At 43.4% G+C, this 57671-nt stretch carries 53 protein-coding genes and 3 pseudogenes (2 of these 56 cut by a window edge); 47 read left to right on the forward strand and 9 right to left on the reverse strand.

The window, feature by feature from the left end; genetic code table 11:
- Positions 1–925, forward strand: the 3' portion of a protein-coding gene (locus GC102_RS17040; RefSeq protein WP_171690611.1) for a PDZ domain-containing protein. The gene continues 446 nt to the left of window position 1, outside the view; 925 of the gene's 1371 nt are visible here — the last part of the coding sequence; its start codon lies off the left edge, out of view; the stop codon is at positions 923–925.
- Positions 926–1053: 128 nt separating this feature from the next.
- Positions 1054–1212, forward strand: a complete 159-nt coding sequence (locus GC102_RS40600) for an aspartyl-phosphate phosphatase Spo0E family protein (protein WP_171690612.1) — start codon at positions 1054–1056, stop codon at positions 1210–1212.
- Here GC102_RS40600 and GC102_RS17050 read toward each other — a convergent pair.
- The 3 genes from GC102_RS17050 to GC102_RS17060 form a co-directional block, all read right to left on the reverse strand.
- Positions 1209–2099: an alpha/beta fold hydrolase gene (locus GC102_RS17050; protein WP_246320963.1), complete on the reverse strand. Its 891-nt coding sequence runs from the start codon at positions 2097–2099 to the stop codon at positions 1209–1211. The two genes, GC102_RS40600 and GC102_RS17050, sit on opposite strands and share 4 nt — an antisense overlap.
- Before the next feature lie 91 nt (positions 2100–2190).
- Positions 2191–2889, reverse strand: coding sequence for a YwrJ family protein (locus GC102_RS17055; RefSeq protein WP_216625394.1), 699 nt, complete (start codon positions 2887–2889; stop codon positions 2191–2193).
- 167 nt (positions 2890–3056) lie between these two features.
- On the reverse strand, positions 3057–3638 hold the full coding sequence (locus GC102_RS17060) for a DUF2642 domain-containing protein (protein ID WP_171690613.1): 582 nt from the start codon (positions 3636–3638) through the stop codon (positions 3057–3059).
- A 288-nt stretch (positions 3639–3926) separates the two neighbouring features.
- On the opposite strand from GC102_RS17060, the gene GC102_RS17065 reads away from it, so the two are divergent.
- From GC102_RS17065 to GC102_RS17095, 7 genes and pseudogenes are all read left to right on the forward strand, one after another.
- Positions 3927–4394, forward strand: a complete 468-nt coding sequence (locus tag GC102_RS17065) for a hypothetical protein (protein ID WP_171690614.1) — start codon at positions 3927–3929, stop codon at positions 4392–4394.
- Between the two features lie 66 nt (positions 4395–4460).
- Entirely contained in the window at positions 4461–5513 is a 1053-nt protein-coding gene (locus GC102_RS17070; RefSeq protein WP_171690615.1) for a CotH kinase family protein, read from the forward strand.
- 186 nt (positions 5514–5699) lie between these two features.
- The gene (locus GC102_RS17075) at positions 5700–5861 is read left to right on the forward strand and encodes a hypothetical protein (protein ID WP_171690616.1); all 162 of its coding nucleotides are present in this window, start codon (positions 5700–5702) and stop codon (positions 5859–5861) included.
- A 57-nt stretch (positions 5862–5918) separates the two neighbouring features.
- The gene (locus tag GC102_RS17080) at positions 5919–7265 is read left to right on the forward strand and encodes an arsenic transporter (RefSeq protein ID WP_171690617.1); all 1347 of its coding nucleotides are present in this window, start codon (positions 5919–5921) and stop codon (positions 7263–7265) included.
- 30 nt (positions 7266–7295) lie between these two features.
- Positions 7296–7967: a YwrJ family protein gene (locus GC102_RS17085; protein ID WP_171690618.1), complete on the forward strand. Its 672-nt coding sequence runs from the start codon at positions 7296–7298 to the stop codon at positions 7965–7967.
- A gap of 136 nt (positions 7968–8103) precedes the next feature.
- A complete protein-coding gene (locus GC102_RS17090) occupies positions 8104–9654 on the forward strand; it encodes an SAM-dependent methyltransferase (RefSeq protein WP_171690619.1) in 1551 nt (516 codons plus the stop codon).
- 319 nt (positions 9655–9973) lie between these two features.
- Positions 9974–10360, forward strand: a pseudogene (locus GC102_RS17095) (peptidase G2 autoproteolytic cleavage domain-containing protein); the annotation flags it as partial.
- A gap of 24 nt (positions 10361–10384) precedes the next feature.
- On the opposite strand, the gene GC102_RS17100 reads toward GC102_RS17095, so the two are convergent.
- Both GC102_RS17100 and GC102_RS17105 read right to left on the reverse strand, forming a co-directional pair.
- A complete protein-coding gene (locus tag GC102_RS17100; protein ID WP_171690621.1) occupies positions 10385–11023 on the reverse strand; it encodes a TerC family protein in 639 nt (212 codons plus the stop codon).
- Between the two features lie 151 nt (positions 11024–11174).
- On the reverse strand, positions 11175–11888 hold the full coding sequence (locus GC102_RS17105; protein ID WP_246320964.1) for a C40 family peptidase: 714 nt from the start codon (positions 11886–11888) through the stop codon (positions 11175–11177).
- Positions 11889–12255: 367 nt separating this feature from the next.
- On the opposite strand from GC102_RS17105, the gene GC102_RS17110 reads away from it, so the two are divergent.
- The 7 genes from GC102_RS17110 (at position 12256) to GC102_RS17140 (ending at position 19597) form a co-directional block, all read left to right on the forward strand.
- The gene (locus tag GC102_RS17110; protein ID WP_171690622.1) at positions 12256–12777 is read left to right on the forward strand and encodes a hypothetical protein; all 522 of its coding nucleotides are present in this window, start codon (positions 12256–12258) and stop codon (positions 12775–12777) included.
- 111 nt (positions 12778–12888) lie between these two features.
- The gene (locus tag GC102_RS17115; protein WP_171690623.1) at positions 12889–13794 is read left to right on the forward strand and encodes an S-layer homology domain-containing protein; all 906 of its coding nucleotides are present in this window, start codon (positions 12889–12891) and stop codon (positions 13792–13794) included.
- A gap of 192 nt (positions 13795–13986) precedes the next feature.
- Positions 13987–15033 (forward strand): LacI family DNA-binding transcriptional regulator, encoded by a 1047-nt coding sequence (locus GC102_RS17120; protein ID WP_171690624.1) that lies wholly within the window; start codon positions 13987–13989, stop codon positions 15031–15033.
- A 141-nt stretch (positions 15034–15174) separates the two neighbouring features.
- Positions 15175–16488: an ABC transporter substrate-binding protein gene (locus GC102_RS17125; protein ID WP_171690625.1), complete on the forward strand. Its 1314-nt coding sequence runs from the start codon at positions 15175–15177 to the stop codon at positions 16486–16488.
- Between the two features lie 81 nt (positions 16489–16569).
- Positions 16570–17454, forward strand: coding sequence for a carbohydrate ABC transporter permease (locus tag GC102_RS17130; RefSeq protein WP_171645468.1), 885 nt, complete (start codon positions 16570–16572; stop codon positions 17452–17454).
- A gap of 13 nt (positions 17455–17467) precedes the next feature.
- Entirely contained in the window at positions 17468–18307 is an 840-nt protein-coding gene (locus tag GC102_RS17135; RefSeq protein WP_171690626.1) for a carbohydrate ABC transporter permease, read from the forward strand.
- A 27-nt stretch (positions 18308–18334) separates the two neighbouring features.
- Positions 18335–19597: a Gfo/Idh/MocA family protein gene (locus tag GC102_RS17140; protein ID WP_171690627.1), complete on the forward strand. Its 1263-nt coding sequence runs from the start codon at positions 18335–18337 to the stop codon at positions 19595–19597.
- Between the two features lie 57 nt (positions 19598–19654).
- Here the strand turns inward: GC102_RS17140 and GC102_RS17145 are convergent, their stop codons facing one another.
- Complete coding sequence (locus tag GC102_RS17145; protein ID WP_171690628.1) at positions 19655–20215, reverse strand: helix-turn-helix domain-containing protein; 561 nt, start codon at positions 20213–20215, stop codon at positions 19655–19657.
- A 134-nt stretch (positions 20216–20349) separates the two neighbouring features.
- On the opposite strand from GC102_RS17145, the gene tdh reads away from it, so the two are divergent.
- The 17 genes and pseudogenes from tdh to GC102_RS17230 all read left to right on the forward strand — a co-directional run bounded on the left by tdh (position 20350) and on the right by GC102_RS17230 (position 36586).
- Positions 20350–21390, forward strand: coding sequence for an L-threonine 3-dehydrogenase (gene tdh, locus GC102_RS17150; RefSeq protein WP_171690629.1), 1041 nt, complete (start codon positions 20350–20352; stop codon positions 21388–21390).
- A gap of 65 nt (positions 21391–21455) precedes the next feature.
- Positions 21456–22631: a glycine C-acetyltransferase gene (locus GC102_RS17155; RefSeq protein ID WP_171690630.1), complete on the forward strand. Its 1176-nt coding sequence runs from the start codon at positions 21456–21458 to the stop codon at positions 22629–22631.
- Between the two features lie 140 nt (positions 22632–22771).
- A complete protein-coding gene (locus GC102_RS17160; protein ID WP_171690631.1) occupies positions 22772–22945 on the forward strand; it encodes a hypothetical protein in 174 nt (57 codons plus the stop codon).
- 280 nt (positions 22946–23225) lie between these two features.
- Complete coding sequence (locus GC102_RS17165; RefSeq protein ID WP_246320969.1) at positions 23226–24395, forward strand: CapA family protein; 1170 nt, start codon at positions 23226–23228, stop codon at positions 24393–24395.
- A gap of 126 nt (positions 24396–24521) precedes the next feature.
- Positions 24522–25539 (forward strand): annotated as a pseudogene (gene tnpB / locus GC102_RS17170) (IS200/IS605 family element RNA-guided endonuclease TnpB); the annotation flags it as partial.
- 609 nt (positions 25540–26148) lie between these two features.
- Positions 26149–26568, forward strand: coding sequence for a DoxX family protein (locus tag GC102_RS17175; protein ID WP_171690633.1), 420 nt, complete (start codon positions 26149–26151; stop codon positions 26566–26568).
- Between the two features lie 267 nt (positions 26569–26835).
- A complete protein-coding gene (locus GC102_RS17180) occupies positions 26836–27411 on the forward strand; it encodes a Crp/Fnr family transcriptional regulator (protein WP_246320965.1) in 576 nt (191 codons plus the stop codon).
- Between the two features lie 131 nt (positions 27412–27542).
- Positions 27543–27737 (forward strand): YgaP family membrane protein, encoded by a 195-nt coding sequence (locus GC102_RS17185; RefSeq protein ID WP_246320966.1) that lies wholly within the window; start codon positions 27543–27545, stop codon positions 27735–27737.
- 154 nt (positions 27738–27891) lie between these two features.
- A pseudogene (locus GC102_RS17190) lies at positions 27892–28192 on the forward strand (OsmC family protein).
- A gap of 201 nt (positions 28193–28393) precedes the next feature.
- Positions 28394–28957 carry a TetR/AcrR family transcriptional regulator gene (locus GC102_RS17195; RefSeq protein WP_171690634.1) on the forward strand — a complete coding sequence of 188 codons (564 nt, stop codon included), beginning with the start codon at positions 28394–28396 and terminating at the stop codon, positions 28955–28957.
- Positions 28958–29093: 136 nt separating this feature from the next.
- A complete protein-coding gene (locus tag GC102_RS17200; RefSeq protein ID WP_171690635.1) occupies positions 29094–29840 on the forward strand; it encodes a 3-oxoacyl-ACP reductase family protein in 747 nt (248 codons plus the stop codon).
- Between the two features lie 516 nt (positions 29841–30356).
- On the forward strand, positions 30357–31538 hold the full coding sequence (locus tag GC102_RS17205) for a hypothetical protein (protein WP_171690636.1): 1182 nt from the start codon (positions 30357–30359) through the stop codon (positions 31536–31538).
- A 382-nt stretch (positions 31539–31920) separates the two neighbouring features.
- On the forward strand, positions 31921–33351 hold the full coding sequence (locus GC102_RS17210; RefSeq protein WP_171690637.1) for a serine hydrolase domain-containing protein: 1431 nt from the start codon (positions 31921–31923) through the stop codon (positions 33349–33351).
- A 273-nt stretch (positions 33352–33624) separates the two neighbouring features.
- Positions 33625–33816: a hypothetical protein gene (locus GC102_RS17215; RefSeq protein WP_171690638.1), complete on the forward strand. Its 192-nt coding sequence runs from the start codon at positions 33625–33627 to the stop codon at positions 33814–33816.
- On the forward strand, positions 33817–35049 hold the full coding sequence (locus tag GC102_RS17220) for an aminopeptidase (protein WP_171690639.1): 1233 nt from the start codon (positions 33817–33819) through the stop codon (positions 35047–35049). It begins immediately after the preceding gene.
- A 27-nt stretch (positions 35050–35076) separates the two neighbouring features.
- Positions 35077–35685, forward strand: a complete 609-nt coding sequence (locus tag GC102_RS17225; RefSeq protein WP_171690640.1) for a TetR/AcrR family transcriptional regulator — start codon at positions 35077–35079, stop codon at positions 35683–35685.
- 22 nt (positions 35686–35707) lie between these two features.
- A complete protein-coding gene (locus GC102_RS17230; RefSeq protein WP_171690641.1) occupies positions 35708–36586 on the forward strand; it encodes a GNAT family N-acetyltransferase in 879 nt (292 codons plus the stop codon).
- Between the two features lie 27 nt (positions 36587–36613).
- On the opposite strand, the gene GC102_RS17235 is transcribed toward GC102_RS17230, so the two are convergent.
- Positions 36614–37849: an SH3 domain-containing protein gene (locus GC102_RS17235; protein ID WP_171690642.1), complete on the reverse strand. Its 1236-nt coding sequence runs from the start codon at positions 37847–37849 to the stop codon at positions 36614–36616.
- Positions 37850–38007: 158 nt separating this feature from the next.
- Positions 38008–38445: a DUF6376 family protein gene (locus GC102_RS17240; RefSeq protein WP_171690643.1), complete on the reverse strand. Its 438-nt coding sequence runs from the start codon at positions 38443–38445 to the stop codon at positions 38008–38010.
- Positions 38446–38699: 254 nt separating this feature from the next.
- On the opposite strand from GC102_RS17240, the gene GC102_RS17245 reads away from it, so the two are divergent.
- The 10 genes from GC102_RS17245 (at position 38700) to GC102_RS17290 (ending at position 54031) form a co-directional block, all read left to right on the forward strand.
- Positions 38700–39911: an ROK family transcriptional regulator gene (locus GC102_RS17245; protein ID WP_171690644.1), complete on the forward strand. Its 1212-nt coding sequence runs from the start codon at positions 38700–38702 to the stop codon at positions 39909–39911.
- The gene (locus GC102_RS17250; protein WP_171690645.1) at positions 39898–41028 is read left to right on the forward strand and encodes an extracellular solute-binding protein; all 1131 of its coding nucleotides are present in this window, start codon (positions 39898–39900) and stop codon (positions 41026–41028) included. Before GC102_RS17245 ends, GC102_RS17250 begins: the two co-directional genes overlap by 14 nt.
- Positions 41029–41093: 65 nt before the next feature.
- Positions 41094–42176, forward strand: a complete 1083-nt coding sequence (locus tag GC102_RS17255) for an ABC transporter ATP-binding protein (RefSeq protein WP_171690646.1) — start codon at positions 41094–41096, stop codon at positions 42174–42176.
- 15 nt (positions 42177–42191) lie between these two features.
- Positions 42192–43922, forward strand: a complete 1731-nt coding sequence (locus tag GC102_RS17260) for an ABC transporter permease (RefSeq protein ID WP_171690647.1) — start codon at positions 42192–42194, stop codon at positions 43920–43922.
- A 77-nt stretch (positions 43923–43999) separates the two neighbouring features.
- Positions 44000–46525 (forward strand): NEW3 domain-containing protein, encoded by a 2526-nt coding sequence (locus GC102_RS17265; RefSeq protein ID WP_312883304.1) that lies wholly within the window; start codon positions 44000–44002, stop codon positions 46523–46525.
- 59 nt (positions 46526–46584) lie between these two features.
- Entirely contained in the window at positions 46585–47364 is a 780-nt protein-coding gene (locus GC102_RS17270) for a creatininase family protein (protein ID WP_171690648.1), read from the forward strand.
- Entirely contained in the window at positions 47351–48859 is a 1509-nt protein-coding gene (gene argH / locus GC102_RS17275; RefSeq protein ID WP_171690649.1) for an argininosuccinate lyase, read from the forward strand. The genes GC102_RS17270 and argH overlap by 14 nt, the downstream gene beginning before the upstream one ends.
- Positions 48859–49845, forward strand: coding sequence for an N-acetylglucosamine kinase (locus tag GC102_RS17280; protein ID WP_171690650.1), 987 nt, complete (start codon positions 48859–48861; stop codon positions 49843–49845). The genes argH and GC102_RS17280 overlap by 1 nt, the downstream gene beginning before the upstream one ends.
- A gap of 21 nt (positions 49846–49866) precedes the next feature.
- Positions 49867–50610 (forward strand): PIG-L deacetylase family protein, encoded by a 744-nt coding sequence (locus tag GC102_RS17285; RefSeq protein ID WP_171690651.1) that lies wholly within the window; start codon positions 49867–49869, stop codon positions 50608–50610.
- 421 nt (positions 50611–51031) lie between these two features.
- Entirely contained in the window at positions 51032–54031 is a 3000-nt protein-coding gene (locus tag GC102_RS17290; RefSeq protein ID WP_171690652.1) for a carbohydrate binding domain-containing protein, read from the forward strand.
- A gap of 142 nt (positions 54032–54173) precedes the next feature.
- Here GC102_RS17290 and GC102_RS17295 read toward each other — a convergent pair whose 3' ends face one another.
- A complete protein-coding gene (locus GC102_RS17295) occupies positions 54174–55028 on the reverse strand; it encodes an NAD-dependent epimerase/dehydratase family protein (RefSeq protein ID WP_171690653.1) in 855 nt (284 codons plus the stop codon).
- Between the two features lie 116 nt (positions 55029–55144).
- Between GC102_RS17295 and GC102_RS17300 the strand changes: the two genes are divergently transcribed.
- The 4 genes from GC102_RS17300 to GC102_RS17315 all read left to right on the forward strand — a co-directional run.
- Complete coding sequence (locus tag GC102_RS17300; protein ID WP_171690654.1) at positions 55145–55984, forward strand: helix-turn-helix transcriptional regulator; 840 nt, start codon at positions 55145–55147, stop codon at positions 55982–55984.
- A gap of 8 nt (positions 55985–55992) precedes the next feature.
- Positions 55993–56802, forward strand: a complete 810-nt coding sequence (locus GC102_RS17305) for a helix-turn-helix domain-containing protein (protein ID WP_171690655.1) — start codon at positions 55993–55995, stop codon at positions 56800–56802.
- Between the two features lie 76 nt (positions 56803–56878).
- Positions 56879–57445: a dihydrofolate reductase family protein gene (locus tag GC102_RS17310; RefSeq protein WP_171690656.1), complete on the forward strand. Its 567-nt coding sequence runs from the start codon at positions 56879–56881 to the stop codon at positions 57443–57445.
- A gap of 179 nt (positions 57446–57624) precedes the next feature.
- Positions 57625–57671, forward strand: the beginning of a protein-coding gene (locus tag GC102_RS17315; protein WP_171690657.1) for a WecB/TagA/CpsF family glycosyltransferase. Its footprint extends 691 nt past the window's final position; 47 of the gene's 738 nt are visible here — the first part of the coding sequence; it begins with the start codon at positions 57625–57627; its stop codon lies off the right edge, out of view.

Consider the following 57671-nt stretch of genomic DNA (forward strand, 5'->3'; position numbering starts at 1 on the left):
TTCCATGGTCACTTACCCAGGATTGACCTTAAATATGAATCGCTACGCACAGGCAAATGAGGGAAAAGCTCATGGAGATATTTCGGGTGTGCTCGTCTTTGAGCGGCCAGCATTCCCGATCGATTGGCTATATGCGAAGCTTTTTGCTAAGTATACCTTTGAACCGAAGAACCTTGGCATGTCTTTGGGAGAGTACAATCAAGAAGTACGTACAATGAAGGCGGATGCGAACGCCGCGGGAAGTGCTATTGCTTTTCAGAAAGTAGGTAAAGGCAAGGGAATCACCTCACACGGTGTTCGTATCACGGCTATTCTGAAAGATAGTCCTGGCACTGGCATCTTGCAGCTAAGCGATGTGATCAAGGAAGTAAATGATTATAGCGTTACAACGGTTCAAGAGCTGACAGCCCGCATGAAATTGACCAAGCCCGGGGATCAGGTGAAGGTGTTGGTGCTGCGCGGCGGACAGCAAGTTAGTCTTTCGGTTAAGACTCGAGTAAATCCGGACGACCCAAGTCGTGCTGCCTTCGGCATTCAAGTGGCGAATGAGATGCAATATGATATTCCAGAGCCGGTGAAATATCATAACTATTTACTGCATGAGGGGGGACCCTCGCATGGGGCGGTATTGGCACTAACATTGATTGATCAGCTTACACCTTGTGGTGTTACTTATGGCAATCGTATTGCAGGTACGGGTACCATGGAGCCTGATGGTTCGATCGGTCCTGTTGGAGGGTTAGAGCAGAAAGCCTATAGTGTCAGCAGAACGGATGCCGATGTATTCTTTGTTCCATCTCTAAATGAGTCAGAAGCAAGACGAGGAGCACCCGAACTGCTTATTGTACCGGTGCATACGATTGACGATATGTTGAACTGGTTGCGTTCAAATCCCAAACAAAAAGGTCAGCCTACTTGTACTTAGACAAAAAAAGCGTATGTTGTCTCTTCGACAACTGCGCTTTCGTGGTCTGCTTTGTAAAACTTATATTTTCTTAACAATATTTGTATAAAATATATAAATAATAGACTATTCATTGGAGGTTATGCACAATGGACTCGTTAATTGAAATAGAAAAGAAAATAGAAGCTAAAAGAGATGAGATTAACCATGCGGGAAACATGTACGAGCTGCGCTCCGAGTTCATATTGCGATTATCTGGTGAGTTGGACGAATTATTAAATACTTATCAACTACTTATAGCTTGTTAGTCTCTAGACGCTTCATAAATCTTTCGTGCAATTAGTTTAGGCTCGAATTGAGCTGTTGACATATGGTCACCATGTGCTTGAATAAATCGATATAAACCCAATCGGCTTGACATATGCGGATGCCAGCCATAATCTGGACTGCCAAGTGGTATAGCAGTGTCTTCCATCAGATGGACATAGCTTTTGGGTACTTGCAAGCTGTAAAATTTCTTCAAGTCAAACTTTTCAAATAAGGGCCCGGCAGGTTCAGGTGTGACTTTTTTATAGAGCTGTTGAGCTTGCGCATAACTTGCTAGATTGGCAAAGGATTCTCTGAAAAGAGGAAACGGAAGCAATACTGTATTATCCTTTGAGCTTTCTACGAGCTGCTTGAACATGGCTTTCATAGAGGGAGGAAACTCATCGGCAAGCGATCCACCATCTTTAAGTACAAATGCGTTCATGAATACGAGTCTTTTCAGACGATCGGGAATATGTTCTGCTACTTTTTGAACTAAACTGCCACCAAAGCTATGTCCAACCAAAATAATATTCTTTAAATTGTGAGATGTTACGTAATCGGCGATGGATTTTGTCATCATCGCATGTGTAGCAGCCTTGTTAGGGTCAGCACCATGTCCTGGGAATTCAGGAACATAGACGGTATGGCCTTTTTTGCGTAATTCAGCAGCAATCCCCGACCAAAAGCTTGCATCTGCCCACGAGCCATGTACCAGAACAAAAGTGAGAGGCTGATCTCTTTCACGGAACTCATGTTCTAAATCCTGAGCCCAAGGAGCCTGAGCGATGTAAGGCCATACGGGATGGGGAACTGGGGGTTGGTTAGGATGTTGAAATGTCCAAGATTGGAGTGGTTGCGGCAGGTTCTCATAATTATAGGTCATCATGGTCTTCCTCTCGAAGTTTATGTCTTAGTGTATGCCCAGAAGGCCCATTTGCCACAACAAAGCAAAATGACGTCCAAACTGGACGTCAACGTTAGAAAATGCGTCCTCCCCAATTGTCGCCTTTGCGAACAGAAGGTAAATGAATCGTTTTCACATGCTCACTATGCAATATCGATTTCCCGGTAGCTGTATGAAGCTCGAGAAATGGATGGTCCGCTGTATGAAGAACCCCAATTTTGCTGGGATTTTCTCCAAGATCCAGGACTACAAACTGGCTTTCCAGCTTTTTCAACTGTTGATCAAACGTCCGTGAAAACGTAACTTGAGAAGGTTGGACGAGAAAATGCTCCATTTTCATCGAGTAAGGTGTCGTATTAGGATGGTAAGGGATCACATATTTAACGTGCTTCATCGAAATGAAAATCGTATGAAACACAGGGGAGTGGAAGGCAAAATAATCATTCATGATATGGGTCAAGTAACCATGTATGCTTTGATTGCCTGTGATATATATTTCAACGAACATTCCTTTAGCGCTCATCAACATCTTTCGATAAGAGATTGAGGCAGACTGAAGATCAAAAGGATATTCCGTAGGTGGGTCAATGGATGATGAGCTTGCATAGGTATCGAGCTTTAAATATTGTAAATGGATAATTGGAATATAGTAAAAGTGAAATTCATTGAAGATCACGATAAGATCACTGCCAACTTCAAGCAGAACTCCCTTTAAGGGTTGTTGGATCCCCGATAACGATAGCTCTACTTGCTTATCAATTAGATTAGTCATAGTTTCCACAGTTTGCACCTCCTTTCAATCTAGTAGAATTGCTTTATCCTTAATGAAATAGTACATAAATAACCCCAAATGGCGCGCTGAATGCCGTAGCAATCAGCGCGCCTGCGACGAGATTGGGGTTATAGGATATGGGTATCATGTTGCAAGTTCTACTAAATTTAACGAGAGCGGTATTTTTGTAACATAAGTTTAATCGCAACGATTTGTGCAGCGGTTGCTTTGTTGCTTTTGTTGCTTTTATTGTTTTTATTGGAGCTATTGGATTTGTTGCCATTGCTTTTATTTTTGTTAAGGGCATTAATACTTTTAACATGGAAGATTGGAATACGGACGATTTCATTATTTACCACAATCAGTATGATGTTATCCCCGGAATGTACGAGAAGACCTTCAACTTTCTCAGGGCCACCACGGTTGATTTGAACATTCGTGTATCTCAATTGACCCAAGAGACCTTCAAAGGTATACGCATGTTCAAAACGTTGATGAGTTCTGTTACTTCTGTTACTTCTGTTGCTTTTGTTGCTTTTGTTGCTTTTGTTACCCCTGCTAGCATTGCTGTTCGTACTACTAATGCTTTTGATATGCTGTAATTGAATGTATACAATTGTTCCATCATTCATACGGATTACTAAGTAATCATGATGGACAGAAAGTAATCTACCAACGATAGAGTCAGGACCTCCACGATTGATTTTAACTTCAGTACCGATTAATGAACCTAAATAGTTTAAACTCATTTTGTCATTTCCCCTCTCAGGAATGTGGTTTAGTTTGGATATAAGCAGCGGATACTAGTTTGTGTTCACCTCCTGTACCAATGTCATTGCTGCTCATTTGTAATATAAGTATATGTATCCGTTATAGATGAGGTACTAGATTAGAATCTATTTTTGCAATAATTCCACCAAGAGAACGAACCTACTATTAATTAATTTTTCTATATCAACCAATATCACTATCCAATTCGAATCTCCTATCATAGACTGCACTATAAACTATAAGGAGGTTTTAAAAGATGGAGGTTATTGTATCTAACAAATGTAATTGCGACAAATCAAGAGGCAACAAAAGCGATAAAACAAGAGGCAACAAAAGTGACAAAACAAGAGGCAACAAAAGTGACAAAACAAGAGGCAACAAAAGTGACAAAACAAGAGGCAATAAAAGCGACAAAACAAGAGGCAACAAAAGCGACAAAACAAGAGGCACCAATACTGAACAAACAAATGCCCAAAAGAATGGAAAAACAAGAGGCACCAAAACTGAACAAACAAATGCACGAAAGAATGAAAAAACAAGAGGCACCAAAACTGAACAAACAAATGCCCAAAAAAATGATAAAACAAGAGGCAACAAATCTGGTGGAAACAAAACAAGAGGCAATAAAACAGGTGGAAACAAATCTGGTGGAAACAAAACAAGAGGCAACAAGTCTCGTGGAAACAAAACAAGAGGTAACAAGAGCCGTGGCAATCGTTCATAATCACGAATAAATTAATCTAGAATGAAAGTCTATCTACTATAGATAGGCTTTTTATTATGTAAAAAGGCGGTGTGCCATGATACCGACTCGACATATCGTAATCCAGGATCAGCAGCTTAGAAAATTGAACGAAGATGTTTGGAGTAAGCAATTCGTAAACGGTGTACTTATTAGTAATGGGAAAAGTGTTCCTCTTAAGGTCCGTTATCGGGGGGGCCACACGCGAGAGTATATGAAGAAATCGTATGAAATTGTGTACGGAGGTAAGACTTACCATCTGAATGCGGAGTATGACGATCCTTCAATGATACGAAATGCGCTCTCATTTCGATTTTTTCAACGAATTGGTGTACCTAGTCCACAAACGAAGCATTTTGAATTGAAGCTAAATGGAGAGAGTCTGGGAGTTTATTTAGAATTAGAAGCCGTTGATAAAAACTTCTTCAGGAAAAGGAAGATTAGTGCGCAATCCCTATTCTATGCTGTGGATGATGATGCCAATTTTGAACTGTTTCACCCTGAAACAAAAAGGAATAAGAAGTCGTTGTTTGAAGGGTACGAGCAAATCATGGGCTTAAGCACCGAAAGAAAAGAACTGAGCGCATTCATTTCTAAGATTAATAAACTGTCTGGGAAGCCATTAGCTCAATACTTGCAAACCCATTTGGATATTGATAATTATTTGCGATGGTTAGCAGGAGCTGTTTTCACCGGAAACTTTGATGGATTTGATCAAAATTATGCGATCTATCGTCATAAGCCTACCAAATTATACCGTATCATACCCTGGGATTACGAAGGCACTTGGGGGAGAAATTGCTATGGGAAAGCATGCGGCAGTGATTTGGTACGAATTAAGGGCTACAATGCTTTAACCGAAAAACTGATGAGTTTCAAGAGTGTTAGGCGGCGTTATAAACAAATTCTTGCCTCCATTCTTCGTACATCGTTTACAAGGAAACAGATATCCCCGATGATAGCACATTTACATGGTACGATAGCCCCTTATATGCTGAATGATTATAATCGTAAGTGGCCTTATACGGAATTTAGAGGTGAGCCTGAATTTATTATGAACTACATTAAGGAAAGGCGGGAAATTATTAAGCAAGAAATGGAAAAGCTTTAGCTAACCAAATGCTCCATAGCATTTGGTTTTTTTGTTATTCCATTTCCTCTTTTACTAGACAAGAGTGGAATATTTGAAAGATGGGGGTAACCGTTTATAGCAAGATGAGCGCAGGTCCCGTATACATACAGTATCAGTATCTACTAATGATAGATGGTGGTAGATGGTAGAAGGGAGGGAATGACAATGGTCGTCATGTTTATCATTATCTTTGCAGGGATTCTACTTTTCTTTCTACTTAAACCGCCTTTACAGCCCGAGACCGATATAGAAGTCGTTTATGAAAATGTATCTTCCGTAGATTTGAGTATTACTGAAATTGCCTACATCAAGAGAATAGACGCATGACACATAAGATTCAGAATGACAGTAAGATGACTTTTTCTAAAAGCGGGGTGAAAATTAATGATTGGTTCAGCAACGGTAACCCTTACGATAGCTGCATTTGTGATGACTGTTATCCTAATTCTTTGGCGTCCTAAAGATATGAACGAAGCGATCCCTGCAACGGGAGGTGCTATCCTTGTCCTTCTAAGCGGAAGTGTTTCTTTCGCTGATTTGCTTCAAATTACAAATACCATCAGTGACGCCGCTATCACGATTATGGCTACTATCGTCATGGCGATTGTATTAGAAAGCTTTGGTTTCTTCCAATGGGCGGCAGAAGGATTAATGGCAAGAGCCAAAGGATCGGGGATCCGTCTATTCTGGTATGTTAATCTACTTTGTTTTTTAATGACGCTATTTTTCAACAATGATGGCAGTATTATGATAACAACGCCCATATTACTCATTGTTCTAGAGAAACTAGGGTTAAAAAATCACCAGAAAATACCTTACTTACTTTCCGGTGCGCTAATCGCTACGGCTTCTAGCGCTCCTATAGGAGTTAGTAATATTGTTAATCTTATTGCGCTCAAAATTGTCGGAATGGACTTATATATGCACACATTAATGATGTTTATACCCTCTACGTTGGGGTTAATTGTATTCTTGTTACTATTATTCCTCTGTTTCTATCGCATTCTTCCAAAGAAATTACCAATAAACGCGATAGGACCAAGAAAACATCCCTTAAACAACGTTAAACTTCCAAATACGCTGCCTGCCATTAAAGATCGAACAAAATTCATGAGAAATATATTACTGTTCGTATTCATGGTTCGGGTAAGTCTATTTATTGCCTCCTATTACGGTATACCTGTTAGTATCGTAGCCGTGCTAGGTTCAACTGTTCTACTTGCATGGCGCTGGTTTTATCTCAAAATATCGCCAGTCGATATGATAAAGAAGACACCATGGCATATCCTCGTGTTTGCTTTTGGGATGTACGTTATCATATTTGGATTAAATAATATTGGCCTAACTCATATGCTTGTTAGTACCTTTAAACCATTAGTTTCAGGCGACTTATTAAATGGGAGCTTGCTAATGGGAGCATTAGTCACAATTTTATCTACGTTAGTAAACAATCACCCTGCATTAATGATTGGAACATTAACGTTAACCGGTATGGAGTTAGACCCACTAACTTTAAAAGTAACCTACTTAGCCAGTGTAGTTGGTAGTGATCTAGGGGCTTTACTGCTGCCTATCGGAACGCTAGCTTCGCTAATTTGGCTTCATATCCTTAAACAGCATAAAGTGAAAATAAGTTGGAAGGATTACTGTAAAGTCACGTTTATAACAATACCCCCTGCATTAATATTCACATTGATATGTCTCGCCTTTTGGGTTTACTGGATTTTTTAAAATAAAAAATAGATAAGGAGGTTATCAACCATGATGTTTTTCAATTCGTATATTGGTAAGATGGTACAGATTGAGTTGATTGGGGATGGGGATAAAATTGGCTACCTAATCGATGTAGGACCAGATATCATCGTCATTTACATGGAAAAGAAGTATTTATATCTTCCTATTGCTCATATTAGGAATATCACACTAAACTTAGACAAATCGATCACGGACTCTCCACCTGACCTCACTTTGCAAACTGGACAAATCACCTACCACCAAATCTTAAGCAGTGCGGTCGATCGATTCGTAGAAATTTATATCTCCAATAATCAGACAATACACGGTTATGTGAGACATATTTCTCAAGACTACTTGGTGTTTCATTCGCCCCTTTATCAGATTATGTACATTCCTTTGTTTCATCTAAAATGGATTAGTCCATATCAAAACAATCAGACTCCCTATTCACAAGTACAAAGTCAATTAACACCTAGTTCACCTGATCCATCTTTTGCTCTGCTCCCGAATACTTTTGAACAATTGCTTAAAGAATTGGAAGGACAAATCGTCTGTTTAGACTCAGGTTTACACGCGAACAAAATTGGCTTGCTGCAGAAGCTGGACCTTCCATTTGCGGAACTAATCACGGCCGATGAGAAAAAGCTTCATTACAACATTCAACATATCAAGAATTGCATTCTCTTTAATAAATGAAAACAATTTTCTTAACAAGGTAGAAAGGTAGTTAACCTGAAATAGGGAACTGTCTTTCTATTTTTGATTAGGAGGCACTTTGTGGTAAGATGGGAGTTGTTTTTTCATAAAAATGGAGTAAAGTAGGTTCAAGCCGATGACACATAGGGATCAGAAGATTTATCGTTTCAGTGAAGCACCCATATGGGAGCTTCAGCGAACTTATTATGAAGAACAGGGAATTGGTGCATGGCAAAGTGAGGATGTTCCACAATACATAACTAGTAACCCAAGTATTGCGGTTGCCTATGCCGAGATCGTATTTGGGTTTCTTCAAGATAGAGCGAGGCTTGGATACACGTTAGAGCCGGTCACGATACTGGAGCTTGGAGCGGGTTCGGGCAGGTTAGCCTATCATATCGTAAAGGAACTATGTGAGCTGAGGGATTATTCAGGGATAGTACTCCCTCCATTTCGATATGTGATGAGTGATCTGGCGTTCAAAAATATCGCCTTTTGGCAGCAGCACCGCAGCTTACTTCCCTTTGTGGAACAAGGGGTTCTGGACTTTGCACAATTTGATGCTGTGCAGGGTACCGAACTTCATTTGACGCAATCTGGTGATCGAATTAGAATGGGTGACTTGCAGCAGCCTCTGCTGGTCATTGCGAATTACTTTTTTGATAGTATTCCGCAAGAGCTTATCTATGTAGACGAAAACAAAATTTATGAATGCATGGTTTCTTTGCACTTCCCAGAAGGTGATGCCGAAAGCAGTGCTGCAGATATGCTTAAGAACGTCACTCCCGAGTATCATTATCGAAGAGCGGATGAATATGAACAGGAATCGTACCCTTATCGAGAGGTTGTAGGGTTGTATTCGCAGAAGCTGGAGGATTCCCATATCCTCTTTCCGGCCGTTGGTCTGCAATGTTTGGAACGACTTGGTCTGCTCTCGCAAGAGGGATTTCTCCTGCTCACTGCGGATAAAGGTGACCATCGAATTGAGAACTGGGAATATAACGAACCTCCCAAGTTGATTCATCATGGAAGTTTTTCCCTGACAGCCAATTATCATGCCATTGGGTATGTCTTTGAGCAAAAGGGTGCCATGAGCTTATTCACGTCACATCCCTATAACCATTTGAACATAGGGTGTATGCTTATGGTGTCAAATCCGCACAGTTATGGTCTTACACGCTTAGCTTATAGACGGTTTGTTGAGCGTTTTGGTCCAGATGATTTTTTCAGTATCAAAGAATGGTTTGATTCGCATTTGGATCTCATGGAAATTAACCAGCTCTTAGCTTTTTGGCGTTTGGGTGGGTATGATGCGCAATTGTTCCTCCAAAGCGCGAAGCGCCTCTCGAATCTGATTCCCACGTGTGATGAAGAAGAGTTATCGGACATTCGACAAGGGATACTTCTGATGTGGGATGGGTATTATCCGATGGAGTTAAACCGTGACTTAGCTCTGGACTGTGCTATGTTATTGTATCAAATGGATATGTTTAAGGATGCTTTGCTATTCTTCGAACGGACCAACAATGAGTACAGGAATGACGCCTCGGTGCTTTATGAGATGGCTATTTGCTATTACGAGGTCGGTGAAGATGCTGCAGCTAGGGATTTTGCTCGTAATACCTTAGAATTAGCACCAGAACACGAAGGTGCTTTAGCGCTTATGACGCTGTTTCCATCATTGTGATTTTGTAAAGAATATATAATAAAAGTGGTGAGTTTCTTGGAGGAGCAGCGGCTGAGAGCCAAAGAATTATTCGATAGCCAAATATTATCAGGACTCTCGAATTCTTGACAATGTGACTGCCTTTGCTTCGCGTCATATTATGGGAGCCGATAGATTCTAGAAGATGTTATTTCAAAACCATTAATCATTGACCCAAGACATGAGCTGAATCAATATAACTTAAAAGACAAGGAATCTCTTAACAGCAGGGCTAAAAAAAGCTTGGACGAGATTAGAAATGTTCGGGATTGACCTATAATTTAATACAAGTGCGAAGCCAGCTTTTCTCTCGAATAGCGGGGAAATGCGCTGGAATCAGAAGTATCTGACGGATGAGTGGGGAAGAACACTATACCAAGAAGTGACAGTTCCGGCATTGATAGATGCTCAAGGGGAAATCGTCATACCCGAACGAAATGAGCGACAACCTATGTTGAATCCGGAATGGAACTCTACACAAGTCTATATTCCTAGGGCAGAGAGAAAAGAATGGGTAGCCGTAGGGATGCTCGGTAAACTTCTAGTACGAGATGATGGTACCTGCCAAGCAGGGTGGCTTTGCGGACCAAACGATAGTGGCATGGCTACCGCCTCTGGAACAGGATTTTATGTGCTAAAAAGAACAAGTCTAAATCAGATTTTGGTACTGATGGGGAAATCCTTTTAAGACACTTGTAAGATGAAAGGGATGTCAATACGTCTTCCTCCAAAGATTGAACCAACCCACACTGCAGATCACGCACATGGCGGTGATAGCCATTAAATCGAACCATTCCTCTTGCAGCAAGTGCAGGATGTCTGGTTCTTTTTTTAGCTGAAGGACAGCTAACTGGGCTAATAAGCCGGCGATGGCAACTTCAATCCAGGGCATTTTTGTAATAAATTCTTCCATTTTTGAGGAAAATAAAAAGATGAGACATAAAGCCGGCAATACGCCCATTGCGATGAATAATAAGTTATCTGATAGCCTAGCTGTCAGCAAAATACTATCAATGCTCATAATTAAATCTAAGGTTGCAATACTGCTGAAGATGAATAGATAGGTTAAATGACTTCTCATCATTTTCTTAGGCATGACCATCCGAATGGCGAAGAAGAACATAATGAGGGCCGTTGCAACATTGATGTAGGGCACATCTGACATCGATTGTACACATGCAATATATAGAATACGAAACAAGCAGAGGAGCATAAACAGATAAAATTTGATCTTACCGCTGAGATTATATTTATGAAGAGACAGCTGGATCATAATCGCGTTATCGATATTCGTGAATAAATTGTACATGAAAATAATGAACCAATCCTGCATATATGGTTGTCCTCTCATGTAAAACTCTTGCCTGTCCGTCGGAAGCTAAGATCATTATATGTGTCTACTACCCAAATAAACCAAATACTTCAAAAGGAGATGAAACGATGAAGAACCCTCCTTTTAGAAAAAGGAAGGGTTCTTATTTAAGTTATAGAGCTCTAATGGATTAGATTCTGCGGCCTGTGATGTAATGGCTTGTCCAATATGAGCTATTGAGGTCGCCGACGACTACACCTTTGTTCGGTAAATTGTTAATGAATTGTCCATTCCCTATGTAGATGCCCACATGGTTAATTTGGCCTGGTGTACTTACACTGAAAAATACCAAATCACCCGGTTGGAGCTGATTGCGTGGAATGTATGATCCCAACTTGGCTTGAGCCTTAGATCCCCAAGGAATTTGAACGCCATTTAGTTGAAATACATATTGCGTGAAGGAAGAACAATCTAAACGCAAACGCTGTTGATCTCTCGAACCAAATACATATTTGACCCTGCCTTTAAATGAGTTAGCTGTGTTGATAATTTTATTCGCTAAACTGCCGCCAGTAGCGGGATTAGAGGGCGCAGGGGCAGGAGCAGGCTTATTTTCATGTACGGTTACATAAGCGCGTGAAACATAGCCCTGTTTTCCATTGTAATCGACTAAAACCCAGTAGTCATTGGCAGCTTCAACAGGCAATACAGTGCCTTGTTTAATAAATCCCCAAACGGGAGCGTTCGTACTCTGATCGGCACGGAAGTTAACACCCTTATTCACGGTTGCAGTTGCTACAGGGGCAGCGAGAGCATTTGTGGAAAAGCCACTAAACATGGAGAGCGCTAAGCCTAAAGATAATATTGTCTTTTTTCCAAGGTAGTTCTTATTCTTTTTTTGCATGAATTAACTTCCTCCTTTTGGTATAAAAGCTGAGGTGAATCTCGCATCTACACTCACTTTATCATAGTTGAAAACCCCTAAAATTTACCGAATAGAGCCGAAAGCCATAACGCTCCTAGCCTAATTCGCCATTATTAGAATTTCGTTAGAATTTGATGAGTAATAATTCCTTGACAGGTAAATTTATCACTTCTTAACATTGAAAGCACTTTCGGCCCAATTAGTCATTGTAGGAGACAGCAAGACGTAGAGGTTTGACGCGGCAGTTTGGTGTAGGACCTGAGGATTTCATGTGATGATGGATAAAAGGAAACCAATTAGTTTTCACGAATTTATTTAAAACTACATTAGAAATGAGAAATCACAAATGAATATTAAAGACCTACATGGAATAGCCGAAAAGCTCAATCAAAGTCAAATTCAATATTCCCTTGGCGGGAGCGGTTTACTGTTTTATTTGGGGCTCATCGATAAAGTTAACGATTGGGATATTGTTGTGGAATGCCCAAAGGAAAAACTGATTGAGGTTTTAGACGATTTACCATGGACGGAACTTAAAAGTGGGGACTACCCATATGCAAGTGAGTTTCGCATCCATGTTCCCTCTTTACATATTGATTTTATTGGCTCCTTCGCATTGCAAAACACCAAAGGAACAGTGGATTTTCCCATTAAAAACGCTGCAATATGGCATGGTGTCCATGTCAGTCACCCTGAAATATGGTGTGTTGCCTATCTAATGATGGGTAGGAAGTATAAAGCAGATCTCTTATTAAACTATCTTAAAGGCAATCGTATAAATAAACAGCTGATGTTGAATTTTATTGGTAATGATCGTTTAGATGACCGATTTAAACAAGAATTAATTTCGGTCGTGGAGCGGAAATAACGTCATTTTATATATATTAAAATCATCTGCAACATAATTTGTCTGCTCTACGTTAAGTAAGTAACTCAGAAAAGGGTTATATAAAAACATGCCCAAAGGAGAACAGAGCTGATGAAAAAAATAGCTGCGTTAACGTTAACAACTTTATTGTGCAGTAGTTTGACATTTGGTTCAGCGTTTGCTTTTTCTGATTTAGATGAAGGACAAGCAGATTCCATTCTAGCCTTAAAAGACCGCGGTGTCGTAAGTGGGATCGATCAGGAGCACTTTGTTCCTAAAGGGAAAATTAGCTATGCACAGAGCGTGCAAATGATTGTAAAAGGCTTGGACCTGAACTTAGACTTAATGCGTTTCAAAAAACAGCCGGAAGCAACGGACATGTATTCGAACATTTCCAATGACGCCTGGTATGCGGACGCTTTTATCATTGCTCATTATCACGGATTGCAGATTCCTAAGGATGTGAACCCGAATGCGACGATTACTCGCGAACAATTTGGGGATTTATTAGTTCGTGCTTTAGAAAAGAAAGGCAATTTCCCGCTCGTCAAAATGTTCATCATGATCAAGGATGAGGATCAAATTACGATTGATTATCAAGGCACTTTGCAGAGACTTCTGCTTTATAAAATTACTACCCTTGATAAGGACGGTAAGTTTAATCCTAAAAGTGAGCTCACGCGCGGAGAAGCAGCAAGTTGGCTCTATAACGCTATTCGCGTGATGGAAGCTAACACTCAAAAACCGGCTCCTGCTGAAGAAGTGGCGGTAAAGGTTGAGAAAGTTAATGATGATATTAACAAGGTAACGCTGTCCAGAGGTGATAAACCTAACTCAGGCTACGGTATTGAAGTTAATGCGATTCAGTTTAACGAAGATGGTCAGGCTGTCATTACGTATACTTTGCTCGACCCGAAACCTGACATGATGTATGCACAAGTGATTACCGAAGCGAAAACTGTCACGTATATTTCATCCAAGTTTAAGGTTACAGCTGAACCTGCTCTTTCGAAATAAAACGCTAGCTTGTAAAAAAGTGCTGCAAACCTTTTAAAAAAGGTGTCAGCACTTTTTTGTGATTTAAGGTGTCAAACGTATTGACAACTTATAAAGAGATGAATTATTCTGTAAGTAAGCGCTTGCCCCAAACATCAGGATAACGTTTGGGCAACCATTGGATTAAGGTTTGGATAGAAGGAGCTGTATGAATTGCCTACTCTCAAAGATATTGCAGATTTAGTCGGAGTCTCCATTTCAACAGCCTCACGTGTGGTGAGAAATGATACTAGCAGGCACATCAACCCGGAGACGAAGGCCAAGGTTTGGGAGGCTGTGCGTCAATTGAATTACACACCTAATGAATCGGCGCGTCACCTTGTAAACAAACAAAAGGTAGAGAAAAAGCAGACGAAGCAAATTGGCTGCATCATTCAAACGGCTCGTCTGAACGACGATCACCCTTATTACTCTCCGATCATTACTGCGTTTACCAAGAAAATATTAGAATCCGGTTATTCTTTGGGTTTCATGCATACCTCTGATGAGCTTAAAGACGAAGCGCTTCTGCATCGTTGCTTACATGATATACAAGTTGATGGCATTATTATAGTTGGCGAAGTAGGCCCCGAGATCGTTGACTATTTGCTAAAAGTGGATGAACTAGCACTGATAGGTATTTGTACGAACGGTACGGAAATTACCATGGTTGATTACGATCGTATTCACGCCGCGAAGTCAGCTGTCGATCACCTTATTTCGCAAGGGCATCAATCGATTGGTTTTGTCGGCGGGCCAGGTCATACAAGTGAATTAAACAGCGAAGAGAGATTTCAGGGCTTTAAATTTGCCATGTACGATGCGGGTATTCCATTAAACAAAGAATGGGTGATAGACACCCGGTGGGAAATCGACCGCAGTTACGAGAGTATCATGGAGCGCTTGAAGCGAGCAGATCTGGAACGACCTACGGCGATATTTTCGGCGAGTGACCAATTAGCGATTCCTGCTATGCGAGCTGTCATTGAGAATCAATTGCGCATTCCAGAGGATATTGCTTTCATCTCGATGGATAATATTGATTTTGCCCAATATACAACACCGCCATTATCGTCGGTTCATGTACCAAAAGTCGAAATAGGCACAACAGCAGCTTCAACCTTGTTGGATATGCTGAATGGCGAGCAACCACAGCTTTCCAAAGTGCTTCTTCCACATCGACTTATTGTGAGACAATCTTCTGTATTTACAAGGAACTAATTTTTTTTATTATCTTGGATAACGTTATCCAAAATTTGGTGCCAATTATATTGGACGAATTGAAGGGGGGTGAAATAGGTTTTCGGCGTATGTACGATTGGCATGTTCGATTATAAAAAAATGAAAAAGGGTGATAGCGAAATGGTCAACAATACAAAAAAGGTTGTTCTCGTCACAACGCTCATGTCGGCAATGGTTGTTGTAAGCGCTTGCGGTAATTCTGGTTCATCTAACTCTACATCCACAGCAGCTCCCAAAACCGATAGTAAGGCGACGGCTGCAGCATCTGCTGAAAAAGTAACAATTACTTATGGCGGCTGGAGCATGGACACGATGACTGATGTCATCAAAGCGTTCCAAGCAAGTCACCCGAATATTGAAGTAAAAGCAGAGAATACGCCGTACAAACAATATTTCACCAAATTAGAAACAGCCGCTCAAGGCGGGACAATGCCTGACGTACTGTGGATGAATGGTCCTAATTTCGTCAAGTATGCAGGGAACGGCATGTTAAAGGATTTGACAGAGACGATCAAGACTGATCAATTAGACCTCTCTAAATATCCAACTTCGCTGGTTTCGCTCTATAGTCTGGGCGGCAAAAATTATGGGATTCCTAAAGACTTTGACACGATTGGCTTATGGTACAACAAGAAGCTTTTCGATGATAAAGGAATTCCATATCCGGACGGCACGTGGGATTGGAGCAAGTTAACGGAAGCAGCTAAGAAATTAACGGACCCTGCCAAAGGTATCTATGGCTTCGCGGCTCCAATGATGAATCAGGAGGATTTCTACAACACGATTCTTCAGGCTGGCGGCTATGTCATTTCAGAAGATCATAAGAAATCAGGCTTTGATCAACCGGAAGCGATTGAAGGTTTGAAATTTCTAACGGATCTGATTCAAGTTCATAAAGTATCTCCGACACTAGCTCAAATGACGGAAACGGCTCCTGCCGATATGTTCACATCAGGCAAACTCGCTATGTATTTTGACGGCTCTTGGGCAGCGTTTACTATCAATCAAAATGCCGAGATGAAAAACAATGCTGACGTAGCCGTACTGCCAAAAGGGAAAAAGCAAGGCGTTGTCATTCACGGTCTGGGTAATGTCATATCCGCGAACACCAAACATCCGAAAGAAGCATGGGAATTCGTTAAATTCCTTGGCTCTAAGGAAGCGGCTGAAATTGCTGCGAAGCAAGGCGGAGCGATTCCGGCTTACAAGGGCAGTGAGACTTCTTGGTTAGCAACATTCCCGCAATACAAAGCAAAAGCTTTCATTGACATGGCAGAGTATGCAACGCCATACCCTGTGTCCAAAAATACTTCGGTTTGGAATACTTACGAAACAGAAATTTTGAAAAATGCATGGACGGGAGATAAACCGGTAGCTGATGCGGCCAAAGAGCTCGGAGCTAAGATGAACCAAGCATTAGCAGCAGAAAAATAAGGCTCAGGGGATCCGTTTCGAAAAGCAACGTTCGACAGCGGGTCTCCTTCCCCAATTCCACTCATAGGAGAGTGAGTAAACATGCGATTCAGCTCGAAGCGACTATCCGATTGGAAGTGGGCATATATCATGATTATGCCACTAATGCTTGGCTTGCTGGTGTTTTATATTTGGCCTGTGTTCCAAACCTTTTATTTCTCCTTTACGGAATGGGGGGCTTTTGGCAAATATACCTGGACTGGCTTGGCGAATTACAAGGTACTGTTTACGGATAAAGAGCTGCTTCACGCTATCCGAAATACTAGCATTTATATCGTCCTAGCTGTGCCGATCGGGATCATCCTGGCTATTTTGTTGGCTGTTCTGCTGAACCAGAAGGTCAAAGGGTTGTCCATATACCGCACATTGTATTTTCTTCCGGTCATCACTATGCCGGCCGCGATCGCAATGGTCTGGAAATGGCTGTACAATTCTGATTTCGGTTTGATCAATTACTTACTTGGTTTATTGTCAATTCCTGGTCCTCACTGGTTGACGGATAATCGTACAGCATTATTATCGATTATTATTGTTGCTATATGGTGTTCCATTGGCAGCCACATGATTATATTTCTGTCTGGACTCCAAGGTATCTCAGCTTCCTACTATGAAGCCGCATCCATTGACGGTGCGGGGCCTGTAACCAAATTTATGCGTATTACGATACCTCTCTTGACGCCAACCATATTTTTCGTGCTGGTTACTTCACTGATTGGCGCTTTTCAGGTATTCGACTTCATATATATGATGGTAGGCGATATCGTCATGGAATCAACGCAGTCGATTGTGTTCTTATACTACAAATACGGCTTCTTGAAAAATAACAAGGGCTATGCGTCTTCCATCGCTGTCCTGCTGTTTACCATTATTATGATCATTACGTATATTCAAATGAAAATTCAGAAGAAATGGGTTCACTACGAATGAGGAGGGCGGCTGCATGAACACCAGAATCCATCAACGAAAATCGGTTCAGACCGGGCTAATTCATCTTATTCTTATCCTAGGTGCTATCATCATGGTAACTCCCTTCATCTGGATGTTTCTTACATCGGTGAAAACGTTAGGAGAGTCAACGGCGATACCTCCAGTTCTACTTCCTAAAACGTTTCAATGGAGCAATTACTCAAAGGTATTTGTGAACTTGCCATTTTTCACTTTTTATTGGAATACCTTTATTACAACGGTGGTAAAAGTAATCGGCCAATTAATCATTTGTTCGCTAGCTGCTTATGCTTTTGCCCGAATTAACTTTCCGGGGCGTCATTTCTTTTTCATTCTGATGCTGTCCGTACTTATGGTGCCGGGTCAAGTATTCCTCATTCCGCAGTATATGATTATGAAAGACCTAGGATGGCTCAACTCGCTTACCGCACTCATTGTTCCAGGCTTATTCAGTGCTTTCGGCACATTTCTGCTGCGCCAATTTTTCATGACGCTGCCGCACGAGCTGGAAGAAGCCGCTAAGCTTGATGGCTGTAATCAATTTCGCATTTATTGGCAGATCATGCTGCCTTTAGCCAAATCGGGGATGATCGCTCTCGCCATTTTCACCATGTTGTGGTCGTGGAACGATCTGATGTGGCCGCTTATCGTTAACAGTTCACCGGACAAAATGGTGCTGTCAGCGGGCATTGCGTTCCTCCAAGGAGAGCATAAAACGAATTATACGATTATTATGGCAGGCTCTATGATGGCTATTTTGCCTATGATTATTATCTTCTTTATTTTCCAACGTTCATTTATTCAAGGGATTGCTTTTACAGGCAGCAAGTCCTAACAGACAACATAAGGAGAGAGACCAACTATGCAAAAAGTTACAGCCATTCTGCTGGGAGCCGGCAATCGCGGGGCCCAAGCTTATGCGCCTTACGCGCTTAATTATCCTCACGAACTTGATATTATCGCGGTAGCAGAGCCGGATGAAGCTAGAAGGGCAGCTTTTGCTGCTGCTCATCGAATTTCGCAGGAGCATGCCCATTCGGATTGGGAAGAGCTCTTGGCGCAGCCGAAGCTGGCGGATATCGCCATCATTTGTACGCAGGATCAGATGCATTACGAGCCGACGCTCAAGGCGCTTGAGCTTGGTTATCACGTTCTTCTTGAGAAACCGATGTCGCCAAGTCCTGAGGAATGCGTTGAAATGGAGCGTATGGCTAAAAAGCATAATCGCTTGCTGACGATATGCCATGTACTGCGTTATACCGCGTTCTGGACGGCAATGAAACGTGTCATCGATGAGGGGAAAATCGGACAAATCGTCTCCATTCAACTCAATGAGAATGTCGGCAATATGCATATGGCGCACAGCTTTGTGCGCGGCAATTGGAATAACTCGAACACTTCGAGTCCGATGATCTTGGCCAAATCGTGCCACGATATGGATATTTTATCGTATATCATGGGCGAGCCTTGCGAGCGTGTGAGTTCTTTCGGATCACTTATGCATTTTAATGCGGAGAACGCGCCCGAAGGCGCGCCTGCACGTTGTCTCGACGGCTGTCCGGCGGAAGCCAGCTGCCAATACTATGCGCCCAAATATTATTTGGGCTCCGGAAAGAACTGGGCAGCGAAGTTCACAACAGATACTAGCTTAGAGGGCATACTTGAGGCGCTGCGCACAACGCCATACGGCAAATGCGTGTACCGCAGCGATAACAACGTCGTTGACCATCAGGTAGTGAATATGGAATTTGCCAGCGGAGCTACTGCGATGTTCAGCATGTGCGGGTTTACGCGAGATAATACGCGCATTGTGCAAGTCATGGGAACAAAGGGTGAAATCAGAGGAAACATGGAAGAGCATTCATTCACTGTAACTGATTTTGTGACGAATGAGCAGAATGCGATTCATGTCCATGCATCCGAAGAAGGGCATAGCGGCGGCGATGTGGGCATCGTGCGCAGTTTTCTTCGCGAGGTTCGTGGATATACAGGGGGAGAAAGTGAATCATCCGCGGCTGCTTCTGTGCGTAGCCATCTGATGGCGTTTGCTGCCGAGGAATCGCGTGTGAATGGCGGAAAGCCGATTGAAATCGAGCAATTCTATAAGACATTAGTCAAGGTATAATGAGAAAAAAACGCAAGCGGCCTTGGTATTCGGCAGCTTGCGTTCTTTAATAGAAAGTTAAGAAGGCGGATAGTAAATTAAAGTTTTATAGACGGCTTTAGCGTCAGATGTATTCGTATACGTATGTGGCCGATCTGCTGTGAAGTGAATGGCATCGCCAGCTTTGAGCGTATAGCTTTCCTGGGAGATCGTTAGATCCAGACTTCCTTCTACCATGAGAATGTATTCTTCAACGCCCTCATTATGAGGCTCGGAGGCATGGCTGCAGTCGCGATCCATTTCGACCGTATAAATTTCAAAGCTCTTTTGAGGGTGAAAAGGGAAGAGCGGGAACGCACGATACTGTCCATCTTCCTCTTCAAATGGCGAAAGCCCGGTTGCGCGGACAACCGTAATCTTCGGTTCGGTATCTTCGATTAGACTCGTAAACGAAATTTGTAAGCCGCTCACAATTTTCCAAAGTACAGAAATCGTCGGATTCGAATCTCCTCGTTCAATTTGCCCTAGCATTGCTTTGCTAACCCCTGTCAGATCAGCGACTTGATCTAAGCTTAGTCCTCTTGTTTTGCGAATGTTTAACAGTTTTCGACCCACCATTTTATGTATCGGTTCGTTCATATCAGGTCCCCCAATATTTATTTTCCGTTTTGTCAAATTGCCTATTTACAATATAACATACATTTGTATAATATGGTATATAGATGATAAAGCGCACGTTTGTGCATTATATTAAACTAAATGGGGGAACGATGATGGGCGCTACCATGATTGGATTGGTTAAAGAGCACAGGGGACCTGGTGCCATATTGAAAGAAGTTCCTATTCCGACTTGCGGAGCCGATGAGGTTCTTGTCCGCATTAAAGCAACATCGATATGTGGAACAGATTTACATATTTACAATTGGGATGCCTGGGCAGACAAAACTGTTGTAACACCGAACGTCTTTGGTCATGAATTCGCAGGCATTGTTGTGGAAGTCGGAGAACGGGTCACGGGTGTTGCAATCGGTGATTATGTTTCTGCGGAGGGTCACATGGTATGCGGTTCCTGTAAAGCATGCCGAACAGGGAATGCGCATGTGTGCCCGAATACTAGAAGCTTCGGGATTACGGCACCTGGCTGTTTTGCCGAATATGCCGTAGTGAAGGCAACCAACATTATTCATAATGCTCCTGACCTGCCTTTTGAAATCGCTTGCTTGCAGGACCCGCTTGGTAACGCAGTGCAAACGGTTCTGTCCGGCGACATTGTAGGAAAATCAGTTGCCATCATAGGTGTGGGTCCGATTGGCTTATTGGCCATTCAAGTAGCAAAGGCTTGCGGAGCAGGAACAATTTATGCCGCGGATATTAACCCAAACCGCTTGGAGCTCGCTCGACAAATGGGTGCGGATGTTACGATTAACGCTATGGAAACGCGTATATCCAAGGCTGTCCGAGAAATGACGGATGGAGAAGGCGTTGATGTTGTTCTTGAAATGTCTGGCAATCCTCAGGCCATCGTAGACGGCTTTGAAGCTGCCGCCAACGCGGGCAGAGTGTCCTTACTCGGCATTCCAACCAAAGAGGTGAGCCTGGACCTTACGAATCAAATTATTTTTAAAGGGCTGCGCGTTGAAGGGATTACTGGGCGAAAGATGTACGAAACTTGGTATCAAATGAAGGGACTGCTGAACCAGAAGCGAATTGATCTAGCACCGGTTATCACACATAGATTTACATTAGATCAGTATGAGGAAGCGTTCCAGTTAATGAATCAAGGTCAATGCGGCAAAATAGTATTTACACACTAAAGCAAAACTCCAAAGCGGATGCTTACGATGCAAGTCTTGCTCCGCAAAACTCTGAGGAGGTTCACATGAACTATTTGAATGATTTGGCAGCGGATATCGAAGGGTGGAAACGAGAAGGAAGATACCGCTCCATTAAAGTATGGGAAAGCGGTTCTGACTCCTGGATGTACCTAAATGGTAAGAAAGTTCTTCAGATGTCTTCCAATAATTATTTGGGTTTGACCCATCATCCGAAGCTTAAGGAAGCTGCGATCGCAGCTATTGAGAAGTATGGGGTTGGCAGCGGTTCGGTACGCACGATTACGGGAACTCTCGATATTCACGATGAACTGGAGATCGAGCTGGCCAAGTTTAAAGGCACTGAGGCAGCCCTTGTGTTTCAGTCCGGTTTTACAACGAACCAAGGCGCATTGTCAGCTGTTCTTGGACCCGATGATGTGGTGATTAGCGATGAGCTGAATCACGCGAGTATTATTGATGGCATTCGCTTAACGAAGGCAAGCCGCAAAATTTTCGCCCACAAGGACATGAATCAACTTGAAGCCATTTTGAAAGAAACCCAAAAGCATCGTAAACGTGTCGTTGTAACAGATGGTGTATTCAGTATGGATGGCGATATCGCGCCGCTGCCCGACATTGTTCAACTAGCAGAAGCCTACGACGCTATTGTGTATGTGGATGATGCCCACGCGAGCGGAGTCCTTGGCACCAACGGTAAAGGCTCGACAGACCATTTCGGTCTTCATGGAAGAGTGCATATCCAAATAGGCACCTTATCCAAAGCAATCGGAGCTGTTGGTGGCTATGTTGCCGGTGCGCAGCTCTTGAAAGAGCATTTGATTCATACGGCAAGGCCGTTTCTGTTCAGTACCTCGCAACCGCCTGCGGTTGCAGCAACGTGCTTAGCCGCTATTCAAGTGCTTAAGGAAAGTTCGGACTTAGTAACAAAGCTTTGGGATAACGCTAATGGTTTCCGGGCTGCTTTACAGCAGTTAGGTTTTGATACTGGCGCAAGTGAGACACCTATCATACCGATTATCATAGGCGATCCCGCACAAACCATGCGCTTCTCGGATCGTTTGCTGGAAGAAGGTGTGTTCGCCCAAGGTATCATTTATCCGACGGTCGCTATGGATAAAGGCCGAGTGCGGCTTATTGTAACGGCTCAGCATACAAAGGAAGACTTATCTTTTGCCTTAGATAGACTGCAGAAGGTCGGTCAGGAGTTTGGATTGATTTAGACAAAGTAAAAAGTGCTGCCACCTCTGAACAAGGGTGGCAGCACTTTTTTTGTGCTTTTGGAACCATACCATTTGGATATGTCCGACTCATAATCTCTCACATAGGATATATCATCCTATTTTTATAGGAGGTGAGAGAAATGAAAGTGAACTATTATACGTTAACTTTGGGTTTATTAGGAGCAGTCAAACTGATTTTGAACGCTTACGGATTAGATATTATTCAAGACGATGAGATGAATGCAATTGCTAATGGCGTAGCAGCTGTCTTATCTATAATCGGGGTTTACACCAACCATCAAAAACCTGTCTAAATACCGAGGTTCAGGGCGATAACAGGGATGGAAAATTAAGGCTTATTCCAAATGGGATAAGCTTTTTTCCACATAAGAATTTATAAGTTTCCGACTTAGTCGGAGAATGAAATTCTTATTGGCGAATAAACCTTCCCATAAGCGCGGTCGCTCATCTTCGAAAGACCTCGATAGAGGTTTATCTCATTTTACCAAACAATGTTTAATCATGGACTACGCCGCGGTAGGGGAATACTAACGGAGCAATCACCATTCGACTCAACAGGAGAGGTTCATCGTGATGCTACGTATTGCTGTGATTGTTACAATCCTGTTTTTGACTTCCGGTTGCTTGAACAGATTCACAAGACCCAACGAAATTAAACCAAAAGCAGATCAGACCTTGCCACCTATCAAGCCATCCCTACCCATCACTTCTATAGAAGAAAAGCCGGTAGTAACCAAAGTTACTTTGGGAGCAATCGGTGATATTTTGATTCACGATCGCGTCTATTTCGACGCAGAACAAAGAGATGGGACCTACAATTTTAAAAAAATGTTTACAGAGGTTCAGAGGATGTTACAAGTTCCCGATATTCTTGTAGCTAATCAAGAAACGATGATTGGAGGCAAGGAACTGAGACTCTCCGCCTATCCTTCGTTTAACAGCCCTCATGAAGTTGGAGATGCACTGAAAGATGCAGGAGTGGATCTTGTAACTGTTGCTAATAATCATTCCCTTGATAGAGGAGAGATGGTTATTCAAAGTGCTCTTACTTACTGGGACACGCTCGGAATCCCTTACACAGGAGCTTTCAAATCACAAGCAGATCATGACAGGATTAGGACGATAACCAAGAATGGTATTACATTTTCGTTTTTGAGTTACACCTATGGGACCAACGGAATTCCACTTCCTAAAGGAAAATCTTATTTGGTAAATATGATTAATGAGACTCAAATTCATAGTGATGTGGAACAGGCCAAACCAATATCCGATGTCATTGTGGTTGCTGTGCATTGGGGTAAGGAATATGAACGGTTCCCGAATAAAACTCAAATGGGACTCGCCCAAAAGCTAGCGGATCTTGGTGTTCATATTGTGATAGGTAACCACCCGCATGTTCTACAACCTCCGGCTTGGGTAATAGGGAAAAAAGGAAATGAAACTTTAGTTCTTTATTCACTCGGAAATTTTCTATCCGCTCAGAGTGAGTTACATACAAGAATTGGAGGGTTGGCATCCATTGATGTTGTCAAAACCAAAATGTTAGATAAATCCACGATTAAATTGAGCAAGCCGAGTTTTCATCCAACTTACAACTATGATCTTTATTGGCGGCAATTCAAGATTATTTCAATGGACCGCTTAACCAATGAACAACTAGATAATGCTAGTTCTCACTATGAAAAGATGAAAAGACATATGAGCACATTTATTCGAGATTTGCACATCGTTACATCCAATTAAGCAATTTATGAACAGCCGAGAACACTCGTTACTTTAGTGATGAGATGAATCGGCGGTTTTGTCACTTAATCACGAACGTATGTGCTATAATGGTTATACTGCTACTATTGAAAGGAGGTTGCTGTTTTGCTACACCATAAAGCGTTTAGCTATCGCATCTACCCAACAAAGGAGCAGGAGAACCTCCTTCGCAAAACGTTTGGCTCCTGCCGTTTTGTTTTTAATCGCTTTCTTGCGGAGTGGAATCAAGCCTTTACGGAAACAAATAAGGGATTGTCTTACAACACGTGTGCAACACAACTCCCTGCTTTGAAACAAGAATTCGAATGGCTCAAAGAAGTGGACAGCATTGCTTTGCAGTCTGCTATCCGTAACCTGGCAGACAGCTTTGACCGATTCTTTAAAAGGCAAAACGCGGATCCGCGTTTTAAGAGTCGTAAAAATCCTGTTCAAAGTTATACAACTAAGTATACCAACGGAAACATCGCTATTGAGGGTCACTTTCTCAAGCTTCCGAAGCTTGGACGTATTCGTTTTGCAAATTCAAGACCACTGGATGGACGCATCCTCTCTCGCAAGGGTTCGCCAAAATGCGGCTGGCAAATATTTTGTTTCGATCCTTTGTGAAGCAGAGATAAAATCGTTACCGGAGATCGCTAAAGTAGTTGGCATTGATTTGGGCATCAAGACGTTTGCGGTTTGTTCCGATGGTCAGGCGTTCGCCAACCCAAAGCATCTTAGCAAATACGAAAAGCAGTTGGCTTTATGGCAACGACGATTGTCTCGCCGCACCAAAGGCGGCTCCAATTGGAAGAAAGTTAAAGTCAAGATTGCCCGCATCCACGAGAAGATCGCCAACTGCCGCAAAGACTTTTTACACAAACTGTCAACGAAGCTGATTCGTGAAAACCAAACTATTTGCCTCGAAGACTTGCAAGTGTCGAACTTAAAAAAAAATAACAAATTGGCAAAATCCATTGCGGAAGTCTCCTGGTCGATGTTTCGCACCTTTCTCATGTACAAAGCTGACTGGTATCATCGCACGATCAGCGTCGTTGCGAAAAACTTTCCGTCCAGCCAGCTTTGTCATGTGTGTGGAACCCGTAATTCGGATGTGAAGCATCTTGCCTTACGCGTATGGACATGCACGGGATGTGGCACCATCCATGATCGGGATCACAATGCTAGTCAAAATATTAAGCAGGAAGGCATTCGTCTGCTTGTCGGTTAAGAACCATCCCGCAGGAAATGCAGATTACGCCTGGTTTACTTCTCTATAGTAGTGGAGATGATCCAGGAATCATGCGAATTCATTCGTGTGAGCATTCAAGAGATGTAGTGTTTGATAGTTTAGTTACGGCATAATTCGTTACCTCTTGGCAAATAATGAAACAAGATCCTAAGGAAAGGAGCAATGAACATGGGTGATAACGGTCCAATCAAACCAAACGGGTCTCAACATGCTGAGAAATCAAATGATCCAGAAAAACAAGGAAGATCCGCAGCAAAGAAAAAATCAAAGTAATTGATAATACATTGATGAAAAAAGCTTGATTGGCAAGGTTTTATAAATATGATCGTTGTTAATTTCAATCACGGCTGCCGAGAGCAGGCGTGATTATTTGCGTTAATCCCTAATAAGTACAATAATAAGTTATTTATAGTTGCTTGACATTAGTAAGTATATTACTGTATTATACGAACATAAAGTTTATTACTTTAAAAAAGTTAGTGAGGAAAAGGGGACATAAAAGTGAAAAATAATTATCATATTGGCGCTTTAATTATAAGAGTACTGTTAGGAATTACCTTCTTTGCTCATGGAGTTGCTAAGTATCAAGGAGGTATTGGCAATATAGCAGACTGGTTTGACAGTATCGGTATTCCAGGCTTTATGGCCTATGTCGTGGCAACGATCGAACTGATAGGGGGACTTGCACTCATTCTGGGATTCGGTACACGTGTTGTATCCGCACTAATGGTTATCATACTTCTAGTCGCTACTTTTAAAGTGAAATTAGCCGTAGGATTCTTCGGAAACGGTCAAATGGCCGGATACGAGCTGGATCTTTCGATGATTGGGGCAGCTATTTATCTTCTCTTAAATGGCAGCTATGTAATCTCCATTGATTCTTTGTTCAAAAAGGGTCAAAAACCAACACAGCTTGTGTAATGTTTCTTTAGTCTGAGAGGTTACATTCCTGTATTTAAGAAGTGACAGCTAGTCAGATATTGACTGCTGTCACTTTTTTATTTGCACTAAGTTAGATCGAACAATGGACTAGTTAATGGTATACTGTGCTTGTTAAAACCTACCATTTCACAAGGAAGGATACTACCAATGTCTTCTGCCATGCTTGATAAAGTCCCGCATATTGTATCATGCTTCCCTAGTTTGTCCGATATTTCCATAGAGGACTGGAGCGATGAGGGAATTATAATGTTAGATTTACAGCCTAGCTTTGTATTTGAAGAGGGCCAGTTCTTGGATCATGCCGTTTTAATTCTGGAAGGAACAGTAAGAATGTATAAGATCAGCGGCAGCGGAAGAGAAATAACCCTGTATCGAGTCAATGGCGGGGAATGCTGTCCCCTCATGATGTCCAGTATTCTCGGTGAGACCGAATATGAAGCTTCTGCCTGCATCGAAAAGCGTTGCGCTGTAGTTGCTATTCCAGTTGACGTGTTTAAAGACTGGATGGACCGTTACAAAAGCTTTCGACAGTTTATTTTTAAAATGTTCGCCAAAAGAATTATCATTATGTCCAACTTACTGGATAGCATCAACTTCAAATCAATCCGCGGCCGAATAGCAGAATATCTGGTTGAGATGACTGATGATGGACGAGATAACCTTACCATTACGCATGATACCCTATCCATAGAGCTGGGAACGGCCCGCGAAGTCATCAGTCGAACGCTGAAATCGCTCGAGAAAGAAGGGGTGCTGCAATTATCTAGAGGCCAGATTTCTCATATACTGCGTGAGGATTTGAAAAAATATATAGAACAATAATTGCAGCTATTATTACCTCCAAACGTTCATTTTATTGCTATGTGACAAAGTTACGGTTCTATCAAAACGCTTCTGTTATGATCGTAATCAGAAACACAATAAAACAAACCAATACAATATGGAGGTAATAGATGATGAAAAATGTTGGCGGTACAGATCGTGTAGTTCGTGTTATTTTGGGTGTAGCGCTATTGTCGTTGTTTTACTTCTTACCTGGTTACTGGAAATTAGCAGGATTGATCTCACTTCCGTTCCTTATTACAGGCATAGCGCAAAAATGTGCGATTAATCAAATGCTTGGCCGTAATACTTGTAAAATTCGTTAAGTGTGGAAAAAAGGAATGAGGCTATTCCAAAGTAGAGTTACTCTACTAGTGGGATAGCCTTTATTTTTTTACCTTCAGAAGTTCGTATAAGAAGATGGGTTGTAGGAGATAAATATGTTTCGTGATATTTCCAAATACAAAGGGGAGAATTGATATGGAAAAATTGTATACAGCAACGGCAACGGCTGATGCTGGAAGAGAGGGGAAAGTCACTTCGAGCGATGAAGCTAATCATCAGGACGAAGAAAGTTCAAGTGGAGAGCACGAAAGTAACCGCGAGTATTACCATTGGCAAAAATGGGAGTGGCGGCTATGAATTGGCAGCCAAAATGGATGTTTCCGTCAATGGCGTCGAGGCCGATGTTGCCAAGGAATTGGTTGAAGCCGCTCATCAATTTTGCCCGTATTCCAAAGCAATCAAGGGGAATATCGAAGTTGAGGTTAATGTCGTATAGTACATGAATTGAATGAGCAGATCGATTAAAAATAAGCAGGATTCGCTATTAGCGGTCCTGCTTATTTTTTGTATCAGATAATGTACGTTCTCTTTAGAACAGATAGGTTGTATTTTGGGAAAAATTCGGAATGATCGTTCCTTAAAGTGTTGAAAAGATGTTAAAGATGTTGTAGAATAAGTAACAGGGGATGATTAAAAAATGTCCAGAAACAAAACTTTTGACATCGACAAAGCTATTGAGAACGCAATGGAAGTATTTTGGGAAAAAGGATACGAAGGAACCTCAATGCAAGATCTTGTCGACGCGTTAGGACTAAGTCGCAGTAGTATTTATGAGACTTTTGGCAGCAAAAAGGACTTGTATCTCGTAGCTTTAGATAGATATGAAGATCAATCCAATGATTGCTTAGGTTCAATTCTTTATGAAAAAGGACCAGCTAAAGAGTTGTTGATCCGCTTTTTTAATAAAGTAATTGAACATAATATGCCGAAGAGTTGTTTTATGGTGAATGCCACATTGGAAATGACAGCTCATCCCGATGTATCAGGACGCGCACAGTCTACCACAGCCAAAAACGAAAGAGCGTTCTATCAGTTATTAACACGCGCTTTAACTAATGGTGAAATCAAAGGAAATCCTAATTTAAGAGCCTTATCTCAGTATCTTGTAAATGTTAAGTATGGTATTTCTGTTTCGGCTGTGACTTCTGATCGTCAAACACTAGACAATATCGTTAGTATGTCATTAAACTTTCTGCGATAATTTTTTTTATTCCTTTTCGGAACGATCATTCCCTAATGATAAACTCAAGCGAGAGAAGTAGCTCGATGAATCTAATGACTCGGCTTGGAAGATTATGCTACAAATACAATCATCATTTTAAGGAGATGTTAATTATATGCAAACTGCAACATTATCAGGAAAAGTAGCATTGGTTACTGGGGGGTCCCGCGGTATTGGAGCGGCAATCGTGAAACGTCTCGCCAGTGTAGGCGCAGCCGTTGCCTTCACCTATGCGAGTGCTGTGCAAAAAGCTGAGGAATTAGTTAAGGAAGTTGAAGCAGCAGGGGGCAAGGCGTTAGCCCTTCGCGCTGACAGCAGCGACCCAGATTCAGTAAAAGGCGCAGTTTCTGATACGGTAAAAGCTTTCGGTGGAATAAATATCCTGGTTAATAATGCCGGTCTACTTGAAGTGAAGCCGTATGACCAATTTACGATAGAAGAATTTGATCATTTAATGGCCGTAAATGTTCGTGCCATATTTGCAGCTGTGCAAGCTGCAGCTCCACAAATGGGAGAAGGGGACCGTATCCTCACAATCGGCAGCATTAACGGCGATATTAGTGCTTTCCCAGGTATGAGCCTTTATAGCATGGCGAAGGCAGCCGTAGCTGGACTTACTCGTGGGCTTGCTCGCGATTTGGCACCGCTTGGTATAACCGTCAACAACCTTCAACCGGGCCCGATTGATACGGATATGAACCCAGCTGATGGTTCGATGGCTCCTATGCTTAAAGGCTTAATTTCTCTGGGCCGTTATGGAAAAGCAACAGAAGTGGCTGGTCTGGTTTCTTATCTGGCATCCCCAGAGGCTGCTTACATTACAGGAGCATCTATAAACATAGATGGTGGATTCATGATTTAAGCGTGGGGGATAGAACCGGTGCAACCGTTGATCTAGATATGGCGTTAGTGGAGAAAAGCTTGAGCAATCAGGCTTTTCTTTTTGTCTAGTTTTAACATGACGATATCGAAATAAAGATTGTCTTCCGCTATCGTTTTTGACATCGCCAACCATGGTAATGACTTCCCACATTCGGAATCACCATTTATGATCCTTATTGCAAGCAAAACATTGGAACCGTTTTATTTTACGTTCAAAATAAAGATTTTCAGAAGAAGATTGAGCTGAAAATTGTTATATATCTAAAGATTTCGTTAGATCCTTTATATTTGGTGATCCAAAGAAGCTTTATAATGATGACATTATGCCGAGAAATGGTTGAAGGAGGAAATTCTTTTGTTTTCTGATAAAAGCATCTATGTGAAAGATTATACGCGCCCATCTGAATAGGATAGCGCAGCAGGTATCCGCGAAGCAATTAACAGAGCTATAGAGGTGAGTGCGGAAAGAGTCATATTTGAACCAGGGAGATATAGGTTGGTTTCCGTTAAGCTGCTAGAGACCGAGGGAATGGTACACGATGAAGGAAGCGGCAATCAACAATCGAAAGAATGTCATCTGCCAATTAACGCTTCTAGCGGATTAACGCTTCAAGGAGCAGTCGGAGAAGACGGTGAACCGGCAACTGTGCTGGTCGGTTACAATGACGAGGCTATTCATAGTTATTTGCCATCGATCTTATGGTGTGAGGACAATGAGAACCTGTCGCTGCTGAATCTCGCGTTTACGAGAGAGCCTGAATTCGCATCTGCTGGAGTGGTCATAGCACGTACAGATACGTCCATTACAGTGAAGGTCTTCGATGGCAATCCATGCTATGAGAGAATGGGAACTTACTGCATGAACCGATTGGACTCCATTACAGGGGCATTGATTGGGGAAAGTGTCACCTATGGTGGCGGCGCGGACGCTACTTGGAAAATGGTAGGTGAACGGACGCTTGTCTTAAACAGCGTGAGCGTGGCTTCCAAAGTTCTGCTAGGCGAACATCTTTCGTGGCATCAAGGAGCACAAACGGATTTCCAAACCTACTTTGCAAGATGTAATGATCTCGAACTGAACAATATACGTGTACTGAATGCCAACGGTTTTGCAATGTTAACAGAGAGCTGCCGCCATATAACAGCTGATCGGGTCGTTTTCAAGCCTGATGGGAACAGATTATTTACGGCACCGAGAGATGCATGGAAGCTGTTTAAGTGCGGCGGGAGAATTGAAATCAGCAGGATGTATGTGGAAGGCGTCAGAATGGATGGGCAAAATATTCAAAGCAACTGGCTATTCTTTGGCAGCAGGCTTTCACCGCGCGAAGCGCTGTTCTTCGGGAAGTATACGTTTGCCGCATTGCAGGCAGGCAGCCATATAGAATTTTACAATGGTGAGCATATGGAGAAAAGGGTGATTGCTGATTGGTCCCATGAAGGGGAGCAGGAGGGCGGACATCTCTATCGCGTTCAATTCACACAAGATATTCCTGAATTTGCGGCCGAGGGAAGCCTATGTGCGGCCGATTATTGGGAGGCTGAAAGCTATAGGTGTACTCACTCCGAGTTTGTAAACATTGCTGGAGCCGGGCATCTTATCAGGAATGATCATGTTACGATTGCGAGTTCGATCATTGCGGATTTCATCCGCGATATGGCGCTGAGGGCTGCATAGGCATCAAATCCGCAGGCTTCGATGGGAAGCATAATCGAAATATTACGATTACGGGAAATCTCTTTAAAAATTCGGCGATCGGCGTTCATGCCATTGATGCTGATGAAGTCGTGGTAAAGAATAACCGATTCGTAAATGTGGATCAACCCTTGGTTGTTAGACCAGGTATTACGGGTAGGATTGATTTTGAATAATATGAAAAAAGGAGGACCTTCGAAGCTAGCTCGTAATTCCTGTATTACCCGGTATGCAGGTAATATGCTCCTATCGATTTGCATGTTGTTGATAGTCTTGTAATCTAATATTTGTAAAAGTAGACAATACAAGTGATATAATAGACTTGTTGGTTTACATATTCTGGTGTGTAGAAGGAGAGACAAGAATGAGTGCTATTCGATCCCTACCAAGAAGTCAGCCTGAGCGTCAAGGTATCGCGTCTTCCTCGATTACAAGATTGCTACAAGAGCTTCAAGACCGCAGTCTAGAGCTTCACAGCTTCATGCTCGTCCGACACGGGCACGTTGTTTCGGAAGGATGGTGGACACCTTATTTGCCTGAACGTCCTCATATGCTGTTTTCTTTAACTAAAAGCTTTACTTCAACAGCCATCGGATTGTTAGTGGGAGAAGGGCGAGTCTCGCTCGATGACCAGGTTATCTCCTTTTTCCCTGAGGATACGCCGCCAGAAGTTACACCGAATTTAGCTGCGATGACCATCCGACACTTACTCATGATGGGTACAGGGCATGCAGAAGATACGTCCGGAAAGATGCAGTCAACCGATAACTGGGTTAACAATTTCTTACAACTTCCCGTGGAACATGAGCCAGGTACGCATTTCGTGTATAACAGCGGGGCTACTTATATGCTTTCGGCCATCTTACAAAAGGTAACCAATCAATCACTACTGGAATATCTGCAGCCGCGACTGTTGGAACCGCTGGACATCCAAGGAGCCACTTCGGAAAGCTGCCCCCGCGGCATCCACATTGGCGGCTGGGGAATGAAGATCAAAACCGAGGATATTGCCAAGTTTGGACAGCTATATCTACAAAAAGGTCAATGGGATGGGGACCAGCTCATACCTGAGTCGTGGGTAGAAGAAGCGACAACGAAGCAAATTTCCAATGACTCCAGCACCAATAATGATTGGTCTCAAGGGTATGGGTATCAATTCTGGAGATGCCGTCACGGCGCTTATCGAGGCGACGGAGCTTTCGGGCAGTTCTGCGTTGTCCTCCCGGAGCAGGATGTCGTCATCGCGATAACGTCCGGAGTGAATAACATGCAGAACGTTCTTGATACGATTTGGGAGCATCTGCTGCCTGCCTTGAAATCAGAAGAACTGCCTGAGGATAAGGAATCTTCTGAGTTGTTAACCCAAGTGTTACATGGACTGCGCTTAGAACCGCCACGAGTTCTTTTAAGCTCAACGCTGGAGACCAGCATATCGGGAATCGAGTTCGAGTTAGAAGAAAATGAGGAACAAATTAAAACATTATCTATTGATTTTACAGAGGATTCCGCCAACGTATCAATTGAGAATAACACCGGAAAACATACGGTTTACTTTGGTAGAAACGAATGGTATGAGGGAACGTATACGCTGCATATGAGACAGAAAAATGTAGCAGTAGGCTCAGCAACATGGCAGGATACAAATACGCTCTTGTTAACGTTAAGATACGTGGAAGCGCCATTTTGCGTGACTTTAAAATGCTCGTTCTATGAAGGTAGCATACAACTACAGTTTCTACAGAACGTTTCGTTCGGCAATGAGGAACCTAAGTTGATTCTAGGAAAAGTTAGATGAACGATGGTTGAATAAGAAAAAGGTCGGTCTGCCGCAGCAGACTGACCTTTTTCTATATGCTTAAGGCGCCAGATGATACCGATTACGGTAGTCTCGGGGAGAGCAGCCGGCATGGGTTTGCTTATTAAAAGAGCTCAATGACTGAAAACCGCTTTTTTCAACGGTCTCGATGATTGAAGAAACTATAGGGACTTTGTCTGTAGGTTATGTGCGGTGGACGGAAGGTCGTAATACAAGGGAATACATCCGGCTGCTGGCTGAGAAGATGAAAATATGGCAGTTGTTAAAGCCAGAGAACAGGATGTTGAACTTTTGGCAAGGCTGCTTCCCAAATGTAAACCTATCGGAGCCGAAAGGCTCCTTTTTTATTTCTTGACAGTTGGCACGATATGGAATAATAATGAAAATAATAAAACGACTGGTCAGTCTTTATTATTTCAATTTGTAGAACGAAGGAGGATTTAAATGAATTCATTCCAAGGCAATTTAGATAAATATGCATCTCTAGCCATACAATTAGGGGTCAACGTACAACCGGGACAAACATTAGTCATCTTCGCTCCTCTAATCTCGGTGGATTTCGTACGAAGATTGGTAAAACAAGCCTATGGGGTCGGCGCAAAACACGTTTATGTTGAGTGGTTCGACGATGAAATTACTCGGTTAAAGTATGAGCTAGCTCCCCATGAAGCATTGCTTGAGTACCCGATGTGGCGGGCAAAAGGGTATGAGGAATTAGCAGAAAATGATGCTGCCTTTCTATATGTCGTGGCCAATAACCCCGATCTTATGAACGGTATCGACCCCAAACGCATTCAAACAGCGAGTAAAACATCCAACACTGCTTTGCGGGAACTGTCTGCCGCTAGGTTAACCAACAAAGTCAGTTGGTCGATTATCGCCGTTCCTTCACCTGCATGGGCGGATAAGGTGTTCCCATCACTCCCCGAAGAAGAGCGGGTTGACGCCCTATGGAATGCTATCTTCCAAGCTACAAGAGTAGACCGGGATGATCCTGTGCAGGATTGGAAAGAACATTCAAGCTCTTTAGACACTAAAGCAAAAAGGCTTAATGAACGTCAATATAAGGCGCTTCATTACCGCGCTGACGGAACAGACATTACAGTAAGTCTACCTCATGAGCATATTTGGGTTTCGGCCGGTAATACCAACAGTAATGGCATCTCCTTTATAGCAAACTTGCCTACTGAAGAAGTATTTACATCTCCATTAAAAAAAGGCGTAAACGGAACCGTGAAAAGTACCAAGCCGCTTAGTTACAATGGCAATCTCATTGAAAACTTTTCAATAACATTCAAAGAAGGGCGAATTATTGGTTTTAACGCCGAAAAGGGAGAAGAAAATTTGAGTAGTCTCATTGAGTTTGATGAGGGTTCGCACTATTTGGGTGAAGTTGCTTTGGTTCCGCATCGCTCGCCTATTTCTAATACAAATCTTATTTTCTACAACACACTTTACGACGAGAATGCTTCATGCCATTTTGCCATCGGCAGAGCTTTTCCATTTTGCCTGAATGGTGGAAAAGAGATGAGCCAACAAGATCTTCAGCATCATGGGCTAAACGACAGCTTGACGCATGTTGATTTTATGATGGGCTCAGCAGACATGGATATTGATGGGATCTTGGAGAATGGGGAAGTGGAACCATTGTTTCGTAACGGAGATTGGGCGTTTTGATTTACTAATAGAAAATGGAGGTGCTGAATGTCACCTAAAGTTACGCAAGCTTATAAAGAAGAAAAAAGGGCGATTATCCTTGAGGGAGCGCTGCATTGTTTTATAGAAAAAGGATTTCAAGCTACGACTATTGATGATATCGTACGTCATTTGGGGATGAGCAAAGGCGCTATATACAGTTACTTTTCCAGCAAAGAAGAGATGTATATCCAAATGGCCGACGATAAAATGAATGCGATGGTGGAGAACTCCAGTGAAGATTTCAAAAATATGCCAAGTGCTGCCGATCAAATACGTTATATGTTTGATCGATTCCGTCGACAATCACTTGACGAAATGCGCAAATGGCTGGCCTTTCATTTGGAGTTTATGCTGTATGTAGCACGCCAACCGGAATTAACGGAACGATGGAACCAGTATGCGAATAAAGCTTTATTGTTCATGCAGGAAATTATGGAGGGTGGCAGAAAGACTGGCGAGTTCCGTTCCGATCTTGATATCGCGGCAGCTTCCCGTTTGTTCTGGTCAGTTAGAGATGGCCTTGCTCTACAATTTATGCTTAGTGGAAAGGAAACCGACTATAAGTCCATGATTAATGAGATGGAAAAGAAGGTATTTCGCTATATCATCGGATAATTCACTATGGAGGTAGAGGCTTATGATTTTCAAAAAAATGAGCGAATTGTCGGCTGGAGACATGGTGTCGTTGTGGAATAAGGGGTTCGAAGGATATTTCTTAAATAGTACATTGAGCTTGGACAAATTTCTTGCAAGAACAGTTAGTGAAGGCCTCTCACTAGAGCATTCCTTAGTCGTATATGAAAATAGTGACCCTTTTGGTTTCGTGATGAATGGGTTCCGTGTCATAGAAGGAAGGAAAGTGGCATGGAACGGGGGGACTGGCATTTCGCCTGATCATAGGGGAAAAGGGATCGGGAAAATATTGATGGAAAGAAACCTCCAGTTGTATCGTGAACAAGGTGTGGATATCGCCTTCCTGGAGGCACTCATTCAAAACAAAGCTGCGATAAAGCTCTATCAAAGTGTAGGCTATGGTATTACCGAGCAGCTAATCTGCTTACAACATACAGAAGATCTGGACGCAAGTCTCCTGCAGCCAAACACTTCTAGCGGGTATGTTACCAGACGAGGACTGCCTGTGGAAGTCAAAGGACTGTCTTTCTACAGACAGTTGTCAGCGTGGCAAACACAATGGGCCAGTATGAAAGATGGGGAATCTATCATTATCTCAGATGATGGAGATGAGGTGATTGGCTATGCACTTTTTAAGCGCGTTTTCGGAGAAGACGGTAACCTGGTTACCATCGCTCTTTACCAATGTGAATCGATTCCGGGCCGAGCAGACGCAGAAGATATCCTCAAGGCAATATTAAGTGAAGTATATGCACCTTTGTCTTCCTCTTGTAAGCGTATAACCATGAACATAAGAGATTCCAACAAGGTGCTCGTAGGGTTATTAGATCGTTTAGGATTTACTACATTTGTGGAACAAGTGCACATGATTCGTCAATTATAAGATCTTTTAAAAGAGCAAAAAAAGCGCTTAATAAGCGCTTTTGAATTGTACGTTGACAAGCCGAAACGTATAGTTATGAAAGCTTGGTTCCATACGATCCAAGAAGCCATTGAACGGAATGTCATCATTTTGTTGGACACCCGAGACACTCGTTGATGCGCTGGCTAGGAGGTTTCCTTTATCGTCAACCATTTGCAAGGTGAAGCTAAAACCACCGTAGCCTTCGTATTTTGGCATGTTCACCACATATAATCGGCCCGAAACGGCTTTGTTGCCTGACACAGTTTGAGGGAACACGTGAATGTATCCATTATTGTCAGAGATTTTATTGGGATTGAGATCCTCGTTGTCATTATGGAGCAGCCATGCATCGCCCATCCAAGTGGGAATTTGAAACCAAGTGTTCCCCCACACATCTTGCACTTTTCCTTTCGCGTGCACCGTTTGCGGCGCTAACGGGTCCAAAAAACTCTGAAGATTGGGATATTCATAAAGCGATGTTTTTTCCGTTAACGGGATGTCAATGCTGATTTCCTCCACCACTGGTGGCTGAGAATAACGTGTGGAAACCCAACCTAGTTTCCCATCGCTGGTTTTCACTTTGTAAAAATCCCCATGGAGGGCAATTGCCCGTAACGTTTGAGGCTCGATCGTTGGCGTGTTTGAACTGTAGGGCTGGTTGGAAGGTGCTCTAAAAAGTGATGCTCTACCTTGCAAGTTCACAGTCTCATATGTTGTTTTTGTCACATCTTCAATCACGTCAGCTTGATAAGGTGTGAACCATTTATCGCCAAGCCAGGTGTCAATGAGCCAAGAAGGATTTTGCAGGGGGCGATAAAACACTCCCTTGGTATGAACAATTTGACTGGAAAGCGTCGCTCCCGTGCTACCATACTCAGGTCCATTGTACAATGCCATTTCTCCCGACACGTCTAGAAACTCATCTTTTGGCGTCATCCACCCAATTTCATGATAGTCAATATGGATCCACTGCTCCCCTAGCCAGTTCGTTTGAATTTTCACCCATTTCTTGTCGCTGGGCAGAGGTCTATACCAATCGGTCTCTGCACTCACAGTTTGAACGTTTTGCGGGGTTAATGAAGCCCAAGAGGGAGTGGATCCGTTCGGGTTCGAGTACAATTTCGTTTCATGCAACAGCGTGATCGTGTTTGGTAAGGTTGGCGACCATTCATCCGCAAAAATCAATTGAGAAAAAGATAAGACTCCAAACAACCCGCAAATCAATACGACCGATTTTTTCATCGCTTTTATCGCCTCCATTTTCACGTTTTGAACAATCCACGGCTCTATTTTCCATATAATGGATATAATCAATTTGACGTATTTATCATGAAAAAGTTGCGATAATACAATTTCTTCGAAAGCCACACAAAAAAGAACTTCACCTATCGGTGAAGTTCTTACGAGCCTAAATTTGTAATTCGATTGATTAAACCTGTTATATCATTAATTGTAGTTAAGATTTGTGAGTTTTGAAGTTTATCAAGTGCCAAATGACCATTCTCTACCACATTATTTATCTCTTTTAACAATACTTCATTTTTTTCTACCAATTGTTGATGAATATCCTTTGCAAATGAAGGAACACTTTTCAGATTAAATTGTTCTATTTCCTTTTTTAATCCGTTTAATTGATTTTCAAGTTCCTGTTTTGTTTCGGGATTCAACGCGGCATCTTTCATCATTTGCGGTGCTTGTTCAGCAAAATCACTTAATTTATTGATGTGCTGCGTAGCTTGATTTACATAGTCTATTGAGTTATTTGCTCCTTCTAATAGTGAACACGCGCTCAACATCATTGTTGAAAGAATTACTAATAGGAACATCCATTTTTTCATGTTAGTATCTCTCCTTTACCTGTTATTTTGCTAGCAGAAAATAATTTTTGTTATTGGTTTATTACGCTTTTCTATAATTAGGGTTTCAAATTCAGAAGGGCTGTCATATGGCAGTCTTTTTTTCCATTCATGCGCGAATAGATGATTACAATCTCACTTTTTTATTGAAGTTGTACTTAATTCGATAAATCCATAATAAGTATCGTATTAGAAAACTTTGTTAGTCATTCTAACTATCAAAGGGGGTGAACAAGGTGCTTGGTCGCAATCAAACTGGTAATAGCAAGCTCGTTAAACAATTGAACAGACAAGAGATTCTGCGTAAGCTTCGGGAAAATAAGCGAGTTTCTAGAGCAGATTTGGCGAAGCTAACAGAGCTAAGCCGTCCATGCGTATCTGCGTTGGTCGATGAAATGATGAAGGAAGGGTTAATCCATGAAGTTGGTGTAGGTGAGTCCAAAGGCGGAAGGAAGCCGATCCTGCTTGAATATAATTTTCAAGCTTATGGCGTAGTTGGGGCGATTTTTGAGGGTAGTACGCTGTATATGTCTATCGCTGATCTAAGTGGAGATTTGTTAGTTGATTACCACTTTCGCTTGCAACAACCAACTAACGGAGATATGGCCATTCGTTGTCTGGAATTGGGTCTGCAGACTTTGCTTAGCAAGAGTGGGTTCGAGAAATCTCGCTTACTAGGTGTTGGCTTAGGCTTACCCGGAATTACACAGCGTCGCGATGGAACCGTGAGTTATGCGCCAAGCACAGGATGGATGGGATTACCGGTGAAACAGGAGATCGAGGAGCGATTAGGTCTACCTGTTGTGATTGATAATGACGTTAACTTGATGACATTAGGGGAGTTTCATAAAGGTGTCGGCAACGGAGTTAAGAATCAGATTTATATGTATGTAGGGACGGGAATCGGCGCGGGAATCATCCTAGATGGACAATTTTATAGAGGCTCGCGTGAAGCATCAGGAGAGATCGGATATATGATGGTGGGTCAGGTAAAGAAGCTTAATCGGGGTGAATATGGCGTTTTTGAAGGGAATTACTCGGTCCCAGTCATCCAAGAAAAGGCCAGAAAAGTACTGCCTTCCTTTGCGGAAGAGCCGGGTGTGATTAAACAACTAATTCGCCATACGGAAGATGGCCATATAGAGGCAGGCCGATTATTAAATGACATCTACAGACATTGGGCCTACGGAATCGCGAATATGGTCAGTATACTAGATCCAGATTTGTTGATTTTAAGCGGGGAGATGATTGACATCGATGAAAGCGGTGTTGAGAAAATCCAAGGTATGCTGACGGAATGGGTTCCGTACGTACCCCAAATCAAGCTGGCAGCTCTAGGCTACAAAGCGGGCATCATCGGGGCGATTCACAGTGTCCTAGAAGCTTTCCCCGTAGTAAATTCCAACAAAATATACCTTTCGGGAGGTTATGTAAATGAAAGCAAGTAAGGGGAATGTGTCCAGAATGCTCGTAGGCACTCTAGTGAGCATCATGATGGTTGTAATTACAGCTTGCGGAGGCTCCGCGCCGAGCTCTGGAAATGCTAGTCCAGCACCCACGGTGAAGCCATCTGACAAACCGGTTGCTACGGAGGCACCTAAGCCCGCAGAGAAGCAAAAGCTTGTTATTTATACAGCTAGAGATAAAAGTGTTGTCGATGAAATTATTCCAAAATTCAATGCGAAGCATCCAGAAGTTGAGGTCGAGGTATTAACGATGGGTGCGCAGCAGATTCTGGAGCGTGTGCGGGGAGAAAAGGCTAACCCTCAAGCTGATTTCTGGTGGGGCGGCACCCAATCCGGTCTGATGACTGCGGCGAACGAAGATCTCTTGGAAAGCTTCAAGCCAAGTTTCGCAGACAGCATACCAGCTTTGTACAAAGATGCTAAGGATCGTTGGTACGGTGAAATGCTGCTGCCCGAAGTGATCATGTACAACTCCAAAGCACTTAAACAGGAGGATGCTCCTAAAGATTGGGACGCACTTCTTGATCCGAAATACAAAGACAAAATCATTATTCGGGGAGTGCTTGCATCAGGAACGATGAGAACGATTTATTCCGCTATGATTTTCAAAGAAGGTGCCGCTGATCCTAAAAAAGGGTACGACTGGCTGAAAAAGCTGGATGCCAATACGAAGGAATATGCGCAGGATCCTACTAACCTTTACTTAAAATTAGCCCGTGAAGAAGGAACACTTTCGCTCTGGAACTTACAGGACATTATGATTCAGAAGCATTTGAAAAATCAGCCGTTTGATTTTATTTACCCAACGAGCGGGGCACCTATCCTTGTAGACGGCGTAGGTATGGTGAAAAATGCTAAGAACAAAGAGGCGGCGAAGAAATTTTATGAATTTCTTTTCGACTCGAAGCTTCGTATAGAGCTTGCCGATAAATTGTTCCAGATTCCTACACGTACGGATATTAGCAAAGACTCGCTTCCAGCTTGGTTGAAAGGCATTGAATTGAAACCAATGAACCTCGATTGGACGGTCATGGCTGAAAAAGAAAAAGATTGGATGCAGTATTGGGATGAGAGCATTAAAGGGAAAGGCGCGAAATAAGCGCAACATCCGTTCGGGTAGAGATAGCTCCTCTACCCGAGCTCAAAGTAAGGGAGGTACTGTACGTGATCGAAGTCGCTCTAGAACATGTAACCAAGCAATTTGGGAAAGTATCGGGCGTTCAGGATGTGCATATTCGGATTAAGCCCGGTGAATTCTTTACTTTCCTTGGCCCCAGCGGATGCGGAAAAACAACAACTTTGAGAATGATTGCCGGCTTTTACTATCCTACCTCTGGGCGTATCGTATTTGGCAATCAAGACGTAACGACAGTGCCGCCTCACAAACGCAATACGGGAATGGTGTTTCAGAACTATGCCTTATTTCCTCATCTGACGGTATTTGAGAATGTGGCCTTTGGTCTCCAAGTTAGAAAACGGCCGAAAGACGAGAGGCTCCAAAGGGTAGAGCGTGCGTTACAGCAAGTACACTTACAGGGATACGGAAATCGGCGAATTGACCAATTATCAGGTGGTCAGCAGCAGCGTGTTGCGCTAGCCAGAGCACTTGTGATTGAGCCGAATATTTTACTTCTAGATGAGCCTTTATCCAACTTAGATGCCAAACTGAGAGAAGAAACACGCTTGGAGATTAAAAGGCTGCAGCTTGAATCTGGCATTACAACCATTTACGTGACGCATGATCAAGCTGAGGCTATGGCGATGTCTGATCGGATTATGGTCATGCAAGGCGGCGTTGTACAGCAGGTTGGAAAGCCGGAGGAAATCTACAACCGACCTATTAACCGTTTTGTCGCTTCCTTTATAGGCGAGTCTAATTTGTGGAATGGAACCGTGGAGCGAATAGAAGGAGATCAGGTCTACGTCAGAGTTTCACCCGATCTAGTTCTAAGTGGGTTACTGAATCATACGGCACCTAATTGTCATCTGGCAGTGGGCGCACAAACCACTCTGTCTATTCGTCCTGAGGCGGTGCGCGAGGCACAATCAGAATCTCCACAATCGGAGAACACTTTCCTAGCTAAAGTTGTCATCGCAGAATTCACCGGGGTGAATGTCAATTATTTGACGGACGTATCCAATAAGCCACTGAAAGCGATGTTCGTCAATCAGGGTCATCAAGTACGACAGCGTGACGATACACTTGCGATGCATATACCAAAGGAAAGCATTTACTTTTTAGAATAGGCGGAGGATGAGAATATGACCTTCAAGAAACCAGTATCTCATCAACCAGTGATCAAACGGCCATCCATCACTTCTTCGCCTCATTTCGTATACGTATTAATTGCTCCCTTGTTCCTGATACTGCTGGGCTATGTACTCTTTCCGCTGTATCAAACCTTTATTCAGAGCATTCAAATGGAAGGTAATTTTACTTTTAAAAACTATGCACGGTTCTTCAGCTTGGAGCATACCGCCAATTTGGAAGCCCTCTGGACCAGTGTATATATATCCGTTCTTAGTGTCGTGACATGCGCAATAGTCGGAGTTACCATGGCTTTTCTATTGGAACGCTATGAGTTTCCAGGCCGCAAGGCTCTGACAGTTCTTGCCATGGTGCCGATGGCGCTTCCACCGCTGGTTGGCGTACTTTCATTCACTTTTCTATATGGAGAAAGCGGTATTATTCCGCGGACGCTCAAGCTTTGGTTTGAGATGGACCACGTGCCGTTCTCGCTAAAAGGAGTATGGGGCGTTCTCATGGTTCACACCTTTACGATGTACACCTATTTCTATATGACCGCTTCTGCTGCGATCAAGGGTCTCGACCCCTCACTGGAGGAAGCAGCTGCAAGTCTTGGAGCCGGACGTCTTTATATCTGGCGGAGAATCATATTACCCATGCTCACTCCAGCTATCGTGGCTTCGTCCTTGCTTGTCTTCATGATTGCCATGGCTTCTTATACGGCTCCTCTCATTTTCGGAATCGACAGAACGATGACGATGCAAATCTATTTATCCCGAACAAATGGAAATTTGGATATGGCGGCCACACAGTCTACCTTATTATCCATTGTTTCCATCCTGTTTCTCATCATTATGCGCTGGTATCAAGGCTTGCGAAATTACCAGAATTTGAGCAAAGGAGTTAGTGTACATCGGACCGAGGTCAAGAGTGCATGGGGAAAATATACAGCTATGATCCTCTCCACGATAGGCGTCGTCATTCTGCTATTGCCTATTCTGGTATTGATTCTCATATCCTTTTCCACTGATGGTACATGGACGACACAAATACTACCGCCTCAATATACTTTTAGCCATTATGTGGAATTGTTTACGGACAGCAAAACGTGGCGACCTATTGCGAATAGCTTCAAAATGAGCTTTGTTGCAACGGTAGGCAATGTGATATTCGGTGTTGCTGCTGCCTATGCGATCGTACGCCTCAAATTTAAAGGGAAAACATTGCTTGATGTGTTTATTATGCTCCCTTGGGCATTACCAGGAACAGTTGTAGGGATTAATTTAATTACAGCTTTCAGTACACCGTCTGCCTACAGTTTTGGGCAAGTTCTTGTGGGGACGTTCTGGATTTTGCCATTAGCTTACTTTGTGCGTCATTTACCGCTTGTATTCCGTTCAACGTCGGCTACGCTTATGCAGATGGATCCTTCGATCGAAGAGGCAGCCCGGAATCTGGGAGCTTCCTGGTGGTATAGCTTTCGTCGCATCGTATTTCCCTTGTCGCTTAGTGGGATCTTAGCGGGAACTTTATTGGCCTTCGTAACAGGTATTGGTGAATTCGTATCATCGATTCTGTTGTTTACATCTAGAACAGCCCCGATTTCGGTGGAAATTTTCCAAAGAATGTATGCGTTTGAATTCGGAACCGCTTGCGCCTATGGCGTCCTTCAGATCATCCTTATAATCATTGTTCTCTTTATCTCTAAAAAATTAACCGGTGACAAAGCGGGTACAGCTGTGTAAAGGTTGATCATTCTGCGGGAACTTCTAGAGTTCAAGACCGCTGCTTGATGATAAAAGGTGAATAAGGAGGAGTTAAAGTGAAGAAAGGTACATGGAGGAAAGTGTTTACGAGTATTACTAGCGTTGCCGTAGTAGGTTCCTTGCTGCTTCCTAGCATGGCGCAGCCGGTCAGCGCTGATAGAGGTGTAGTTGATCTCTGGAAATCGATTAAACCACTCACAACCATCGCGAGTGCTATGAATACAGGAGCTCACCCGGACGACGAGCATAGCGCTATGCTTGCCTATCTTTCATTAGGAAGAGGGGTCAATACGTTAAGTGTCATTGCAAACCGTGGGGAAGGGGGCCAAAATGAGATCGGCAGTGAACTAGGTAATGCGCTAGGTATTATTCGTTCACGCGAACTACAGGAAGCTTCCAAAATCACGAATGTCACGTTGGGTATGTTAAGCGAGCAAATCAATGATCCTATCTTTGACTTCGGTTTTTCTAAAAGCCCCGATGAAACACTGAAAAAGTGGGGAGATTCGGTGGTCTATGAAAGACTTATTCGAAAAATCCGGGAGTTGCGGCCTGACGTAGTCATTCCTTCTTTCCTCAACGAAGAATCGACACATGGTCATCATAGGGCCATTAACGTCATAACCGTTCGTGCGTTCAAGGATGCAGCTAACCCAGAGGTGTTTCCAGAACATTTGAAAAAGGGGCTGCAGCCTTGGCAAGTAAAGAAGCTGTATCTTCCTGCCAATGATAAGGATTACAACGTGGCTGTACCTGTAGGAGATTACGATGAAATTTACGGCGCTTCTTATGTCCAATTGGGAGAAGAATCCCGTTTTATGCATAAGAGCCAAGGGATGGGAAGACACGTTGATGAAGGTCCGAGCTTCAACTATTACAAATTAAATTCTTCGGTTAAATCCGAAAAGGAGAATGATTTCTTCGATGGCATTGCTTTCTCCTTCGACGATTTGGCTAAAGAGATAGAAGCGAAGGGCAAAGATAACAAAGTAATCAAAGATTTACGAGCCCTCCATAAGGATGCGGATGAAGTCGTTAAAGCATACCCCGTGTTCTCTGACGTGGCGCGAGAGGTTCAAGAAATGAAGGCGGATGTTGAAACAGCCGTGAGCGATGTGAAGGCATCGACACTAGATGCAAGCGTCAAGACCGATTTGCTGTATCGCCTTCAAGTGAAGGATGCTCAACTGAATAAAGCAGGTATGGAAGCATCGTCGTTGGTTGTGAAGGTAAAACCAGAAACTGGCGAAATCGTTGCTGGTCAAACGGTCAAAATGGTAGTATCCGCTTACAGTGGCGGTAAGAACAACCTGAAGAACGTTGAGCTCGGGCTGAATGTACCTGAGGGCTGGACAACGAAAGCAGTCGGAAACACAAAGTTTGACCAGCTTAGCTACAATAAGACGGTTTCTGCCACTTTTGAGGTTCAAGTCCCTAAGGATGCAGTTGAGTTCCAGGTATATCAACCTTCTGTAGTAAGTGCGGATGTCTTGTATCAGTTAAATAATGTTTCAGGAAAAATACGTGTTACCCCATCGAATCAAGTGGCTGTGCTCCCGGCTTTTGCTATGTCGTTGAGCCCTGAGGCTACGGTACTTAACACATTGAAAACCGAAGAGCCTCTTCCGGTCAAGGTTACAGTGCGCAACTACTCGCCAGGCGCTACCAAAACGTCCATTTCCTTGAACGTCCCTAAGGATTGGAATGTAACACCTGCATCTCAAGAAGTTAATTTCGCTGCAAAAGGTGAAACGAAGCCGCTTACGTTCCAAGTCAAAGCTCCTGCTGGAACAGCAGTTGGCAAATATACAGTAACAGCGGTAGCAACTAGCGGTGATGTTACCAGCAAAGAAAACGTACAAATTATCGATTATCCACATATCGGTAAAACCTATTTGATTCAGCCAGCAGAATTAAAGATTCAAGCATTTGATTTGAAGGTGCCTACAGGTCTCAAAGTGGGATATGTATCTAGTGGTTTCGATAATATTGATCAGTACTTAACCCAATTTGGCGTGAACGTAACGAAACTAGACGATAAAGCGATCCAGTCAGCTGACTTATCTCAATATGATACGATTGTATTGGGCATTCGGGCATATGGTTTCCGTCCAGAGCTGTTATCGAGCAATCAAAGACTTCTCTCTTATGTGGAAAATGGCGGAAATCTCGTCGTTCAATATCATAAGCCGGAAGATAAATGGAAACCTGAACTTGCCCCTTATCCGATAAAAATTGGAGAACCGTTAATTCAATGGCGTGTCACAGATGAGAATTCCAAAGTAACAATGCTAGCGCCTGATCATCCGATCTTTACGACGCCTAATAAGATTACAGATGCAGATTGGAACAATTGGATTCAAGATCGTTCGGCTTACAACCCTGCTGAGTGGGGCAAAGAGTACACGCAGCTGATATCTAACGGCGATGCAGGGGAGAAGGAATTTACCGGAACGTTCTTAAGCGCTAAATACGGTAAGGGAACCTACACCTATAGTTCGCTTGTATGGTACCGTGAAATTCCGAACCTTGTCCCTGGTTCTATTCGTCTCTTCGTGAACATGATCAGCTTAAAGCAATAATAACAACAGAGGGAGACCTGTACGGGCCTCCCGATTTACCAAACGGGGGAATCAAGCCCATGGATATTAAGGAAGTACACGGTCGTGATCTACAGACTGTCTTAGAAGAAGTCCGTTTTGCAGTGGTGCCGCTCGGATCCATCGAATATCACGGGCCGCATTCACCGCTCGGAACTGATGTCATACTAGCGAATGGTTTCGCTGAGCGTCTACATCCTGCCTTGAAGCCGCTCATTTATCCCGTCATCCCTTATACGGCTTGTCCTGGAAAGACCCGTCAGTATCCAGGAACAATCTCAGTGAGTCCGTCTGTCATCACGGATTATTTATATGAAATTGTTGACGGGATCTGTCAGATGGGTATCCGAAATGTGCTTTTGTTAAACGCACATGATGGGAATATGGGTGTTTCCAGAACAGTAGCTGAAGCCATTACAGCAACCTATAAGGACGCTAGTGTTCTATTAGTGAACTGGTGGCAAATGGTAACAACGCAAAGTGCCGAAGAAGTTGGAATCTTTAAAGGAACAACTGGCAGAGGTCATGGTGGCCCGTATGAAATGTCGGTTGTCAAAGCATTTCGACCTGATTTGGTTCACGTAAGTGACAGTGACGTAGACCTAACTGCAAATCATTCACTTTCGAATCTGCCATATGTATTAGTGGAAGGCAGTCCAGCAGGTTGGGATGGCTACACAGGGCATGTCGGGCAGACATCGTTAGAAGCAGGGGAATGGATTATAGCGGAAGCAATCACCAACTTACATCAATTACTTGAAAACTGGTTACAGAAACCAGTAATGAAAGACGGGGGTGAACAACTGGATGGGAAATCGTGAGTCTATTATGGAAAGTGAAGGTAAGGTTTTTCCTGGTAAAACCTATATAGAAGCTGTTCTAGAACCTGCTTATAATGAAGCCAAACAGCATCTATTGGATGCCATGATGGCCATTAACAAAGCTCACTTGATTATGTTGAAGGAGCAGCAATTGATTTCACAAGATGAGGCAAGCCAGATTGCGACAGCCATTGTACATCTTGACATGGATCATCTCCGCCGCTCTAGTTATACGGGTGAGTTTGAGGATTTATTCTTCCAGGTGGAAAGCCAGCTTCAGCAGTACGCAGGCGATGTTGCTGGTAATTTGCATCTAGCGAAGAGCCGTAACGATATGGGTGTCACTATTTACCGGATGGTACTTAGGGAGAAACTTCTGGTTACGATGCAATCCGGTTTACAGTTACGTAAGCAGCTTCTACAATTCGCAGAAGAGCATATCCATACGTTGATGATTGGCTACACACATACCCAGCAGGCGCAGCCAACCACCATGGCTCACTACATCATGGCTGTTGTTGACTCGCTTACGAGAGACATCCGCCGGATGACGGCCGCATACCATAATTGCAACCGAAGTAGTATGGGAGCTGCTGCGCTTACAACGTCGGGCTTTCCTATTGATCGGAAACGAGTGAAAGAGCTTCTAGCCTTCGACGAGCTCGTAGAGAATTCCTATGATGCGATTGGCGGGGCGGATTATTTGGGAGAGGTTGCTACTTCCATTAAACTTGCAGCTATCAACTTGGGTCGAGTCGTGCAGGATTTATTGCTCTGGTGTACACAGGAGTTCGCCGCTATCAAGGTAGCCAGTCCTTATGTACAGATCAGTTCCATCATGCCGCAAAAGCGTAATCCTGTTTCTCTAGAACACATGCGCGCGCTTCTATCTAGCTGCGTAGGTAATGCAGATTCCGTGCTTGCGATGATGCATAATACGCCTTTCGGCGATATTGTTGATACCGAAGACGATATGCAGCCTTATGCATGGAAATCTCTTGAACTCATGGACAAGATCTATCGACTTCTAACAGTCGTAGTGGGGACTATGGATGTAAATAAAGAGGTACTTCGTAAACGGACTGAAGGCAGCTTCGCTACCGTTACCGAACTGGCGGATACCTTGGTTAGAACGGACAAACTCTCCTTCCGAACTTCCCACCATATCGTAAGTTCAGTCGTAAAGAGAGCGATGTCGGAAGGGTTAGCAGCGAACGAAGTTACATGGGAACTCGTCAATGAAGCAGCTAAGGAGATCATCGGTCGTAATTTGATGATGGATAGAGATACATTGGCACTAGCCTTAGACCCTGAGAACTTTATTCAAATACGCTCCTTACCAGGAGGACCAAGCCCCCAAGAGATGATTAGAATGATTCAGATACGGTGTAAGGATCAACTAGCTCTGGATCAATGGTTGACGGAGTCGGATCATAAAAGCCGAACCGCACTGCTGATTTTGGATGAAGTCATGAGGGAGTGGGGGAACCCATAATGTCAGCAAAAAAGATTCCATTTCTTGCTGTGGACGGAGGAGGAACAAAAAGCCTGTGCTACTTCTTCGATATGCATGGTCAGATTCGAGGACAGGGTAGATCAGGGTCTTGTAATTATCAGGGGGTCGGTAAAGAAGCAGCCGTGAGGGAGCTTATCCATGCGATTCGAAATGCTTTGGAGGACGGTAAATTAGTAGGGAATGGGGAGGTTGGCGAAACCGAATTAGAAACGGATTGTGCCGCATTGGGGATCGCTGGTTTGGATACCGAATATGACCGCAGGATCATCCTAGCGTTGGTCGAAGAGGCGCTGCAGTATTTACGTATACGTGCCAAACGTTTAATTATTGAAAATGACGGCTTCGCAGCATTACTTGGGGCAACCAATGGTCAGCCAGGTATTCTTATGATTGCTGGAACGGGATCCATCGTTTATGGCGTTAATGACCAAGGCGTGGTTGCCAGAGCAGGAGGGTGGGGGCACCGAGTTGGGGATGAGGGAAGCGGGTATTGGATCGGTAAACAAGCGATCATTCACATTTTGAAAACCATGGATGGGCGGGTGGCCCCTAACAAATTGGCTGAGCATATTCTTCCTTATTTGGATCTGAAAGATCCTGAGGATTTGTTTAATTGGACATACAATTCGAGCTATTCTGTGGAGAAAGTAGCTGAATTGTCCAGTCTCGTCTCACAAGCTCATACGCAGGGCGATCAAGTGGCTAAGTCCATTATGATTCAGGCAGCCGAACAGTTATTTACATGTGCTAAGGCCGTCATTGAGCGAATAAATTTATATAGACAACCTTTTCAAATCATTTTGCAAGGCGGCGTTCTACAAAACAATGCGTTTGTGAGGGAATATGTAACGAACCAATTCAACACCTTTGCGCCATCCGGACAAATCGAAAACAAGAATAAGGAGCCTATATACGGAATGATGGCTCTGGCTCTAGATCACTATCAGAAATTTCATGATGGATGATTAGTCCAATGGAGGGATCCAATGAAAAAAAGGCTGTTGTTCGTTTTTGCCCATCCTGATGATGAGTCATTCGCTTGTGCCGGCACCATGGCCAAATATAGGGAAGCCGGTCACGACGTCAATTTGATTTGCGCAACCTCTGGTTGTGGGGGAAAGTCTGGTGAGTATTTTGTAACCTGCAAGCAGGAACTCGCCACACTCCGGGAGCAGGAATTGTCACAGGCTTGCGACGTCATAGGAGTAACTAATTTGTACTTGCTTCATTACGCGGATGGTAGTTTGATTAACCAGGATATTAACGAAATAGCCGCAAAAATTGAATCCCATATTGTGCAGCTGCAGCCACACGTCATCGTTACGTTTCCCCCAAACGGAGTGACTGGACATCGAGATCATATAGCCATATCCCGGGCTACAGAACAAGCGATTCTTCAATCCGAGGAGAAATTGATGTCCAGTCAGTATTGCACCTTGTTTTTCGCATCGATTCCTCACTACTATGATTATTGCGCAGATTCAGCACCAACTGGTGCAGTTCCCATAACTGGAAAAGTGAACATAGTGAATCAGCGTGAAACAAAAGGGCGTGCGCTTCATGCACATCGAAGTCAAATCTATTCGGTAAACCGAGCCTATCCAGGTGTCATGCAAGGAGACTATGGGGTTATCGGACAATATGAGTACTACACAAAGGTGCGGGCAGACGGACTGTTTGAAGACATTCAGGAAAGCACGGAAGGAATTCCAGAGATAGAGCTTTGTTAATTAGTGAGCAGATGATACTAAAAGTGGAGCGAGGTTGGCTTATTCAAAAATTTGAGGAATTTATCGCTTGGATCAACCCCCTCTATGAAAATGAAGAGGGTTTTTTTTGTGTAATTTTTGACCCGTCGGTAAAGTATATCTTGAAATTTTATACACTTCTTCTTGAAATTGTCCACACTTTCTAGAAATGATGACATATTTTAAACGCACGTGTGGGCTTAAAATGAGAGTAGATAATCCAGTATACAAGGTATTAACATTCGCTGATCCATCACAGTAACCAGTTGAATGTTAAAGACGGAAGGGAGGTGAACTTGACGAATATAGGCCCCATTGGGTAGGAAAGGAGTTTGTAAACGCAATTCGGTATAGACAGCTTCACGATTGACCGCAGCCAAACTTTGTGTGAGGAGTGGTAATTATGAAAGCAATTACGTTTCGCCCCATGTGGATTCGCCTCGTTTGTATGGTGTTTAGTTGTATGCTTATCATCAGCTGTTTCCAGAGCCTCGATGCTCGCGCATCTGGCATCACGATATCTATCCCCAACTCTTCTTTCGAAGATGCCGGAACCGGCATACCGCATTGGACCACACACCCCACGTACGGCCAAAATACAGCAACCGTCTCGAGTGAGCGAGCTTACACTGGCTTGAACAGTATGAAAATGGTGGATACCAGTTCTACGGCTTCACTAGCTCGAGTCAGCGAAAAGGTTAGCGTTACAGAAGATGAAGAGTACACCGCTTCAGTCTTTGCTTATATTGAGCAAGGATCGGTTGATGTTTGGCTGATCTTCTATAATGGCACTACTGAAACGATTGTTCCGCACACTGGCGTTACGCCAACACTCAATCAATGGACGAAGAGATCTATTACAGCAAAAGCTCCAACTGGTACGACACAAGTAGCGGTCATGGTTTACAGCTCATTAACGACTGTTACAACAGCCTATATCGACGATGTTTCGATCGGTCAAACCGTTAAAAATGCAGGCTTCGAAGACTCGTTAAGCAATACTTGGACAGTGTCCTCTGGTGCAGCCGTTTCGACGGTGCAGAAGGCGGGGGGAACCTACAGTCTTAAACTGGACGATTCCAGCCCAACCACTGCTAGCACTGCGGAAAGCTCGAAGGTAACGGTTTTTACTGGCACAAGAGTCGGAGCTACAGCCAAAATCTACCCGTCCAGCGGCTCCGGACTGAGCATCCACCTTCTTTTCAAGAATTCCGCTGGAACGGTGATTAAAGATTCTGCAAACGATTTCACCGGCACTGCGTCACAATGGACTCCGGTTTCTGTATCCGCTACCGCCCCTACAGGCACAGCATCCGTCTCCATATATCTAACGACCGGGACTACAACTTCGATGGTCGCTTACGTTGATGATGTGACGCTGGATCGCCCGATTGAATACAATCTCGGCACTCAAATTATGAACAATCCTCTTGACGTCGCTGTATTCGGCAAAGATGCAAGCGGTAACACGGATCTAATGTATGTCGGTTCCAGCGGGTTTCCGTCCAAGTTGGTGGTTTACGATGCCCGAACGGGTGAGCTGTTGGATGATCGAGATCTCATGGTTGATCCCAATAACACTAAGATAGAAGCAGTTTGGGGAATGACGGTGGCAACTGATAAGTCCCTCTATTTGGGAACGGCTAACAAGAAAACGATGTTTCGGTATCTCCCCGGCACAGTTGGCACGGTTAATGGGCAAAAAGTAATTACTGGCAGCTCGTTGGTGCCAATCACCCTACAAACCGGAATGGACGTTATCTGGGACGTAACGGCGGGAAGCAACGGAAAAGTCTACGGCGGAACTTCCACCGACGGCAAAGCGTTCCAGTACGATCCGACCGGAGGGACTGTCGTCTTAAACAGTGGCCTACCCATCGTCAGTGGCCTTGATTTCGTGAGGTCGATCGCTTATGCGAGCGATTCTGAGGTCTATATGGGCATGGGACCGACCTCGAATGCGACAATCATTCGCTTTAATCCAACGAATGGAACTCAAACCACCATTTCCCCGCCAAATTATGGCAGCAAGTTTGTGAATAGACTCGATTATATTTCGAACGGATCGGCGTCGAGGGTGTTCGCCCAGCTATCGGCGGGTCCAACGCTGGTATTGGATAGCACAACGGGTGCGATTGCCTCTTCCTTAAGCGATATCGACTCACGTGGCGTATCGATGAAACACCCTTCGGATGACAAAGTGTTCTACACGAAAGGGAATAGTCTTTATAGCTACGATATTTCATCAGCAGCAGAATTAAATCTGGGCGATGTAGGAGGAAGCGCAGCTGGTTATACTTATTTGACCGATGCAGGCAACACTTATCTGTATGCTGCGCTTAAATCAGGAAAAATTTTGAAATATAAGCTCGCAGCAACGCCTACAATTGATACGACGACATCGTTTGTAATTCCAGAATCTGTGACCAAAATCCGGTCACTGGTCAAGGGGCCAGCCGACAATATTTACACAAGCGGCTATTTGCTTGGAGGGATGGGCGTCTATAATCCGGACACATCCGAAGAAAAGCGCTATAAAGGCGCAGGCCAAGCGGAAAATATGACGACATTGGGCAACAATCTGTATCTAGGCATATATCCCGGCGCGTGGATCAAAAAATACGATACAACGTCGACATGGAATGATACTACGAATCCTTCGCTCCTGTTCCAGGATATCGACGACGCCCCTTACAAACAGGATCGTCCGTTTGGCATGTTGGCAGAACCCTCAATGAATCGGCTTTATGTCGGTTCAGTAGCGAGTTCCGGGAATAATAAAGGCTCCTTCACCGTCTATGACTTGTCTACTTCCCAACAAGTCACGACCATTAACGATATTGTCTACCATCAAAGTGTTATTTCACTTGCATACAAGAACAATAAAGTTTTTGGCGGCACATCCGTTTACGGGGGAATCAGCAGCACGGTTGATGCGACGGAAGGAAAAGTGTTCGTTTGGAATACAACGGGCGCCAACTCGACACCTGTTCCTCAATTCGTCCCAGCCCCCGGAAGAAAAGTCATCTCCGATCTCATCGTTGGTCCGGATGGGAAAATATGGGGACTTGCGGAAGGGAACTCGTCAGGCAATTCGTCCCACGATACGACCGCAGATTTGTTTATTATCGATCCGAATAATCCAGATGCTGCTCATACGACAGTATATCCCGACAAATTCAGCTCAATACCCGTGTCTTGGCAAGGCGGCAAGATGGTTGTCGGCAACGACGGTAACGTCTATGTGAGCGTCGGTGCGAAATTGTACGCTGTTGACGCCAATTCTGCCAACAAAGACGCAGTTTCTTTAATCGGGGCAGGTGTGACGCTGCTGACAACGGATAAGTACGGAGATCTTTATTACGTGAAGCACGAAATTAATCTTTACAAGTACGATAAATAAAGGACTCTTCCGTTCTGGATCATTCGACCATGTCTTCGACATGGTCTTTTTTTCATGAATGAGGCTAGCCGTATCATCTGGATGATCTTGACATTACCGATATCAGGATGCTGAGAGTAAATGGTTGGACATGATGCTAAGATTACAAAGCTCCTGCATCTCTAGCTGAATAAAACGAAGGGAAGATTGGTCGATAGTTTAATTCTTCCCTGATGCGTGTTGTATCTACGATCATATCCCATGGGTTGAACTCTTGCTGCATAGCTTCTGTTAAGTGGTGGTCAGTAAGACCATGAAGTCGAAACAGTTCTTCAACAGTTATAGGGGAATCATCAGCAACATTATAAATGTGGCCATTTATTCCATGCATGCAGGAAGCAAGCAGCAAAGCTTGACTTACATCCGCATGGTGTACCATATGAAGCCGTTTGGCGAGGTTCCATTTGCTCATTATTGGAAGAAATTCTGTGACATGGGGATCATGTTCACCATAGACAAAACCAAACCGTAGAATGTGAAGCCCCAATCCCTTCTCACGATGCAGACGGAGCAAGGCTTCTTCTGCTGCCACTTTGGTTTGAGGATAAGGGAATCCAGGTCGTAATTCGTCCTCTTCGCGGCTCGGTCTGTTAGGAGCTCCAGCTCCAGAACCATACACTAAATTGGTGCTCGCAAACACAAATCTTGGAACTTCTGCATCTAAGGCAGCACTTGCTAAAGCAATGCTGGCATCGATGTTTGACAGTTTCGCCACAGCTTCATCTACTCCGCGAAACTGAGCGGCCAAGTGCACCACGACGTCAGTGCCTTGTAAAGCAGTTGCGAGACTTTCCTTCTGCAACAGATCACCTTCGATAACCTCAATACCTAGCTGTTGAAATGTACTCGACTTTGAAACATCTCGGATCATTGCTTTAACGTTATGCCCGTGCTGCAGCAAACGTGGTACAAAGCGGCTCCCTATTTTTCCTGTTGCTCCAGTCAAAAAAACATTCATTTTGATTACCTCCTCGGGTTTGTCAATGCTATACTAACAGTATTACAGAAACTGGAATCTGCTGCCTTCCTGTGTTTAACATAGGATTGGCAGTGTCAGGATAAGGGGAACAGCCTATGAAAGAATTTTCTTCCAGCTTATCTCTGGGTGAATTTTTGCGGGCACGTAGAGAGCGCCTTACTCCAGAGGAAGTTGGGTTGCCGTCTTATGGGCGGCGTCGAACGCCCGGACTTCGACGAGAAGAGGTGGCCCAACTTGCTCATATTGGTGTTTCATGGTATACCTCATTGGAACAGGGTAGAGATGTAAATCCATCAGAGGAAGTATTAAATAGTTTGGCGGAAGCGTTACGATTATCCGTTGATGAATGCCGCCATCTCCATATGCTTGCAATGCCAGCAAAACTGGAGGTAGAAGAGGAACAAGAAGTGAGTAGCGGGTTGGAGCAAACGGTGAGGGCTCTTGAACCTAATCCTGCTTTCATTTTGGGAAGAGGTTGGGATTTATTGATGTGGAATCGAGCGGCAGAGCTTGTATTTCGACTACCAACATTCTCAAAGGAATTACAACAGCGCCCTAATTGGTTGAGACGTTTTCTGACGGATTCATCTCTAAAAACGAATAATGTGGATTGGGAAGCTAAAGCAAAGGTCATGATTGCGCGGTTTCGTGCGGATTACCCACTTTTCTCGAACGACGAAAGGCTTAAGGGATTAATAGAGGAGTTTATGGAGGTAAGTGGATTATTTCGTTCTTTTTGGCCAAAACATGATGTTCAGACCGTCGCTGACTGCCACAAACGATGGAACGATCCATTTATTGGAGAGATGGAATTTGAACATGTGACCTTACAGCCACCGACCAATTCGGAACTTAAGATTATGATCTATACCGCATCACCGTCTACGGCTGAGCAATTGAAAACGTTACTGGGTCAGAACATTCCAAAAGAATGAGGGTTCTAATGAACAATTTCCGACCTGGAAGCCAAATAATAACAAGTGCAGGAGCGCATATTCGCAAAGCACTCACTGAAACTACTGAGGCTTTGTCAGAAATTACATGTAGAAGCAAGAGTTATCGTTTTGAAGAGAGACACTCCGACTCGCCTTTTGTAGAAACAATTTGGCGAACTCCTATTGAGACGATTACTCCTACTTATATAAACTCAGGTCCGTATATCTTTCCTGCAGTTCGTCATTGGGGTTTGGTCGTCGCCAAACTTGATGGTAAGATAACCCTTACTTTGTGGGGGCCAGGAACGAAAGCAGCCCCAGCGCCTTGTCCCAGGGAAACAGAGATATTTGGTATCATGTTCAAACCAGGCGCCTTTATGCCGCATTTACCGTTAAGCTTGGTCCGGGACAGAAGAGATATCGTCCTGCCTGATGCAACGAGCAAATCCTTTTGGATGAATGGGTCTGCATTGCAGTTTCCTGATTATGAGAATGCGGACACGTTTGTCGACCAGCTTGTACGATGCGGTCATCTGGTGCGCGATGACCTGGTTGACGCCGTTCTACAAGGTCAGCTTAAAGATGTGTCCTTGCGGTCCGTCCAACGACGGTTCTTGCAAGCCACTGGCTTGACACACAACACCGTTCGCCAAATGGAACGTGCGAAGTTTGCGAAGGAACTCCTGCTGTACGGCACTTCTATATTCGATACCATTGATCAAGCTGGCTACTACGACCAGGCGCATTTAACCCGATCACTAAAGCATTTTATTGGATTGACGCCTGTACAAATCGTTCGATTGAGTTATTCTCAATAGCTGTCGTTTCTATACAAGACTTTGCTTTACGATCGGGCTACTATTGGATTAAGCCAATATAGAAAGGGTGTTTTTTATGAGAAAAGTTGTCATGTTTAACAGTGTTTCAATTGATGGTTATTATGCTGGACCGAACGGAGAAATTGACTGGTTTATACATGATCCCGAAGTCAATAAAGCCGCCCATGAGATGATGAATCCTGACACGGTACTATTTGGCAGGGTGACCTATCAGATGTTTGAAAGTTATTGGCCACTTGTTGCGAAGAATCCAAATGCTCCCGAAGGTGCTCGGAGAATGGCCAACGAATTAAATCAGATGACAAAAGTGGTGTTTTCAAAAACCCAAAAAGAAGTAACCTGGGAGAATTCCAAGTTGTTTAATGGTAATCTTGCAGATGAAGTAAGAAAATTGAAAGGGGACCAAGGTTCTGATATTACTATTTTCGGGAGCGGTACGATTGTACAGCAGCTTGTCAATGAAGGATTGATTGACGAGTATTTGCTCGTGGTAACTCCGGTTATTGTTGGAGCTGGAAAATCGCTTTTTAAAGATGTCAAAAAAAATAAACTTGAACTGTTAGAAACAAGGAATTTTAGGTCTGGAATCGTTCTGCTTCACTATAAAATTGACAAAAAATGAATCCTAATATGGAGAAAATAATCCAATACTTTCATCCGCCTTTATGGCGGTTTTTTTTGTTATAAGCCACTGTTGAAGCAGAAAGTAAGCTACTAAAATTGCGGCTTATATTTATTTTATGGACTAAGGCCTTTATGTTAAAATGTGGATATATGAATCAAAGGTGGATGCGCACTCAAATGGAGAAATGTTCGAAAATCATGGGAATTCCGGTTCCTAAAATAAC

Origin of the sequence: Paenibacillus germinis (genome assembly GCF_013141785.1) — a bacterium.
GTDB classification, from domain to species: domain Bacteria; phylum Bacillota; class Bacilli; order Paenibacillales; family NBRC-103111; genus Paenibacillus_E; species Paenibacillus_E phytorum.

Bases quoted from the DNA above. Each gene is read 5' to 3' on its own strand.
- GC102_RS17210 (WP_171690637.1), top strand. From the start codon at position 31,921: ATGAGTGCTATTCGATCCCTACCAAGAAGTCAGCCTGAGCGTCAAGGT.
- GC102_RS17230 (WP_171690641.1), top strand. From the start codon at position 35,708: ATGATTTTCAAAAAAATGAGCGAATTGTCGGCTGGAGACATGGTGTCG.
- GC102_RS17135 (WP_171690626.1), top strand. From the start codon at position 17,468: ATGAACACCAGAATCCATCAACGAAAATCGGTTCAGACCGGGCTAATT.
- GC102_RS17285 (WP_171690651.1), top strand. From the start codon at position 49,867: ATGAAAAAAAGGCTGTTGTTCGTTTTTGCCCATCCTGATGATGAGTCA.
- GC102_RS17290 (WP_171690652.1), top strand. From the start codon at position 51,032: ATGAAAGCAATTACGTTTCGCCCCATGTGGATTCGCCTCGTTTGTATG.
- GC102_RS17160 (WP_171690631.1), top strand. From the start codon at position 22,772: ATGAAAGTGAACTATTATACGTTAACTTTGGGTTTATTAGGAGCAGTC.
- tdh (WP_171690629.1), top strand. From the start codon at position 20,350: ATGGGCGCTACCATGATTGGATTGGTTAAAGAGCACAGGGGACCTGGT.
- GC102_RS17200 (WP_171690635.1), top strand. From the start codon at position 29,094: ATGCAAACTGCAACATTATCAGGAAAAGTAGCATTGGTTACTGGGGGG.
- GC102_RS17260 (WP_171690647.1), top strand. From the start codon at position 42,192: ATGACCTTCAAGAAACCAGTATCTCATCAACCAGTGATCAAACGGCCA.
- GC102_RS17090 (WP_171690619.1), top strand. From the start codon at position 8,104: ATGACACATAGGGATCAGAAGATTTATCGTTTCAGTGAAGCACCCATA.
- GC102_RS17185 (WP_246320966.1), top strand. From the start codon at position 27,543: ATGATGAAAAATGTTGGCGGTACAGATCGTGTAGTTCGTGTTATTTTG.
- GC102_RS17125 (WP_171690625.1), top strand. From the start codon at position 15,175: ATGGTCAACAATACAAAAAAGGTTGTTCTCGTCACAACGCTCATGTCG.
- GC102_RS17295 (WP_171690653.1), bottom strand. From the start codon at position 55,028: ATGAATGTTTTTTTGACTGGAGCAACAGGAAAAATAGGGAGCCGCTTT.
- GC102_RS17305 (WP_171690655.1), top strand. From the start codon at position 55,993: ATGAACAATTTCCGACCTGGAAGCCAAATAATAACAAGTGCAGGAGCG.
- GC102_RS17115 (WP_171690623.1), top strand. From the start codon at position 12,889: ATGAAAAAAATAGCTGCGTTAACGTTAACAACTTTATTGTGCAGTAGT.
- GC102_RS40600 (WP_171690612.1), top strand. From the start codon at position 1,054: ATGGACTCGTTAATTGAAATAGAAAAGAAAATAGAAGCTAAAAGAGAT.
- GC102_RS17055 (WP_216625394.1), bottom strand. From the start codon at position 2,889: ATGACTAATCTAATTGATAAGCAAGTAGAGCTATCGTTATCGGGGATC.
- GC102_RS17155 (WP_171690630.1), top strand. From the start codon at position 21,456: ATGAACTATTTGAATGATTTGGCAGCGGATATCGAAGGGTGGAAACGA.
- GC102_RS17300 (WP_171690654.1), top strand. From the start codon at position 55,145: ATGAAAGAATTTTCTTCCAGCTTATCTCTGGGTGAATTTTTGCGGGCA.
- GC102_RS17060 (WP_171690613.1), bottom strand. From the start codon at position 3,638: ATGAGTTTAAACTATTTAGGTTCATTAATCGGTACTGAAGTTAAAATC.
- GC102_RS17100 (WP_171690621.1), bottom strand. From the start codon at position 11,023: ATGAGAGGACAACCATATATGCAGGATTGGTTCATTATTTTCATGTAC.
- GC102_RS17250 (WP_171690645.1), top strand. From the start codon at position 39,898: ATGAAAGCAAGTAAGGGGAATGTGTCCAGAATGCTCGTAGGCACTCTA.
- GC102_RS17140 (WP_171690627.1), top strand. From the start codon at position 18,335: ATGCAAAAAGTTACAGCCATTCTGCTGGGAGCCGGCAATCGCGGGGCC.
- GC102_RS17215 (WP_171690638.1), top strand. From the start codon at position 33,625: ATGGCAGTTGTTAAAGCCAGAGAACAGGATGTTGAACTTTTGGCAAGG.
- GC102_RS17105 (WP_246320964.1), bottom strand. From the start codon at position 11,888: ATGCAAAAAAAGAATAAGAACTACCTTGGAAAAAAGACAATATTATCT.
- GC102_RS17235 (WP_171690642.1), bottom strand. From the start codon at position 37,849: ATGAAAAAATCGGTCGTATTGATTTGCGGGTTGTTTGGAGTCTTATCT.
- GC102_RS17075 (WP_171690616.1), top strand. From the start codon at position 5,700: ATGGTCGTCATGTTTATCATTATCTTTGCAGGGATTCTACTTTTCTTT.
- GC102_RS17270 (WP_171690648.1), top strand. From the start codon at position 46,585: ATGGATATTAAGGAAGTACACGGTCGTGATCTACAGACTGTCTTAGAA.
- GC102_RS17280 (WP_171690650.1), top strand. From the start codon at position 48,859: ATGTCAGCAAAAAAGATTCCATTTCTTGCTGTGGACGGAGGAGGAACA.
- GC102_RS17080 (WP_171690617.1), top strand. From the start codon at position 5,919: ATGATTGGTTCAGCAACGGTAACCCTTACGATAGCTGCATTTGTGATG.
- GC102_RS17180 (WP_246320965.1), top strand. From the start codon at position 26,836: ATGTTAGATTTACAGCCTAGCTTTGTATTTGAAGAGGGCCAGTTCTTG.
- GC102_RS17225 (WP_171690640.1), top strand. From the start codon at position 35,077: ATGTCACCTAAAGTTACGCAAGCTTATAAAGAAGAAAAAAGGGCGATT.
- GC102_RS17070 (WP_171690615.1), top strand. From the start codon at position 4,461: ATGATACCGACTCGACATATCGTAATCCAGGATCAGCAGCTTAGAAAA.
- GC102_RS17110 (WP_171690622.1), top strand. From the start codon at position 12,256: ATGAATATTAAAGACCTACATGGAATAGCCGAAAAGCTCAATCAAAGT.
- GC102_RS17050 (WP_246320963.1), bottom strand. From the start codon at position 2,099: ATGATGACCTATAATTATGAGAACCTGCCGCAACCACTCCAATCTTGG.
- GC102_RS17310 (WP_171690656.1), top strand. From the start codon at position 56,879: ATGAGAAAAGTTGTCATGTTTAACAGTGTTTCAATTGATGGTTATTAT.
- argH (WP_171690649.1), top strand. From the start codon at position 47,351: ATGGGAAATCGTGAGTCTATTATGGAAAGTGAAGGTAAGGTTTTTCCT.
- GC102_RS17085 (WP_171690618.1), top strand. From the start codon at position 7,296: ATGATGTTTTTCAATTCGTATATTGGTAAGATGGTACAGATTGAGTTG.
- GC102_RS17220 (WP_171690639.1), top strand. From the start codon at position 33,817: ATGAATTCATTCCAAGGCAATTTAGATAAATATGCATCTCTAGCCATA.
- GC102_RS17130 (WP_171645468.1), top strand. From the start codon at position 16,570: ATGCGATTCAGCTCGAAGCGACTATCCGATTGGAAGTGGGCATATATC.
- GC102_RS17195 (WP_171690634.1), top strand. From the start codon at position 28,394: ATGTCCAGAAACAAAACTTTTGACATCGACAAAGCTATTGAGAACGCA.
- GC102_RS17165 (WP_246320969.1), top strand. From the start codon at position 23,226: ATGCTACGTATTGCTGTGATTGTTACAATCCTGTTTTTGACTTCCGGT.
- GC102_RS17145 (WP_171690628.1), bottom strand. From the start codon at position 20,215: ATGAACGAACCGATACATAAAATGGTGGGTCGAAAACTGTTAAACATT.
- GC102_RS17240 (WP_171690643.1), bottom strand. From the start codon at position 38,445: ATGAAAAAATGGATGTTCCTATTAGTAATTCTTTCAACAATGATGTTG.